The sequence below is a fragment of the Castellaniella denitrificans genome (assembly GCF_027214045.1).
Lineage (GTDB): Bacteria > Pseudomonadota > Gammaproteobacteria > Burkholderiales > Burkholderiaceae_B > Castellaniella > Castellaniella denitrificans_A.
In genome coordinates, this window is record NZ_JAPWHE010000005.1 from 110,558 (window position 1) to 165,843 (window position 55,286).

Genomic DNA, 55,286 nt, shown 5'->3' on the forward strand with positions numbered 1-55,286 from the left:
GATCGGGGCGTTTTTTTGCCTTGACCCTGATTATTCATGGGCTTATCATTTCAATAGAAATTAATTCTAGAGGACATATCACCGTCATGACTACCCAGACGGATGCGCAGCAGGCATACGACCTGCGGATCCTGCGGGCCGTGCGCCGCATCACCCGGGCCGTCGCCCTGCATTCCCGGCAATTGTCCGCCTGCAGCCACATCACCGGCCCTCAACTGGTCTGCTTGCGGACTGTGATCGAGAAGGGACCGATGACGGCCACGGCCATCAGCCGCGAGGTCCACGTCAGTGCCAGCACGGTCGTCGGCATCCTCGATCGTCTGGAAGACAAGGGCTTGATCGTGCGCGAGCGCGGTCGCGCGGACCGTCGGATCGTGTTCGTCAGCGCCACCGACGCCGGCCGCGATCTGGCGCGGGATACTCCGTCGCTCCTGCAGCAGAAGCTTGCCGAGGCGTTGAAGGCGCTGCCGGAACTGGAGCAGGCCACCATCACCCTGTCGCTGGAGCGCGTGGTGGATCTGATCGAGTCCGGCGCCGGGCTGGTCCCGGCGGTCGACCCCCAGTCGCCCATGCTGGACGTCCCGGTGGGCGGCGTGGCGCCCGAATCCGGGCTGGTGGTTTGACGGCTCGCTTGCCGCCGGACCGCCGGGCGCGGCTGCGCCCGCCGGATCGAGCGGACGGGCCGGCGCTGCGGGATCTCGTGGCGCGCTGTCCGCCGCTGGATCTGAATTCCGTCTACCTCTATCTGCTCCTGACCGAGCATTTCCCCGACACCTGCATCCTGGCCGAGGACGACGAGGGCCTGCTGGGCATGGTGACGGGCTACCGCCCCCCGGGCCGGGACGACACGCTGTTCGTCTGGCAAGTGGCGGTCGACCCGCGGGCGCGCGGCCGGGGGTTGGGCCTGGACATGTTGTTGGGCCTGTTGTCGCGCTGCGCGCGGCATCCGGCGCACTGGATCGAGACGACGGTAGGGCCCGGGAACCGGGCCTCCCGCGCGTTGTTTTCCCGGCTGGCCGCCCGATTGGGCGCTCCGCTGGGTGAAACGGCGCTGTTCGACGCCGCGCTGTTCGGCGCGGACGCTCACGAGGCCGAGCCGCTACTGCGCATCGGCCCGTTCACACCGCCGGCCCCGGACGCGGACCGGATTCCATGAACGATGAAAAGGAGGAACCCATGGACTTGAAAATTTTCGACCGGATGGAGTCGGAGGTCAGAGGCTACGTCCGGTCGTTTCCAGTCATTTTCAGCAAGGCGCGGGGCTCGGAGCTGTTTGACGAGGACGGTCGCGGCTATCTCGATTTCTTCAGCGGCGCGGGCACGCTGAACTATGGGCACAACAATCCGATCCTGCGCGAGCGCATGATGGCGTATCTGGAGTCCGACGGCGTGACCCATGGCCTGGATATGGCCACCAGCGCCAAAAAATATTTCATGCAGACGATGAGCCGGCTGGTGCTCGAACCGCGCGGCCTGGATTACGTGCTGCAGTTCACCGGCCCAACGGGCACCAATGCGGTCGAGGCGGCGTTGAAGCTCGCGCGTCAGGTCAAGGGCCGTCAGAATGTGATTTCCTTCACGCACGGCTTCCATGGCGTGTCCGGCGGCTCGCTGGCGGCCACGGCCAACAGGAAATTCCGCAAGGCCGCCGGCGTGGCGCTGGGCAACATCAGCTTCATGCCCTATGACGGCTATTTCGGCCCGGACGTGAACACCATGGCCTACCTGGAGCGCATGCTGGACGATCCCAGCAGCGGCCTGGACCACCCGGCGGCGGTGATCGTCGAGACGGTCCAGGGCGAAGGCGGGGTGAATGTGGCTTCGCAGCGCTGGCTGCGCGAACTGGAGCGTCTGTGCAGGCGCCACGACATGCTGCTGATCGTCGATGACATCCAGGTCGGTTGCGGACGCACGGGCGGCTTCTTCAGTTTCGAGACGGCGGGGATCACGCCGGACATCGTCACGCTGTCGAAGTCCCTGTCGGGCTTCGGACTGCCCATGTCGCTGGTGCTGTTGCGCCGAGAGCTCGACGTCTGGGAACCCGGCGCGCACAGTGGCACTTTCCGCGGCAACAACCTGGCGTTCGTCACTGCGGCCCAGGCGCTGGAGACCTACTGGGCCGACGCGGCGCTGAGCGAGGAGGTCGCCGCCAAGGAGCGCCTGGTGCGCGATTGGCTGGAAAACCTGGCGCACAGTTGCCGGAACGCGGGACTGGGCGTGCGTGGACGTGGATTGATCCAGGGGCTGGTCGCGCCGGTGGGCGATGGCCTGGCAGGCCGGATCGCGCGCCGCGCCTTCGAGCAAGGCGTGGTGATCGAAACCTCCGGGGCGCACGACGAAGTGCTCAAGGTGCTGCCCGCCCTGACCATTTCTCGCGAGCAGTTGCAGCGTGGGCTGGAAATCATCGAGCGCAGCGTGGGCGAGGTGCTGGCCGGCGAGGGACTCCGTCCCCGGGCGCTGAAGGTTGCGGGAGGTGAACGATGATCGTGCGCAACGTCGAAGACGTGATCGGGACCGACCAGGAAATCATCACGGAGAACTGGACCAGCCGCCGGGTGCTGCTGTCCCGGGACGGCATGGGGTTTTCTTTTCATGAGACCGTGATCTTTCCGGGCACCGAGACGCACATCCATTACCGCAATCACCTGGAAGCCGTGTGGTGCATCGAGGGGGACGGCGAGATCGAGACCATCGCCGACGGCCGGAAATACGCCTTGGGCCCCGGCGTGGTCTACGCGCTGGACCAGCATGACGAGCATTGGCTGCGCGGCGGTGAGCGGCCGTTGCGGGTGATCTGCGTGTTCAACCCTCCGTTGACGGGCCGCGAGGTCCATGATGCCTCAGGCGTCTATCCGGAGGCGGACGCCGCCGCCTGATTGATTGGGAGTCGATGAAAAGATGAAGGATTTTTACGTATCACGGACGGGGCGGGACGCGGCGCTGATCGCGCGTGGCGATCCCGTGGTGTACGACGAGGGCCGTTATGCCGATGCGCTGGATGAGGCGCAATTGCGGGCCTACGAACAGGATGGCTTCCTGGTGCTGCCTGGCGTGCTCGATGCCGACGAGGTCGAGGCATTGCGCCGCGAGGCGCTGGCGCTGGAGCACGATCCGGCGGTGCGCGAAGGCGAGGAAGTCATCCGCGAGCCGGGCGGCAAGGCCCTGCGATCGATCTTCCGGGTTCACGAACTGGGGCGGCTGATGGCCGAGCTGCCGCGTGATCCCAGGCTGCTGGATGTGGCGCGCCAGATCCTGGGGTCCGAGGTCTACATTCATCAGTCACGGGTGAACATGAAACCCGCGCTCGATGGCAAGGAGTTCTATTGGCATTCCGACTTCGAGACCTGGCATGTGGAGGATGGCATGCCGGCCATGCGTGCGCTGAGCTGCTCGGTGCTGTTGACGGACAACACCGCCTTCAATGGGCCGCTCACGCTGATCCCGGGTTCGCACCGGCAGTTCGTGGCTTGCGTGGGCGAGACGCCCGAGGATCATTACCGGACTTCGCTGCGCCGCCAGGAAGTGGGTGTGCCCGACCCGGTCAGCCTGCGCCTGTTGGCCGAAAAGGGCGGGTTGCGCGCGATCACGGCGCCGGCAGGCTCGGTGGTCTTCTTTGACTGCAACACGCTGCACAGTTCGGGCGGCAACCTGTCGCCCTGGCCGCGCAGCAATGTCTTCATGGTCTACAACAGCGTGGAAAATCGCCTGGAGGCGCCGTTCCATGGCATGAAGCCCAGGCCTGAGCATATCGCGGCGCGGCGTTCGGCCGAGCCGCTGACGCCATTGCGGGTAGCCGCCTAACGTTTTCCGGGCGGCGGCAGTTCGTCCACCTCGCGGCTTGTACGCCGCTCGGATTCGTCAGGCACCGGACAGTCCGCAGGGGACTGTCCAGTGTCCAGCCTCGCCCACCTCGCGGCTTGTACGCCGCTCGGATTCGTCAGGCACCGGACAGTCCGCAGGGGACTGTCCAGTGTCCAGCCTCGCCCACCTCGCGGCTTGTACGCCGCTCGGATTCGTCAGGCACCGGACAGTCCGCAGGGGACTGTCCAGTGTCCAGCCTCATCCACCCTGGCGGGTGTCGATGAAAGTCTTCAGGAATTCCCGGGTGCGGTCTTCGCGCGGCTCGGTGAACATGATCTCGGGCGGCGCCTGTTCCACCACCACACCCTTGTCGAAGAAGCACACCCGGTCCGAGATCTGGCGGGCGAATTCCATTTCGTGGGTCACCAGCAACATGGTCAGGTCGTGTTCCTCGGACAGGCGGCGGATGACGGTCAGCACTTCGCCGACCAGCTCCGGGTCCAGGGCCGAGGTCGGTTCGTCGAACAGCATGATGTTCGGACGCATGGCCAGCGCGCGCGCGATGGCCACGCGTTGTTGCTGTCCGCCGGACAATTGGCTCGGGAACTTGTCGGCATGATCGATCATGCCGACGAGGTCCAGGTATTCATGGGCGCGGCGGTCGGCCTCGGCTTTGGACAGACCCAGCACATGGACGGGCGATTCGGTGACGTTGCGCCGCACCGTCATATGGGGAAACAGATTGAACTGCTGGAACACCATGCCCATTTCCTTGCGCATGGCGCGCAGGTGGGACTCGCTGGCGGGCACGGGCCGGCCGTCGCGGTATTCGTGCCATAGAGGTTTGCCGGCCACGTGGATCAGGCCTTCGTCGATGGTCTCCAGCGTCATCAGGATGCGCAGGACCGTGGATTTGCCCGAACCCGAGGGGCCGATGATCGTGACTTTCTCGCCCTTGGCCACCTGGAAATCCAGGTGATCGAGCACGGTCGCGTCGCCGAATCGCTTGACGACCTGATCCATGACGATGATGGGGGAGGCCGGATCGGGAGGGTTCGAAATATCGTTCATTGTTCGTTCAATGCAGCGGAATGCCGCGTTTGGGCAAGCGTTCGTCCAGGATGCGCACGCCGGCGGAGGCGATCAGGGTCAGGATCAGGTACAGCGCGCCCACCAGGGTCAGCGGCACCATGTAGTTGAAGCTGCGGTCGCCGATGATGCGCGCGACGTTGAGCATTTCCAGGATGGACACCACCGACAGCACGGGCACGTCCTTCATGATGGACACCAGGTAGTTGCCCAGGGCCGGGACGATGCGGGGGATCGCCTGGGGCAGGATGATCACCGTGAATGTGCGCAGTGGCGAGATGTCCAGGGCGCGCGCGGCCTCGGTCTGGCCCCGGGTGATCGATTCCAGCCCGGCGCGGTAGACCTCGGACATATAGGCACTGTATTGCACGCCCAGCGCCAGCGCCCCCGTCAGGAAAGCGGGCAGCACCAGGCCGTATTCCGGCAGCACGTAGTACAGGAAGAACAGTTGCACCAGCAGGGGCGTGTCGCGCAGGAATTCCGTGAATACCCGGGCGGGCCAGGAGATCAGCCGGATGCGCACGCTCTTCAGGGCCGCCAGCACCAGGCCCAGCGCGGCGCCGACCACGAAGCCCAGCAAGGTGGCCTCGATCGTGACGACCAGGCCGCGCAGCAGGATAGGCAGGATCGACCAGGCGAATACCCAGTCGTTGGCGGTGTTCCATTCGATGCCGAACAGCATTCAGACCCCCCTGGCGCGCCAGCGCCCGACATGGGTTTCCAGGAGTCGCATCAGGCCGGCCAAGACCAGTGCCATGCCGAAATACATCAGCAGCAGCAGGGTGTAGACCCCGACGCTGTCCTGGGTGAAGTTGCGCACGCGTTCCGCCTGGAAAGCCAGGTCGCCCAGGCCGATCAGCGACACCAGGGCCGTGTCCTTCAGATTCTGCACGGCCAGGTTGCAGAAGCTGGGCATCATCTCCGGGATGGCTTGAGGGATGGCGATGCGCCACATCGTCTGGCGCGGTGTGAAGTCCAGCGCCTTGGCTGCTTCGTGCTGGCTGCGGGGCACGGCCTGGATCGCGCCGCGCACGACTTCGGCGCCATAGGCGCCGATGTTCAGGCTCAGGGCCAGCGTGCCCGCCACGACCGGCGGCAGGCGCAGGTCCATGCCCAGGGCCTGTCCCAGCACCGGCAGGGCGAAAAACAGCCAGAAGAGCTGGACCAGCAATGACGTACCCCGGAAGACTTCGATCAAGGCGATGGAAGTCCAGCGGCAGGGCAGGGACCGCGACAGGCGGCCGATACCGAACAAAAAGGAAAACACCGCCCCCAGGAGGGTGGAATACAGGGCCAGCCGGATCGTGACCCAGGCGCCCTCCATCAGGGGGTTCAGGTAGGACAGCCAGTCCATGCGGCGCTCAGCCGGCGCAGAGCTGCGCCGTAGAGCGCTCGAAGGATTGCGAGGCGTCCTCGGCGGAGAAGCCGTAGCCGCTCATGATCTTCTTCCAGTCGTCGGTCTTCTTGAACTTCGCCAGTTCCTTGTTCACGGCGTCACGCAGCGCGCCGGAATCCTTCGAGAAAGCGAAACCGCCCCAGCTGCGGACCGCCTGGCCGTCCACCACGGGGTCCTTGAAATCGCTGGCGACCTCGGTCTTGCCCTTGCTCTTGGCGGCCAGTTCGCCGACCGTCAGGCTGGTGGCGGCGTAGCCGTCCGCGCGTCCGGTGGTCACAGTGGAGATCGCGTCCGCATTGTTGGCGATGGTGACGATCCGGTCGGCGGGGACTTTCAGGGCCTGGAGGATTTCCAACTGGTCGGCGCCGGCCATGATGGCGATCTTGCCACCCGAATTGGCGAAGCTTTCGTAGCCGTGCAGGTTCTTCGGATTGCCCTTGGCGACCAGCAGTCCCTCGCCGTAGGAACTGTTCGGCTCGGAATAGAGCACCTGCTTGCAGCGCTGCGGCAGGATGGCCATTTCCGCGGCGACCATGTCGTAGCGATCGGCCTGGAGGCCCGGGATCAGGGAGCCGAACGCCGTCGTGGTCCACTCGATTTTGCCAATCCCCAGGGCTTTCGCGATGTGCTTGGCCACGTCCGGGCCGACACCCTTGGCCTCGCCCTTCAGATCCATGTAGCCGTAGGGGATTTCATTGGCGACGGCCACCCGCAGCGTGCCGCGGTCGCGGATGGCGTCGAGATCGGCGGCCTGCGCGGCGGCGCCCAGACCCAGGACACAGGCGGCTGCGGCCAGCAGCCGGGGAGTCAGTGCGGATTGCTTGAGTGCGGTTTTCATGAGAGCCCTCCTGGATATATATGTATGAAATGATCTCTAGGCGAAATATGCATTATAGAATGATTTGTGTACTAATCAATTCATGTGGAATCTTATCGCCGGGTGGGAAAGGATGTGCGGGTACGGAAAATCCTTCGGGAGTCGATAGCGCAATTTTCTTGCCGCATTGGAGGGGTGGCGTGCTAGGATTCACCCGTCAATTCTCTGCGGAACGCGCGCACCGCATGGGAAAGGCTTGAGAAGCGTGGAAAATCTTCCAGGTGCGGAAAGTCGTCCGGGTTCGGGTGGAGCAACTTTCTTGCCTCGAAGGGGCGGGCTGTGCTAGGATTTGTCGATGCACTCGATTCCTTATTTTTTCTACTTTTTTACGTTTCCAAAACCGCTGGTGGAGGAAGGGAATCGCTGTACGAAAAGGTAGACCACACATTCCCGAAAAAGCCGCCGGCGCTGCCAGGCGGCTTTTTTGTTGCCGCCCCCGCATCCGGCCCATGAATGGAGCAAGACCGTGTCACACAATACCGACGATACCCGCATCCGAGAAATCCGCGAGCTGGCGCCGCCCGCCCACGTGATGCGTGAATTCCCCTGCACGGCGGACATTTCCCGCACGGTCCACGATGCGCGGCGGGCCATCCACGACGTGCTTTATGGCGACGACGATCGCCTGGTCGTCATCGTCGGCCCGTGCTCCATACACGACACCCAGGCGGCCCTGGAATACGCCCGCCGCCTGGCGCCGCAGCGCGAACGCCTGGACGCGGACCTGGTCATCGTCATGCGGGTGTACTTCGAGAAGCCCCGCACGACGGTGGGCTGGAAAGGCCTGATCAACGACCCGGGCCTGGACGGCAGCTTCGACATCAACCAGGGCCTGCGCACCGCGCGCGAGCTGTTGATCGACATCAACGCCTTGGGCCTGCCGGCCGGCACCGAATTCCTGGACATGATCACGCCGCAGTACATCGCCGATCTGGTGTCCTGGGGCGCCATCGGGGCGCGCACCACCGAAAGCCAGGTGCATCGGGAACTGGCTTCGGGGCTGTCCTGCCCGGTGGGCTTCAAGAATGGCACCGACGGCAACACGCGCATCGCCATCGATGCGATCAAGGCCTCGTCGCAGCCGCATTACTTTCTGTCGGTCACCAAGGGCGGGCATTCCGCCATCGTATCCACGCGCGGCAACGAGGATTGCCACGTGATCCTTCGCGGCGGCAAGGCGCCCAACTATCAGGCCGAGCATGTCCAGGCGGCGGCCGAGGCCCTGGAAAAGGCCGGGATGCGTCCGCGCGTCATGGTGGATGCCAGCCATGCGAACAGCAGCAAGGATTACACCCGCCAGCCCCTGGTGATCGAGGACGTCTGCACCCAGATCGAGGCCGGCGATACGCGCCTGTTCGGCGTGATGGTCGAAAGCCATCTGGTGGGCGGACGCCAGGATCTGGTGCCGGGCAAGCCCCTGGTCTATGGCCAGAGCATCACGGACGGCTGTGTGGACTGGGACACGACCGCCGCCGTGCTCGATCGCCTGGCTGCGGCTGTGCGCGCGCGCCGTCAGGCGACGCGCGCGGATGAGACGGAACGCCGGTCGGTGCCTGCGGACTGACCAGCGTCCGGCCGGCCGTTGACGCGGATTTTCGAAAATACAGGATCGGACATGGATACCTTGCATATCGTTCAGCAGGCCCGGCCGTTGCCGGATGGATTCCTGGCGGCGCTGCGCGGACGTTTCGGCGAACGATGCTCCACGGCGCAGGCGGTGTGCGCGCATCATGGACGCGACGAATCCCCATATCCGACCATGCCGCCCGATGCCGTGGTTTTCGCCCAGGACGTGGAAGAAGTCGCCTGGGTGGCGCGCCATTGCCACGATCATGGCATCGCCCTGATCCCCTATGGCGCGGGCTCGTCCCTGGAAGGCCACCTGCTGGCGGTCCAGGGCGGGGTCTGTCTGGACCTGTCGGGCATGAACCGGATCGTGGACATTCACGCCGAGGACTTCACGGCCACGGTCCAGGCCGGCGTGACGCGCAAGCAGCTCAACGAATCCTTGCGGGAAACGGGGCTGTTCTTTCCGATCGACCCGGGCGCCGACGCCAGCCTGGGCGGCATGGCGGCCACCCGCGCCTCCGGTACGAATGCCGTGCGCTACGGCACCATGCGCGAGAACGTCATGTCGCTGAAGGTCGTCACGGCCGACGGGCGGGTGATCGAGACCGCCAACCGGGCGCGCAAATCGTCGGCGGGCTATGACCTGACCCGCCTGTTCGTGGGCAGCGAGGGCACTCTGGGCATCATCGTCGAAGTCACCGTGCGCCTGTATCCCCAGCCCGAGGCCGTGTCCGCGGCGATCTGCAATTTCCCGGACCTGGACGCCGCCGTCGGCAGCGTGATCGAGGTCATCCAGACGGGCGTGCCGGTGGCCCGGATCGAGTTCATGGACGCCCATGCGGTGCGTGCCACCAACCGCTACAGCCATCTGACCCTGCGCGAATCGCCGCTGCTGCTGTTCGAATTTCACGGCAGTCCGGCCTCGGTGCGCGAGCAGGCGGAAACGGTCCAGTCCATTGCGCGCGAACATGGCGGTCAGGACTTCGCATGGGCCGAGCGGCCCGAAGACCGCAGCCGCCTTTGGACGGCCCGGCACAATGCCTATTTCGCGGGCCTGCAGTTGCGCCCCGGTTGCCGCTCCAGCACGACCGACGTGTGCGTGCCGATCTCACGTCTGGCCGAATGCGTGGGCGAAACCGCGCGCGAACTGGACCGTGCCAGCTTTCCCTACACGATCGTGGGCCATGTGGGCGATGGCAACTTTCACGTCCTGATGCTGCTGGACCCGGACGACCCCGGCGAGTGGGCCGAGTCCGAACAACTGAACCAGCGTCTGGTGGCCCGCGCCATCGCCATGCAGGGCACTTGCACCGGCGAGCACGGGGTCGGCCTGCACAAGCAGGCTTTCATGCGCGCCGAGCACGGCCAGGACGCCCTGGATGTGATGGCTGCGCTGAAGACTGCGCTGGACCCGCGCAACGTGCTCAATCCCGGCAAGATCCTGCCGCCGGCGACCGCCTGAAGGATTCCCATGGACATCGCAAGCTCCACGGAAGCACGGCACGACACCGTGCCCGATTTTCCCGGCTTCCTCGCCCGCATCGCGCGGGACGTGCCGGCGCACTGCGTCCTCACCCGGCCAGACCAGACGCGCGTTTACGAATGCGACGGGCTGGCCCTGTACCGCGAACTGCCCCCCGTGGTGGTGCTGCCCGAAAACGAGGCCCAGGTCGTCGCCATCCTCAAGGCCTGCCACGAGCACAATGTGCCGGTGGTGCCGCGAGGCACGGGCACCGGCTTGTCGGGCGGCGCCACGCCGCACCCCCAGGGGGTGGTCGTGGGACTGGCCAAACTCAACCGCATCCTGCGGCTGGATCCTGAAACCTGCGTGGCCGTGGTCGGACCGGGTGTGCGCAATCTGGCGATCTCCGAGGCCGCCGCCCCGCACGGCCTGTACTATGCGCCGGACCCGTCCAGCCAGATCGCCTGTTCCATCGGCGGCAACGTGGCGGAAAACTCGGGTGGCGTACATTGTCTGAAATACGGCCTGACGGTGCACAACGTCCTGCGCGTGCGCGTGGTCACGATTGAGGGCGAGATCGTCGAGCTCGGCGGCGAGGCGCCGGACACCCCGGGCCTGAACCTGCTGCAGGCGTTCATCGGCTCCGAGGGCATGCTCGGCCTGGTGACCGAGGTCACGGTGCGGCTCATTCCGCGTCCGCGGCTGGCCCGGGTGGTCATGGCCAGTTTCCCCGGCGTCGAGCAGGCGGGCGAGGGCGTCACGCGCATCATCGCGGACGGCATCATCCCGGCCGGGCTGGAACTGATGGACAAGCGCGCGGTGCACATGGTCGAACCGTTCGTGAAGGCCGGCTACGACCTGGAGGCCGAGGCCATCCTGTTGTGCGAGTCCGACGGCACGCCCGACGAGGTCGCCGAGGAAATCGCCCGTGTCGAGGCCTTGCTGCGCGAGGCGGGCGCCACCCGCCTGCAGACGTCCTCCTCCGAGGAGGAGCGCCTGAAGTTCTGGGCCGGACGCAAGAACGCCTTTCCCGCGGCCGGACGCATCTCGCCCGACTACTACTGCATGGACGGCACCATCCCGCGCCGCCATCTGGGCAAGGTCCTGGCCGCCATCGCCGGGATGGAAAACCAGTTCGGCCTGCGTTGCTCGAACGTATTCCACGCCGGCGACGGCAATCTGCATCCCCTCATCCTGTTCGATGCCAACCAGCCCGACGAGGTCGAACGCGCCGAGGCCTTCGGCGCCGCCATCCTGGAACTGTGCGTCCAGGTGGGTGGCACCATCACCGGCGAGCACGGTGTGGGCCTGGAAAAGATCAACCAGATGTGTTCGCAGTTCACGCGCGACGAGCTGGACGTCTTCTCGGCGGTCAAGCGCGCCTTCGATCCTTACGGGCTGCTCAATCCGCTCAAGCTCATTCCGACGCTGGTGCGCTGCGCCGAATACGGCAAGATGCACGTCCATCAGGGCGACATCCGTTTTCCCGACATCCCCCGGTTCTAGGATTGAATAGGCCCTGACCATGGAATTCGTATTGTCCGAACTTTGCGAGCAGGTCGTGACTGCTCGCGCGGCCCAGCGTCCGCTCCTGATCCGGGGCGGTGGCACGCGGCTCTTTTACGGCGGCCCATTGCCCCCGGAGGGCACCGTGTCCCGGCTGGACCTGTCAGCCTATCAGGGGGTGGTGAGCTACGAGCCGTCCGAACTGGTGCTGACCGCGCGGGCCGGCACGCCGCTGGCCGAAATCGAGGCGCTGCTGGCATCGAGGGACCAGATGCTGGCCTTCGAGCCGCCGCGTTTCGGCGCCGCCGGCACCCTGGGGGGCTGCGTGGCCTCGGGCCTGTCCGGTCCCCGCCGCATGGCCGCGGGCTCGCTGGCCGATTTCGTGCTCGGGACGCGTCTGTTGAACGCCGATGGCAACGTGCTGCGCTTCGGCGGCGAGGTCATGAAGAACGTCGCCGGCTACGATGTTTCGCGCCTGCTGGCGGGTTCTCTCGGCGTCCTGGGCGCCCTGGTGGAGGTCTCGCTCAAGGTCGCGCCCCGGCCGCGCCGCGAGGCCACCACCGTGCTGGCGCTGGATGAGTCCTGTGCCCTGGATCTGTGCCTGCGCTGGCGTTCCCGGCCGCTGCCGGTGTCGGCGACGGCCTGGGTGGCCGATGCCTCGGGTGCGAGCGGAAAGCTCTCGGTGCGCCTGTCGGGCAATGAATCCGCCGTGCGCCAGGGCCTGGAGGAAATCGGCGGCGAACAGTTGCCGGAAGAAGCCGCCGATGCCTTCTGGCTGGTTCTGCGCGATCAGACCCACGCGTTTTTCCGCCAGCGGCCCTTGTGGCGCATCGTCCTGCCCGCCGGCGCGCCGGCGCTGGGTCTGGGGCCCGTGCTGCACGAGTGGGGCGGCTGCCAGCGCTGGCTGGCCGGATCACACGATGCGGCCGCGCTGCGTGACCGGGTGCGGGCGCTGGGCGGTTCGGCCTGCCTGTACCGGCGCGAGGGCGCGTCCGCCGACGTGCCGGCTTTCCATCCCCTGGCCGACGGCGTCCTCCAGATCCATCGGCGGCTGAAGCGGGAATTCGATCCCGCCGGGATCTTCAACGCCCATCGGCTGTACCCGGAACTCTGAGGACACACCATGCAGACACAACTCGCGGAATGGGCGCGCGACACCGATTTCGGCCGGGAAGCCGATGAGATCTTGCGGCGCTGCGTGCATTGCGGCTTTTGCCTGGCGACCTGTCCGACCTATCAGATCATGGGCGACGAGCTCGACAGTCCGCGCGGCCGCATCTATCAGATCAAGCAGATCCTCGAAGGCGCCGAACCGACCTACGTCACCCAGCAACACCTGGACCGCTGCCTGACCTGCCGCAATTGCGAAACCACCTGCCCCTCGGGCGTGCAATATGGCGCCCTGGTGGACATCGGCCGCCAGATCGTCAACGAGCGTGTGCGCCGCCCTCTGCGCGAGCGCCTGATCCGCGGGACCCTGCGCCGCCTGATGGGGTCGCGCTGGTTCGGACCGCTGTACCGGATCGGCATCTGGGTGCGGCCGGTTCTGCCCGCCGTGCTGCGGGCGAAGATCGCGCAGTCCCGGCCTGCGGGACTGCTGCCCGCCGATCCGGGCCGCCATGCGCGCCAGGTCCTGATGCTGGCCAATTGCGTCCAGCCCGCCATGATGCCGTCCATCGATGCCGCCACGCTGCGCGTGCTGGATGCGGTGGGAGTCGGTACTCGCATCGCCGCCGGATCGGGCTGCTGTGGCGCCATCAATTTCCACCTCGACGCCCAGGAAGCCGGCCGCGACCAGATGCGCGCCAACGTGGACGCCTGGTTGCCGCTGCTGGAATCCGGCGAGGTCGAGGCCGTGATCGTCAACGCCTCGGGCTGCGGCGGCATGATCAAGGACTACGCCCATCATCTGAAGCACGACCCGGCCTATGCCGAACGCGCCGCGCGTCTGATGCCGTATGTCAAGGACATCGCAGAATTTCTGGCGCCCATGGCGGCCGAGGTCCGCTCGAAGATGCGCCGCGCGCCGGGTCGCAGTGCTTTCCATCCGCCCTGCACGCTGCAGCACTGGCAGGGTCTGCGCGCCGTCACCGAGCGGCTGCTGTCCGATCTGGGTTTCGATCTCCAGTCCTTCGGAGAATCGCACCTGTGCTGCGGTTCGGCGGGCACGTATTCGATCACCCAGCCCGTGCTGTCGAAATCCTTGCGCGACCGCAAGCTTCAGGCGATCGAGGCGACGCTGCCCGAGACCATCGTGTCCTCGAACATCGGCTGTATCTGCCATCTCCAGAGCGGCACCGGCACACCGGTGCGCCACTGGATCGAAACCGTGGACGAGGCCCTGCATGACTGATCGTCCGTCGCGCGGCGCGCGGGTCGTCATCGGCATGTCGGGCGGGGTGGACTCCTCGGTGTCGGCCTGGTTGCTCAAGCAGCAGGGTTACGAAGTGGTCGGCCTGTTCATGAAGAACTGGGAGGACGATGACGACAGCGAATACTGCTCGTCGCGCCAGGACTGGCTGGACGCCGCCAGCGTGGCCGACGTGGTGGGCGTGGACATCGAGGCGGTCAATTTCGCCGCCGAGTACAAAGACCGGGTGTTTGCGGAATTCCTGCGGGAATATTCCGCCGGCCGCACGCCCAATCCCGACGTGCTCTGCAATGCCGAGATCAAGTTCAAGGCTTTCCTGGACCACGCCATGGGACTGGGCGCCGACTACATCGCCACCGGCCATTATGCCCGGGTGCGGCGCATCGGCACGCCCCGGGGGACGCGCAGTCAGCTGTTGAAAGCGCTGGACGTCACCAAGGACCAGAGCTATTTCCTGCACCGGCTGAACCAGGACCAGCTGGCGCGCACGCTGTTTCCCCTGGGTGAGCTGCCCAAGACCGAGGTCCGGCGCATCGCGCGCGAGATCGGCCTGCCCAACGCCGCCAAGAAAGACTCCACAGGCATCTGCTTCATCGGCGAGCGACCGTTCCGGGAATTCCTGAACCGTTATCTGCCCACGAAGCCGGGGCCGATGCTGACGCCCGAAGGTCGGCAGATCGGCCGGCATCAGGGCCTGGCCTTCCATACCCTGGGCCAGCGCAAGGGCCTGGGCATCGGCGGAGTGCGCGGCGCCCAGCGCGAGGACGGCACGGCCGACGCCTGGTATGCGGCCCGCAAGGATCTGGAAAACAATATCTTGTACGTCGTCCAGGGGCATGACCACCCCTGGCTGCTCAGCGAGCGGCTGCAAACCCAGGACGCCACCTGGATCGCGGGCGAGCCGCCGGTCCCCGGCGCCTACGCCGCCAAGACCCGCTACCGCCAGGCCGACGCCGCCTGTGTCCTGGAGCCGGGGGCGGGCGCGGATTTCGCGCTCCGCTTCGCGGAACCTCAGTGGGCCGTGACGCCGGGGCAGTCCGCCGTGCTGTACGACGGCGACGTCTGCCTGGGCGGCGGGATCATCGTCTGAGGTCGGACGGCTTTGAGCGGTCCCAGATGAAAAACCCCGCGCAGGTCGGCCCGGCGCGGGGTTTTTTCTGTGGCGGGAATCCGCACGGAATCTAGGCGGCGGGAGGGCGGGTCGCGGCAAAAGACGGGCGCGTGCCAAGTTTTTCCGCCAGGCGGGCCAGGTGAGGGTGGCCCGCGCGCCAGTCCGTGTCCGGGAAGCGCAGGTCCAGGTAGCCCAGGGCGGCGCCCACGGCGATGTCGGCCAGGCACAGGTTGACGCCCATGCAGTAGGACTGCTCTCCGAGCAACTGATCCATGTAATCGAGTCCGGCGCGGATCTTGTGGTGCTGCCGGTCGACCCAGTCGATGTTGCGCTGGGGTTCGGGCCGGCGGTGGGTTTCCATGAAAGCGGCCGCGGCCGCATCCATGATGCCGTCGGCCACGGCCTCCCAGCGCTTGACTTCCACGCGCTCTCGTCCAGGCGGCGGAATCAGCCGGCCGACCGGCGAAAGCGTATCCAGGTATTCCACGATGACGCGCGAGTCGAACAGCGCGCCGTTCTCGTCCATGATCAGACAGGGCACCTTGCCCAGGGGATTGTGCGCCGTGACGTGGGTCGCGGGGCCCCAGGGGTCGTCGAGAATCAGCTCGTAGTCGAGTTTTTTCTCGGCCAGCACGATACGCACCTTGCGAACGTACGGGCTGGTCAGGGAACCGATCAATTTCATGAGGAAACAGGGTAGTCCAGGGCTCGAAAAGTATAGCAGGGCGGGTTCCGCGACTTGCGGTTGCGCGGGCCATTTCGGCCTTTTTTTACCAAGAGCCGAGGAAGGGTGTGGTATATACGCCCTGCCGCCGGAAGCCGGCGGGGCGGGTGTTAAAATCCCCGGCTGAAATCCGCTTTGCCGCTGCATTGGCGGGGCGCGTTTCCAGGTTGCCTTTCATTCCATTGCCCCGCGTGTTCCGGATTTGAATCTCCGGGCGGCGGCGTCTTCTTTCTTCCCGCCGATCATGCATATTGATTCTTCCCTCAGCGCGCTGAATGCGCTGTCGCCCCTGGACGGGCGCTACGCGGCCAAGGCCGACGCCCTGCGGCCTTTCCTGTCCGAAGCCGGTTTCATGGCGCACCGGGTCGAGGTCGAGATTGCCTGGCTGGTCGGCCTGTCCGACGCCGGTTTGCCCGAACTGCCCGCTTTCCCGGCGGCGGCGCGCGCGCGGCTGCGGGCGCTGGTGGAAAATTTCTCCGAAGCGGACGCGGCCCGCATCAAGGCCATCGAACGCACCACCAACCACGACGTGAAGGCGGTCGAATACTGGCTCAAGGAGCAGGTCGCCGACGACGCCGAACTGTCCCGCGCGGCGGAATTCATCCACTTCGCCTGCACGTCCGAAGACATCAACAACACCTCGCACGCGCTCATGCTGGGCCGGGCGCGCACGCTGTGCGTGGTGCCCGCGCTGGAGTCCGTCGCCGCCCGCCTGCGCGAACTGGCGCACATGCATGCCAACCAGCCGCTGCTGTCGCGCACGCACGGCCAGCCGGCCACCCCCAGCACCATGGGCAAGGAATTCGCCAACGTGGTCGCCCGCCTGGACCGGGCGCTGGACGCGATCCGCGCCGTGCAGCCGCTGGCCAAAATGAACGGCGCCACGGGCAACTACAACGCCCACCTGGCGGCCTATCCGGAAGTCGACTGGCCCGCGTTCTCCGCCGGCGTGCTGGGCGGCCTGGGGCTGACCCAGAATCCTTATTCGATCCAGATCGAGCCGCACGACTGGATGGCGGCCCTGTTCGATGCGATCGCCCGCGCCAACACCATCCTGCTGGACCTGAACCGCGACGTCTGGGGCTATATTTCCCTGGGGTACTTCAAACAGCGGCTGAAGGACGGCGAAGTCGGCTCGTCCACGATGCCGCACAAGGTCAACCCGATCGATTTCGAAAATTCCGAAGGCAACCTGGGCCTGGCCAATGCCATGTTGCGCCATCTGTCGGAAAAATTGCCGGTATCGCGCTGGCAGCGCGACCTGACGGATTCGACCGTGCTGCGCAATCTGGGCGTGGCGCTGGGCTACGGCCTGATCGCCTACGATTCGTGCCTGCGCGGCCTGGGCAAGCTGGAGCTGAACCCCGCCGTCATCGACGCCGACATCGACGCCTGTTGGGAAATCCTGGCCGAGCCCGTGCAGACGGTGATGCGCCGTCACGGCCTGCCGCAACCCTACGAGCAATTGAAGGCGCTGACGCGCGGCAAGGGCATCACCGAGCAGGCCTTGCGGGAATTCATCGCCGGCCTGGACCTGCCCGCCGAACCCAAGGCACGGCTGCTGGCGATGACGCCACGCAGCTATATCGGCCTGGCGGCCCGGCTGGCGGCGGCAGTGTAGGCGAGGCCTTGATCTTGCCAGGCGGCTTTTGCGCGGGCAATGAAAAAGGTGTATAGTTTCGTTCTTCGCAAAATCATTGCGACGGGCTGTTAGCTCAGTTGGTAGAGCAGCGGACTCTTAATCCGTCGGTCGAGTGTTCGAGTCACTCACAGCCCACCAGGATTATCAAGGACTTAGGAGTGATCCTAGGTCCTTTATTTTTGCCCGTATGTGCCGCGATATTCTTTGCCCGTATGCGCCGCTGGCACATATACAGTAGTTTTTCAGGCGCCGATCTTCCGGCTATTTGGCGTCATGGATTCTCGCCAGCGGCTCTTGCGTAGATCTCGGTTGTGGCCTTGTCTTTGTGTCCGCATAGCGCCTGGATGCGCTCGATCGGGATGCCGGACAGCCACATGTCGGTGGCTCCTTTCCCCTTCAGATCGTGAAACCCGGATGGTTGCAGGGACTCCGCGTCGGCGACGTAGCGATCGCGCGCGGTCTCGGCACCAAAGCCGGTGACTACAATGGAGGCTCATATAAGGAGTGTTATGTTGGAATTTCAGCCCGGAGCACGGGCATATCTTTTGGATATTCATGCCCTGTCTACAGACGGGGACGGCAATGAAGTGTTTGTAGGCATGACCCTGAAGGAGTCGGTCTGGTACCAGCAATACCTTGAAGACTCATTCAGCGGAAATGCCGATCGCACTGACGATTCGCAAGAAAGATATCTTGCGCTACACGACAAGCACGAGGGCGCGCGACAGACCGTGATAGCCAACGTTCACAAGTCGATCATTCAGTAGCGACTGCGCCCACCACACCCCGCAGAAAATCCCCGCCCCCGGCGCTCTCGAGGCCTGGAAAGACCATGAGGACTTCGAGGGGGGGCTTCTGGATGATGGTGGATATCGACCTATCCAAGGTCAGCACCAAAGCTGTTCGCCTGAACATCAGTCTCCCGGAGGACCTGGTGCATCGTATTGACGCCGTGGCCAAGACCCAGCATCTGTCACGCTCGGCCTTCCTGGCAAAGGCCGCAGAACGAGAAATGGCCGAAGCTTAAAACGAAAACCCGCCCCGTCGGGCGGGTTCGTTTCCTCGGGGCGCGATGCTCCTGCCCGTATTGTCACACTTTCCGTCCCGCTTTTTGAAAGCCTCATGTCTCACTTTCCAAGCGTAGGTCGCGAACCCACCGCGACGAACTGCGGGCTCCACACAGACCTGTCTGCTTTCAACCAGGGATTCCAGAACGTGCAGCACGCCTTTGCGCACACGCTGCCGATCGGGTCCGGCGGCCTGCGGGAACCTGTTATAAAAACGGCAGGCGCGTTCCAGCAGAAAGGAGAGAAACATGTCCGGTCGAATCGTGATTCGAAGCAGCGTTGCGCTGTGTTTCGCCGCTCTGGTTTCAGGCTGTTTCGGCGGCGGCGGACCGGCGCCGGCCAGGCAGACGGATCGCGGCGGCGATTGCCAGTGGGACCGCAGCCGGTGCTTGTATGAAGGCTCCTACGAGCCTGGCGAACGGGCGTATGCCGAACAAGAGGCGAAGGACCTGAACCGGGCCGCGCTGGAAAAACTGCGGCGCGGTTCGGGCAGATAATCGGCTAGATAATGGGCGGTATTCCGCTTTTCGGGCGTCGTGGCCGTTGGGTAACATGGCTGAGCGATGCCTGATCGGATCGCACCAAGACCCCTACCGGAGATTCTGAAATGTGTGATTCGAAATTCTGCATGCATGCGGCGGCTTCCTCCCGTCGTTCTTTTCTTAGGTCCTCTCTGTCCACGGCGCTGGCGGTTGCCGCCGGAGGCGCGCTGCCGGGCGGCCTGGCCATGGCGCGTACGGCGTCCCCGCCCAAGCCGCAGAATGTCGTGGATCCCGATACTGCGCTTGCGCGGCTGGCGGACGGCAACGGGCGGTATGTATCCGGAAAGGCCCTGCGGCATGATTTTTTCCATGAGCGCCCGGTGCTGACGGGGGGGCAGAACCCCTATGCGGCCGTGCTTGGCTGCGCGGACTCGCGCATCGTGCCCGAATATACGTTCGATTGCGCCCGGGGCGACCTGTTCGTCGCGCGGGTGGCGGGCAATTTCGCCAATGACGACATGCTGGGCAGTCTGGAATACGCGGTGGCGGTCCTGGGTGTGCCGCTGATCCTCGTGCTCGGGCATGACAAATGCGGAGCGATCGATGCGGCCGTCAAGGCCGTCACGCAGTCGGCCCAATTTCCGGGCCGGATTCCTTCGCTGGTGTCGGCCATCGCGCCGTCCGTGGAAAAGGTCCGTGGCGCGGCGGGCAACCTGCTGGAGGCCGCGATCACGCAGAATGTCCGCGACAATGTGGCTGCTCTGGCCGAGCGCTCGGACATCATCCGGGATGCCGCGCAGGCCGGCAAGTTGCGGATCGTCGGGGGTGTCTACCACCTGGCTACCGGCCGGGTAGAGTTTCTGGCCTAGGATGGGCGGTTGATGGCCACGACGGGTTCGGCCGCCGGCCCGCGCATCCTGATCGTCGAGGACGATCCGACGCTGGCGGAAAACCTGTATGGTTATCTGGAGCGCCAGGGCATGGCGCCGGATGTGGCCTACGATGGCCATGGCGCCCTGACTTTGCTGCGCGAGTCGCCCTTCGACGCCATGGTGCTGGATCTGGGCCTGCCCGGATTGGACGGTCTGGGTGTCCTGCGCGCCATGGGGCGGGACCCCGCCCTGTGGCGCCCCGTGCTGGTGCTGACCGCGCGCGAACGGCTCGAAGACAAGCTTCTGGCCTTCGAGCTGGGGGCGGAAGACTATCTGGTCAAGCCTTTTTCTCTGGCCGAGGTCGTCGCGCGGCTGCGTGTCCTGGCGCGGCGGGGGCGGGGCGGCGAAGCCGGTCCGCTCGTTCACGGGGATCTCCGCTACGACCCGCATGCGCAGACGGTGACCCTGGCCGGCCGGCCGCTGGTCCTGCCACGCAAATCGGTGCTGCTGCTGGCGGCCCTGATGCAGTCGGCGGGTGGTCTGGCGACCCATGCCCGCTTGACGGCGGCCTTGTGGCCCGACGGACCGCCATCGGACCGCGCCCTGCATGATCAGGTGCATCTGCTGCGCCGCCGTCTGCGCGCGGAACGGGGACCCGACATCGTGGCAGACCCTGGCCGAGGCTGGAGAATCAGTCAGGACGCAGGGGACGGCGCGTCGCACCGATAGGGGGCCATGATGCGTCAGGATCGGCCTTCCTCACTGGCCCGGCGGGTGACCTGGGCCGTCACCGGCACCGCCGCCGTATTCCTGCTGGTCATCAGTCTGCTGGCCTATGAAACCTTCGCGCGCATGGAGGACAGTCTGGTCGACGAAGTCCTGTCGAGCCAGATTGCCGCCCTGAGAGACGATCTCGGCGCGGGGCTGGCCGTGCCGGCGACCCTGCCGCCGCGCTGGAGCGAAGGGGGGCGTGTCCAGGCCTGGGTGCAGCCGGCGGATCGGCCGCCTCCCCTGGAAGGCATGTTCTCGGCGGGGCCGGGTGGCCGCGAAATCGTGGAATCGGGCCGGACATGGCACACCTGGGTCGAGACTCTTCCCCAGGGACTGCTCTATGTCCGTTACGACGCCACTTCGCACGAAGACCGGGTCCGGTCGTTCGGCTGGATTCTGGCGGGCGGGGCTGTGTTGGCGCTGATCTGCGCCTGGCTGCTGGCCCGGCGTCTGGCGCGTCGGGTGGTGGCGCCGATCCGCGCCGTATCGGACCGGCTTTCGGCCTGGGGAGGCGTAAACCTCGCCGATGAGGCGCCTCTGGGCGATGAGGCGCTGCAATTGATCGGGGCCTTCAACCGCATCCAGGACCGGGTCGACCGGGCCGTGGCGTTCGAGCGTCAGTTCGCCGCCAATCTCGGCCATGAATTGCGCACGCCGCTGGCCGCCCTGCGTTCAGACTGCGAAATGGCGTTGCTGGACGCCGTGCCCGGGACGCCCCTGGCGGCGCGCCTGACGCGCATGCTGGTCCAGGTCGATGCTGCGGCCAGCAGTCTCGCGGGCGCCGCGGCCCTGAACAGCGCCGATCCGGCCCGGGTGCGTCGCGTCGATCTGTCGCAGGCGCTGGAGCAGGCCTGGTTCGCCCTGGAACCCATGGCGCGCGCGCGGGGCCTGGTGCTGGATCCGCGTATTCCGCCGGGTGTGTGCCGGTCCCTGGATCCGGACGCGCTGCTGATCGTGTTGCGCAATCTGCTGCGCAATGCGATCGAGCACGCCGCGCCGGCCACGCTTCGGGTTGACCTGGACGCGGATGGTGTCCTGGTTCTGCGCGACGACGGGCCGGGCATCGATCCAGGACGTCTGGCGCGCGTGCGCGAGTGGCGCGCCGGCCGGGCGGATCTGGCCGCGCCGGACGCGCCCGAGGCGGGTCATGGTCTGGGCCTGGGCATCGCCCAGCGTGTCTGCGAGTTGCGGGGCTGGCGGCTGAGCGTGGACTCGGTCCATGACGGTCCCGACAGTGGCACAACCTTCAGATTGGACTTGAATTCAGTTTCCAGTCAGGAAAATTCGTAGCGGATTCGTGGTCTTCAAGGCTATAGTGAGCGTCGTTTGATCAGGAGCCGTCATGCCTTCGACCGCCTCTTCTCCTCCGGGCGCGTCCGCGGCCCATTCCAAAACCAATCTCGATTCCATCTGGGAACGCCTCGCGCATGCCCAGGTGCTGCGTCGCCGCGCCTTGGGCGTGTTGGGCACGCTGGCGGTGCTGACGTTGCCCTGGGTCGGCTCCGCCTGGCCGGAGGCCGGATGGGTCAATCAGGGCCTGGAATGGTTGGGCCTGGTCCTGATGGTGCTGGCTTTGCTGGGGCGTTGCGCCTGCATGCTGTACCTGGGCGGGCGCAAGGGTGCCGATCTGGTGGCCGAAGGCCCCTATGCGGTCTGTCGCAATCCCTTGTATTTCTTTTCCATTGTGGCCGTCCTGGGCATCGGCCTGCAGACCGGCAGCCTGACGGTCGGGCTGGTGCTGGCCCTGGCGGCCTGGGCGGTGTTCCGCTGGATCGTGAGCGAAGAAGAGCGGATGCTGCGCGCATGCTTCGGCGCGCCGTTCGATGACTATTGCGTGCGCGTGCCCCGGTTCCTGCCTCGTCCATCCGCCTGGAATTCGCCGCGGCACGTCACGGTCGACCTGCAGGGCGTCTGGAACACGGTGCGTGACGCGCTGCCGTATTTCCTGTCGATCCCCGTGTTCGAGGCCATCGAGGCCGCACAGAACGCGGGCTGGTTCCACGTCCGGCTGTGGCTGTATTGAGCATCCTGCGGCCGGATCCTTTCTGATTCCGCGCATCGGCGCCGCATGCCCCTGTGATACAGTGCCAGGCAGTTTTTCATGCCTGGAGCCTGGTCGATGCAGTTCCCGTTCTACCCTATCGGCACCCACGGCGTTCCCTGCGTCAGCCCCCGGGGCTGCGTGCGCATCCATCGCTGGAATCCCCGTGCGCCGACCCCGAACCGCTCTTTCGGTCCCTGCAGCCCCGCGCCTGAATCGGCGGCGCCGGACTACGCCCTGGAGCATTGACGCCATGGACATCGTTTTCGCCTCGGAACTGGAACCCGATCCCCAGGCCTGGGTGGCGGCGCTGCGCGACGCCTTGCCCGAAGCCCGGGTGCGTCTGTGGGGCGATGAGCATTCCGATGGCCAGGCCGATTTCGCCGTGGTGTGGGCGCCGCCGATCGACCTGTTCGCCCGCGAACCCCGGCTGCGCGCCCTGTTCAATCTGGGCGCCGGAGTCGACGCCCTGCTGCGCCTTCCGGGTCTGCCGCCCGGCCTTCCCCTGGTGCGTCTCGAAGACGGCGGCATGGCGGTGCAGATGGCGGAATACACGCTCTACCATCTGCTGCGCGAATCGCGCGATTTCGGACGCTACGAACGCCAGCAGGCCGGAGGGCTCTGGCAGCCCCTAGACGATATCGATCGCGACGCCTGGACCGTCGGTGTCCTGGGCGCCGGGGCGATGGGCGCTCGGGTCGCCCAGGCCTGCGCCGCGCTGGAATACCCGACGGCGGTCTGGTCGCGCAGCGGCCGCGCCGTGCCGGGGGTCGAGTCCTTCGGCGGCGAGGCGGGCCTGGCCGCGTTCCTGGCGCGCACGCGCGTGCTGGTGAACGCATTGCCGCTGACCGACGCCACACGGGGCATCCTGTGCGGCCGCACTTTCGACCAGTTGCGACCCGATGCCCTGGTGATCAACATCGCCCGGGGCGGGCATCTGGTCGAAGCCGACCTGCTGGCGGCCCTGGACGACGGCCGATTGCGGGCAGCGGCCCTGGATGTCTTCGAACGCGAACCTTTGCCGCCCGGCCATCCTTTCTGGGCCGATCCGCGCATCCGCATCACGCCCCACATCGCGGGCGCCAGCCTGATGGATCGGACGGTACGCCAGATCGCCGGCAAGATCCGTGCCCTGGACCGGGGCGAGGCGATCTCCGGCATCGTGGACCGGGACCGGCAGTACTGATGCCCGGCACGCGCCTCCGGAAATCCGTCCGCTGGCGCGCATGGTGGCTGGCCGGCCTGCTGGCGCTGGCCGGTTGCGCGGCGCCGTCCGACCCGGGGCTGCACGGCGAGTCCATGTCAGCCGACCAGTTCGCCCAGAGCGACATCAACCGGCTGCAGTCCCTGGCGATGCGTGACAATCTGGACAGCCTGGACCGGTTGCTGGAAAAGCTGTACCGGCGCAATCCCGGAGAATGGCGCAAGGCCGGATTCACGGACCTGAAGACCGCCCTGGAGCAGGGCCGCGCGCGTATCCGCCGGGGCGAAGTGCCGAAGGAACTGGACGGCTTGCGGGACATCGAGGTGCTGTCTGTCGCCATGGATCCGCGCTACCCCGGGGACCGGGTCGCGGCCTTTGTCCTGGGCCTGTCCAGCATGATCATCGCCGCGCATGGCGGACTGACCCGTTTCCATGTCGGCGATTCCGTCCAGGCGCGGCACGTCTTCAACGCCGCCCGCAACGTCGAGACGGCGGCCTGGATGCTGTCCAGCCGGCGTGACGCCCAGGGGCGTCCGCTGCTGCTGTCCAATGAACTGGGCGACGGCGTGGCCAACCTGAGTTTCGAACGCGAGTTCGGCCGGATCATCGCTCGTCTGGACCTGGAGGCCTCGTTGCAGGACGAGAGCTTGCGGCGTATCGGCATCAACTACGTGCAGGGCCTGCTGTTCTTCAATTTCCTGCCGGTGCGTTGACGCCGCCGGATCGCCAGGCCTGTCTCAGGCTGCCGTGGCGGCCTGGCGAGCCAGTCTGCCGGTGCTTTCCAGGCGCAGCGCGCCGTATTCCAGCGGTTCGATGAAACGGGCCGGAATTGCCTGAATGCCGCCGATGGCGCCGCACAGGGCCCCGGTCAGCATCGCACGGGCCTGGTTCTGGCCTCCGCCGTTGACGGCGTGCAGGACGGCCGACTCGAAATCATCCTGGAAGCGGCCGGCCAGATAGTAGGCGGCGGGAAATTGGTGGTAGACCGCACAGGGCATGCCATACACCAGCGAGGCCTTCCAGGCCGGTTCGACCCGGATGTCCGGATCCTGGGCGGCGCGCACGACGCCGGACACCGTCAGCAGCGCGTCCGGCGAAGGAAACTGGCCGGCGGTGCGCGGCGACTCGGGGCCTGGCGGCGGCGTGTTTTCCCCGGTCGATGTGACACTGTGGAAGGGCAGGGAACCGTCACGCACCAGAGTCATCAGCCTGTCGGATGTGGCCGCGTCCAGCGGCTCGCCGCGGACCAGGCTGCCCAGCACGCAGCCGTAGGCCACGGTCATCGCCAGGACCGTGGTGTCGTATTGGGTCAGCGCCGCATTCGTCGCGCAGTGGCGCGCCAGGTCGGCCGGGCGGCGGGCGTAGCGCACGGCCAGGGCCAGGATGCGCTCGGCGGCTTCTGTGGTGTCGGCCAGGCCGGCCACCTGTCCCCAGGGCAGGCCCTGGCCCACGCGCAGGCGCCAGGCCTCGCGGATCGACTGGCTGGTGTAGCCGCCCGGCCCGTTCAGGGGCGTGCCGTCCAGCAGGGGGAACAAGTCCTCGTCCAGCCGGCGGCAGAAGTCCGGCTCGTCGTATCCGCCGCAGGCGTCCAGCGATCCGGTCAGCAGGTCCAGGATGAAGCCGGCCTGGCCTGACTGGCCGGCCCGCAGACCCGCGTGATAACGGTCGGGGCGGGGATCCGTGTAGCCGTCGATCCAGTCGCCGTAGTCGCGCCGCAGGGCGTCCAGGTCGTAGTACCAGTGTGGTCCCAGGGCCAGGGCGTCGCCGACATAGGCGCCGATCAGGGCGCCTTGGGCGCGTTGTTCAAGGGTGGGTGCCATGCCGGATCCTCTGTCGTGTCCGATGTCCAGGCGGAGGGACCGCCATGGGCGTGCACCCGGTTGCGACCGCTGCGCTCGGCCAGGTGCATCGCCTGGTCAGCATACGCCAAAAAAGCAGCAGGGCGTCGCCCTGGTGTGGCTGCGCAGGCCGGTCAGTCCGCCGGAGCGTGCCTGGCCTGTTGCCAGGCCAGCACGGCCCGGGTGGCCTGCGCCATGATGCGGTCGTGGCGTTCTTTCGGCCATGCCTGGCGCAGCGAGGCGAACAGACATTGTGTGCCGGATTGGGCCTGCTCATTGACGCCGGGGTCTTCCAGCAGGCGGATCTGGATGTGGGCCAGCGTATCGGCGACCAGGCGCCAGCCCAGTTCCGGCATGCCTTTATCCAGGGCCAGCAACTGGCTGCCCAACGTCTGGATGACGGGTTCGACCGATTCCAGGCTTTCGCCCGCCCCCATGGCGTGCCACAGGGCCAGGTGGATCTGGCGGCGCAGCGCGATCTTGAAGTCGATGGCGGCGGTTTCGACGGCGTTCAGTCTTTCGAATTGCTGTTGAAAGCGGGCTTCGCCCGCAGGGTCCAGGCCGGTGCGCAGGGCCCCGATCAGCGCGGTCAGCGGGGGGATCGCCTGAATGCCGAAAGCCTGACTGAAGGCCAGGCCCCATTGGTCCAGTCCAGCCAGCAGCAGCGCCATCCGCAGGGCGCGCGCTTCGGTGTCCGGGTCGGACCGGGTCCAGTCCAGGCACTGCGCGCGCAGCGTGTCCAGCGGGAACGGGGACGATTCCGCCGCCGCGTGACGAAAGGCGCGGGTGAAAGCGTCCCGGGCCAGGTCGGCGGCCTGAGCCTGGACCCCGGGCGGGGCCAGCGCGGCCAACGGGTCGTCGAGGTCCGTGTCCTGTCTGGTTGGTCTGGTCATTTAAATTCGGATGGATGGGCTTGTCAGGCAAGGCGCAAACCGCAGCGATCGCGGTGCTGTCGCGAGGACTCGCCACGCGGCATGGCGAGGCCAAACGCCGAAGGTAAAGATCGGTATCAGCCAGACAGGACACCATGCGGGCATCGGTCATGGCGCCCGCATTGTCTCATGGTTTGACGATGAGACCGTTGTGCACCTGGGTGACGCCCTTGACCGATCGGGCCAGCGCGCCCGCGCGGTCCTTCTCGTGCTGGGACTTGGCGAAACCCGACAGTTGCACGATGCCGCCGTCGATCGTCTTGACGCTGATGTTGGCAGCCGAGGTGTCGGGATCGTTGGCCAGCTTGGCCTTGACCTCCGCCGTGACGGCCGAGCCGTCGATGTACTGGCCGACGGTTTCCTGTTTCCGGGCCACGGAGCAGCCCGAGATCATGACGGTGGCCGCGCCGGCCATCACGGCGATGGCGATGATGCGAGTGACATTCGATTGCATGATGTGCGTCCTTGTGGAAAGGTCGGATGGGTGAGCGTGGGATGCGAAATCACATTAACACGGGGCGGGCGCGGACAGGTGTTCGGGTGTTTTCGATATTTCAAGTGGATACAAGGTGGCGGCATGCCCGTCATGAGATGTTCTATGCTGGAGCGGTCCATGCACATGAAAGGATCCCGGGATGAAACGACGGACGATTTTGTTCACTGCGATGGTTGCGGGCAGTGTCTGGGCGCTTGGCGTCCGGGCGGCGCCCCCGGAAGGCCGGGGACAAGGGCACGGCGGGCCTCATGGCAATGGCGGCGGATCCGGCAAGGGGGCCAATCCCGGCAAAGGCAATGCCGGCCAGGGCAATGCCGGCGGATCGCGCCGGCCGATGGACGACGACTCGCATGGCCGGCATCGTGAATACTTCGATGACCGCAGGGATGATCAGGGCCGGCTGCGCGATGGCGATGCGTATGCCGGGCTCGTCTATGCGGGAATCACCGCGGCGCTGGCCCGGCGTTATGCGCTCGATGCAGGCCTCGGGGGATATGAGGCGCTGCCGCCGGGGATCCGCAAGAACCTGGCGAGAGGCAAGCCGCTGCCGCCGGGCATCGCCAAGAAAATGGTGCCAGGCCCGCTGCTGGGCCGGCTCCCCCGGTACGATGGCTACGAATGGCGCGTGGCGGGCGCCGACCTGATCCTGATCTCGGTCGCGACCGCCGTGGTGGCGGACGTGTTGTACGACGTGTTCGATTGAGCAACGCGCGCGGGGCGCGCCATGACGCGCCTTTATTTCCGGCGTCCGTTGGACAAGGCCACGTAGATGCCGCTGGCGGCGATCATCAGCGCGCCGGCGTAGAACCAGCCATCGGGGATTTCATTCCAGAAAAACCAGCCGAGCAGCCCCGCCGAGATCAGGCCGAAATAATCGAACGGGGCCACGGCCGACGCGGGCGCGATACGGAACGCCTGGGTGATCAGTCCCAGTCCCGCCGTGCTGCAGAGGGCGATTCCGATGAAGCCGGGCAGGTGTGCCCAATCGATCGGTTTCCAGACGAAGGCCAGCGGCAGGCTGGCGAACACCAACTGCCCGAAGACGATGTAGAACATCGTCGTGATCATGCTTTCGCGTGCCCCGATGCGTTTTGCGCTGACCATCATGATGGCGTAGCCGAGCGCGGTCGCCAGCGGCAGTAGGGCGGCCCACTGGATGTTGCCGGGGCTGGGCCGGACGATGACCATGACGCCGGCCAATCCGGCGCATATGGCCATCCATCCGCCTTTCGAGACCTTTTCTCCGAGGAATACGACGGAAATGGCGGTCACGAACAGCGGCGCGCAGAACGCCACGGCGGTGTTCTCGGCCAGCGGAAGCATCGTCAGGCCCAGATAAAAGCAGAAAGCGGCGGCCACGTTCAGGGCGCCGCGCAGCAGATGCACGCCCAGGTGCCGGGTGCGCAGCGCCCTGTGTCCGCCCAGAAACAGCACCAGCGCGGTGACCAGGGGGAGGGCGATGAGCGCGCGCAGGAAAAGAATCTGGATGGGGGGATAGGAAGCGCCCAGCCACTTGGCCAGGCCATCGCTGAGGGTCAGGCTGAATATGCCGGCCAGAATGCAGCCGATGCCGGCCCGGATGCCGCTTTGAGGTGATGCCGCGGTGCTCATGGAACGCTGGTGGGGCCGAATGCAATGGAAAAGGCCTAGCGAGTGATCGCTAGGCCCTTGGTATTTTTGGTGGCGCATCCCTGATTCGAACAGGGGACCTGCGGATTATGATTCCGTCGCTCTAACCGGCTGAGCTAATGCGCCAAAGCACGCCATTATAGGGGCGGAATTTTTGGTGCGCAAGTCGCCCGGAATCTTTGTGTTGGTGCAACGTGAGCATGTCCGGTCTGTGCAAAGTAGAAATGTCCGCTTCAATGGGAAGGGCCAGACCATCGAAGCGGGCAGGGACGATGATCACGATGAGCCAGAAATGCGAAGGCCCCGCCTTTTGGCGGGGCCTTGCTGCCGCTGTGGGCAGCAGCACCGCATGGGAGCGGTGCAAAGTCAACGCCCTGAGGCGTGATGGACTACCGTCAGGTAGTGATTCCAGTATAGATCGCGCGGGAATCCAGACCATAGGTGAATTCCCTAGGAAATAGGCCAGGCCGGTTCGCGGCCCGTTTCATGCCGTGGCCTCCCCGGGTTGCTCGGTCGGATCCTGGTCCGGTGCGACGGCGGTGTCGGCGTGCCCGGACAGGGCCGCGCTCAGGCTGTACAGGGGCTCGAAGGATTCCGCCTGCGCCATGGGCCAGGCGGTGCGGAAGATCGTGTTGCGGAACCGGCCTTCCAGCAGTTCGCCCTTTTCCAGGTCGGGGAACAGCGCGGACAGGACGCGGACTTCGCCGTTGGCGATGCGTCGGGCGATGTGATGCGGCCGGAGCTGGTTGGGGTGGGTCAGGCCGGCCGCGCCCAGCAGTTCGCCCAAGGCCTTGAGAGTGTTGGCGTGGTAGTTGGCGACGCGTACGGACTTGTCGGCCACCACCAGGGCTTGCTGGCGCTTGGGATCCTGCGTGGTGACCCCCGTGGGGCAACGGCCGGTGTGGCAGGTCTGGGCCTGGATGCAGCCGATGGCGAACATGTAGGCCCGGGCACTGTTGCACCAGTCCGCGCCCAGTGCCATCAGGCGCGCCATGTCGAAGGCGCTGATGACCTTGCCCGAGGCGCCCAGCCGGATCTGTTCGCGCAGGCCGATGCCCACCAGCGTGTTGTGAACCAGACGCAGGCCTTCGCGCAGGGGCGTCCCGACGTGATCGACGAATTCGATGGGCGCGGCGCCGGTGCCGCCCTCGGCGCCATCGACCACGATGAAATCGGGCGTGATGCCGGTGGCGATCATGGCCTTGGCGATGGCGAACCATTCCCAGGGGTGGCCGATGCACAGCTTGAAGCCGACCGGCTTGCCGCCGGACAGTTCGCGCAGGCGGGCGATGAACCGCATCATCTCGACGGGCGTGCCGAAGGCGCTGTGGCTGGACGGGGACACGCAGTCCTGGCCGACCGGCACGCCGCGCGCGGCGGCGATTTCCGGCGTGACCTTGGGCGCCGGCAGGATGCCGCCATGGCCCGGCTTGGCCCCTTGGGACAGCTTGAGTTCGATCATGCGGATGTTGTCCCGCCGCGCCATGTCCGTGAAGCGCTCTTCCGAAAAACTGCCGTCCGGATTGCGGCAGCCGAAGTAGCCCGAGCCGATGTTCCAGATCAGGTCTCCGCCGTGTTCCAGGTGGTAGCGGCTGACACCGCCTTCGCCGGTGTCATGGGCGAAATGACCGATCGCCGCCCCCTTGTTCAGGGCCATGACGGCGTTGGCCGACAGCGCGCCGAAGCTCATGGCGGAGATGTTGAAGACCGACAGGTCCACGGGCCGGGTACAGTCCGGGCCGCCGACCGTGGTGCGGAAATCGCTGTCGGCCACATGGGTCGGCACCATGGCGTGGTTGATCCATTCGTAGTCGTTGCCGTAGACGTCGCCCTGGGTGCCGAAGGGTCGCTGGTCCATCTGCCGCTTGGCGCGCTGGTACACCAGGGACCGGTCCACGCGGGAAAACGGCAGTTTGAGCGTGTCGTCCTCGAAAAAATACTGTCGGACTTCCGGACGGATGAATTCGAACAGGAAGCGCAGGTTGCCGATCACCGGGTAGTTGCGGCGGATGGCGTGCCGGGTCTGGCGCAGATCGTAGACGCCCAGCAGGCTCAGGCCCAGGAACAGCAGGCAGGGCAGCCACCAGGCGGCGCTGAAGGACAAGGCCAACAGGGCGCACAGCGCGGTCAGCGCGATGACGGTGTGAAAGGCGGTGTGGCGGGTGAACAGTTGATGCATGAACGGGTTTCCGTGGAATCGGCGACCCGCTTACCTTAGCAGATGCGCGCGGTCGGCGGGCCGGCCGGTCCAGGAGATCCAGGCCAGTTGCGCCACCGCGTCCGGCCCGCACCGGACCAGGGCGTTCTGCCCGAAGCGGCGCGCCAGGCGCAGCCCTTCATCCAGCGGCAGCCCCGGGATCCACAGGCCGGGCTCGTCGGGCCACAGACCCCGGGGATCCAGGCCTCGCCCCGGCAGCCAGGCGAGGCCCTGCCGTGCGACCGACCGCCGCAGCGCGCGCAGACGGCGGTCATTGGCGGCGGGGCGCAGGCGGCGGCTGCGCGGGTTGCAAGCGGTCAGGAAGATGCCGCCCTGGGGAAACAAGACGCGCAGCGCCGGGTGCGCCTCGCCGATGCGCAGGACCAGCGGCGGTTCGGTGTCGATGCGGTAGTGCGCGGCCCGGTAGGCCGCTTCCAGGGGATGGCCGCCGGTCGTCATGGCGGTTCAGCCCGCCAGTGCCCGATGGCGGTGGCAGTCCGTGGTGTGATCCATCAGGCAACCGATGGCCTGCAGATAGGACTGGCAGATGGTCGGGCCGACAAAGGTGAAGCCGTGGCGCTTCAGCAGGCGGCTCAGCGCCTCGGCCTCGGGGCCGGCCACGGGCGCGTCTTCCTGAACGGCATAGTGGTGCACGACGGGCTGGCCGCCGACCACGGACCAGACCAGGCCGACTGGATCGGGCAGCGCCAGCCAGGCCCGGGCGTTGGCGCCGGCGGCGCGCAGTTTCAGCCGGTTGCGGATGATGGTGGCGTCTTGCATGCGGTCCTGGACCCAGGCCTCGTCGGTGCGCGCCAGGGCCAGTGGATCGAAGTCCAGCAGGGCGGCGCGCAGGGCCTCGCGCCGGCGCAGGATGGTGAGCCAGGACAGGCCCGCCTGGAAGCCTTCCAGGATGAGCATTTCAAACAGATGCCGGGGATCGCGCGAGGGCACACCCCATTCGGTGTCATGGTAGCGCACGTACAGCGGGTCATCGGTGCACCAGCGGCAGCGGACGAGGCCTGTCTCGATGGGAACCGCGGGAGCGGGCATCCGGGTCGTCATGGGTGTCCCGTCTGCGCGGGTTCAGCGGCGCCGGCCGCCGACCAGGGAGCCCAGCAGGCCGCGCACCAACTGGTTGGCGGCGTTGCGCACCATGCTCTTGGCGACCGATTGCACGACCCCGTCGCGACGGCCGCCGCGCGGCCCGGTGGACCCGAACAGAAAATCGCCCAGGACGCCGGCGATGCCTTTGTCCTGGGGGGCGGACGCCTCGGCGCCTGTCCCGTCCGAGGGTGCGGCGCTCCCCGGCTGGGCGCGCCGCAGCAGGATCTCGTAGGCGGATTCGCGGTCCAGGGCCTGGTCGTATTTTCCGGCCAGCATGGAAGCCGCCTGGATGGCCTGGCGTTCCGCCGCCGTGGCCGGCCCGATGCGGCTGCCGGGCGCGGCCATCCAGACGCGCTGCGTGGGCGTGGGCTGGCCCTTGGGGTCCAGCAGGGACACCAGGGCCTCGCCCACGGCCAGCTCGGTGATGGCGGCCTCGATGTCCAGTCCGGGATTGGGCCGCATGGTCTGCGCGGCGGTCTTGACGGCCTTCCGGTCGCGCGGGGTGTAGGCGCGCAGGGCATGTTGCACGCGGTGGCCGAGCTGGCCCAGCACGGTGTCGGGAATGTCGGCGGGGTTCTGGGTGACGAAATATACGCCCACGCCCTTGGAGCGGATCAGGCGCACGACCTGCTCGATCTTTTCCAGCAGGGCGGCGGGTGCGTCCTTGAACAGCAGGTGGGCCTCGTCGAAGAAGAACACCAGCTTGGGTTTTTCAAGGTCGCCGACTTCGGGGAGGCGCTCGTACAGGTCGGCCAGCATCCACAACAGGAAGACGGCGTAGAGGCGCGGGGACTGCATCAGCCGGTCGGCGGCGAGGATGTTGACCATGCCGCGTCCCTGGGCGTCGGCGCGCATCCAGTCGAAGACGTCCAGCATGGGTTCGCCGAAAAAGGTTTCGGCGCCCTCGGATTCCAGGCGCAGCAGGCTGCGCTGGATCGCGCCGATGGAGGCTGCGGAGACCTGGCCGTAGCGGGTGCGCAGTTCGGCGGCACGATCGGCCACGTGCTGCAGCATGGCGCGCAGATCCTTCAGGTCCAGGATCAGCAGGCCCTCGTCGTCGGCGACGCGGAAGGCCAGGGTCAGCACGCCTTCCTGGGTGTCGTTCAGGTCCAGCATGCGCGACAGCAGCAGCGGCCCCAGGTCGGACACCGTGGCGCGGACCGGATGGCCCTGCTCGCCGAAGATGTCCCAGAACGTGACCGGGCTGCCGCCCCAGACGGGTTCGGGCAGTCCCAGGTCGGCCAGCCGCCGGGCGAGCTTGGGCGACGCGGTCCCCGCCTGGGAAATCCCCGTCAGGTCGCCCTTGACGTCGGCCATGAAGACCGGTGTGCCGATGCGGGAGAACGATTCGGCCAGGACCTGCAGCGTGACGGTCTTGCCGGTGCCGGTGGCGCCGGTGATGCAGCCATGGCGGTTGGCCAGTTGCGGCAGCAGGGCGGCCTGGGCGTCGGCGTTGCGGGCGATGATCAGGGGATCGGCCATGGGGGCTCCGTGGAGGGGGACGGAATCAGGATACCCGAATGTGGGCGGGACCGGCTTCCAGGCGTCCGATGCGGGCGGCCTGCGCGAAACCGTCGGCGCGCAGCAGGGCGAGGACCTGGTCGGCGGCTTCAGGCGCGCAGGCGACCAGCAGGCCGCCGGAGGTTTGCGGGTCGGTCAGCAGGTCGCGGGCCTCGGCGGGCAGGGCGGCGTCCAACGTGGTTTCGGCGCCGCATGCGTCCCAGTTGCGCCCGGACGCGCCGGTGCGGATGCCTGCCCGGACCAGGTCGGGGGCGGGCGCCAGCCAGGGCAGGCCGGCATAGGACACCTCGGCGCGCAGACCCGAGCCCCGGCACATTTCCAGGGCGTGGCCCAGCAGGCCGAAGCCGGTCACGTCGGTCAGGGCGTGGACGGCGTCGAGTTCGGCCAGGCGCGCGCCCGGGGTGTTCAGCCGGGTGGCGCTATCGATCATGACGCGGTACCCCTCGGGGTCGAGCCGGTCCTTTTTCAGGGCGGCCGACAGGATGCCCACGCCCAGCGGTTTGCTCAGGATCAGGACGTCGCCCGCGCGGGCGCGGTCGTTGCGCTTGATGCGGTCCGGGTGCGCCAGGCCGATGACGGCCAGGCCGTAGATCGGCTCCACGGAATCGATCGAGTGGCCGCCCGCGATGGGGATGCCGGCCTGCTGGCAGACCGAGGCGCCGCCGGCCAGGATGGCGGCGATGGTGTCGTGCGGCAGAACGTTGATCGGCATGCCGACCAGTGCCAGCGCCAGGATCGGACGCCCGCCCATGGCGTACACGTCGGACAGGGCGTTGGTCGCGGCGATACGGCCGAAATCACGCGGGTCGTCGACGATGGGCATGAAAAAGTCGGTCGTGGCGATCAGCGCCTGCTCGTCGTTGAGGCGATAGACGGCGGCGTCGTCGGACGATTGCGTGCCCACCAGCAGGTCGGGGAAGGGGCCGGCGGGCAGGGCGTCGCGCATCAGGCGCGCCAGCACGTCCGGGGCGATCTTGCAGCCGCAGCCGCCGCCGTGGGACAGGGAGGTCAGGCGGGGGACAGGGGCGTCGGGAGCGTTCATGGGGTGAAAAATCCAAGGTGGGGTTCGGTCGGCGCAGGCGGTTTCAGGCCGGGACGCGCAATTGCGCAATCAGGGCGCGAGCCTGGGCGTGGCCATCGTCGGCGGTGGGGTCGTAGTCGAACGTCATGGCCTGGTCCAGGCCGGCGTAATGGGAGTCGCTGCTGCGGCGGTAGGCGGGGTCGTAATGGGTCTCCACCAGGGCCTGGAACAGTTCGGCGCGCCGGCCGGCGGCGATCAGGGCCTGCCAGTCGCGGATCGTCTGGCGGCTGTGCAGGCCGATCAGCCGTTCCAGGGTGCGGCCGAAATCGTCCGGCGCCTCGAACAGGTGGGCGTAGTCCTGCAGCAGGAACGCGATCCGTTGCGGCAGCGCGGCCCGCACGCGCACGCAGCGGCCCGCGTGCATGGCGCGCAGCAGGGTCTCGGGCAGGCTCAGCTGGCCGATGCGCCGGCTTTCGGCCTCGACGAAGACGGGCCGGGCCGGGTCCAGGGCCTCGATGGCCTGGAGCAGGGCGGACTCGAAGCCGCGCTGGCTGGGCTGCGGCCGGTCCGGCAGTGCGCCCAGCAGCGATCCGCGATGGCGCGCCAGGCCTTCCAGGTCCAGGATCTGGGCGCCGGCCGCGCCCAGCGACTGCAGCAGGCGGGTCTTGCCCGAGCCCGTGGGTCCAGTCAGCACGACGCAGTCCAGGCCGGCTGGGCGTTCGGCCAGGGTGTCGATCACGTGGCGGCGCCAGGTCTTGTAGCCGCCGTCCAGCTGGCGCGCTTTCCAGCCGATCAGGTTGAACCAGGCGGTCATGGAACCCGAGCGCTTGCCGCCGCGCCAGCAGTAGATCAACGGCCGCCAGCCGCGCGGGCGGTCGGCGAAGATCGTCTCCAGGTATTCGGCGATGTGGCGCGCGACCAGGGCGGCGCCCAGGCGCGTGGCCTTGAAGGGCGATTCCTGGGCGTACATCGTGCCGATCAGGACGCGCTCCTCGTTGCTGAGCACGGGGGCGTTCAGGGCGCCGGGGATGTGGTCGTCGGCGTATTCGGCCGGCGTGCGCACATCGACGATCTCGTCGAACTGGCCGAGGGCGTCCAGGCCGCAACGCTGCGAGCCCTGATGATGCGATGTGGGGTTCATGGCGGGGATTGTAAATCCGCCGGGGCGCGGATGCCCGATGCGCCGGATCCGTGGTGGGTGCTGAGGGGCTCGAACCCCCGACCTACGCCGTGTAAAGGCGCCGCTCTACCAACTGAGCTAAGCACCCGGATGCCGTCGCGCGCGGCCCCGGCGGTTCGCCAGGGCGCAGGGGCGCATTATATCGGGGCGCGCCGGGGGCGGCAAACCTCGACCGGCGCACGTCCGGCCCGGCCTGCCGGTCAGATCCCGCCGTTCTCCGGCGGAACAGGGACGTCCGGCTTGCGGTCGTGGCGCGGCGGGTCGATGCGTTCGATGTTGCCCAGCAGCAGCGCGCGTCCGGCGAAGGTGCCGCCGGCCGTCTCCAGGGCGAAGCGTTCGGTGTCCCGGCCGCGCACTTCGGCGTCAAGATCGTCGGCTTCCTGGTCCGTGGCGCCCAGGGCCAGGACCGCCTGGCGACCCATCAGCATCGCCGCCTCGAAGGTCTCGCGGATCACGTGGTCCGCGTCGAGCCGCACGAGTGCCAGCGCGTGTTCGCGGTCGAAGGCGCGCACGACCAGCCGGGTGCGGGGGCATTCGCGCCGCGCATTCTCGACGATGCGCGTGGCGGCGGCCTGGTCGTCCACGCAGACCAGAATGACGCGGGCATGCCGGGCGCCGGCGGCGCGCAGCACGTCGGCGCGGGCGCCGTCGCCGAAGTAGACCTTGAAGCCGTAGCGCGCGGCGTTGCGGACCACGTCGGGGTCATTGTCGATGATGGACAGCTCGGCACCCCGGGCCAGCGGTCCCTGGCTGGCGATCTGTCCCACGCGGCCGAAGCCGATGATGAGCACGTTGCCCCGCAGGTCCTGCGGGGCCTCGACGCCGTCCAGCGACGCGGCCTCGGCGCGCGCGTAGCGCTTGCGGGCCGCCACCACCAGCGGGGTGATGGCCATCGAGAGCACGATGATCGCCGTCATGTCGGCGTTGATCGAGGGGCTGATGACCTTGAGCCTGAGCGCCTCGGCGAACAGCACGAACGCGAATTCCCCGCCCTGCGCCATCAGGGTGGCGCGGTCGATTGCGTCGGCGCGGCTGCTGCCGGCGAGCCGCGCCACCCCGTAGATGCACAGCGCTTTCGCCAGCATCAGTGCGATCACGCCCAGTCCGATGAGCCGCCAGTCGCGCGCCACCACGTCCAGATCGAGCGCCATGCCCACGCCCAGGAAGAACAGCCCCAGCAGCAGGCCGCGAAAAGGCTCGATGTCGGCCTCCAGCTGATGGCGGAAAGACGATTCCGAGAGCAGCACGCCGGCGACGAACGCCCCCATGGCCATCGACAGGCCGCCCAGCTCCATCAGCAGTGCCGCGCCCAGCACCACCAGCAGCGCGGCGGCCGTCATCACCTCGCGCGCCTTGGCCTTGGCCAGCACGCGGAACAGGGGGTTGAGCAGCCACAGTCCCGCCGCCGCCAGCGCGCCCAGCGACAGCAGGCCGGTGCCGGCGCGCTGCCAGAGCGGCGCCGCAGCCGCGGGCGCGGCGTCGGCCGGCGCGAGGAAGGCCACCACCGCCAGCAGCGGCACGATCAGCAGATCCTCGAACAGGAGGATGGAGACGATGCGCTGGCCGCGCGGCGCCAGGATGTCGCCGCGTTCGGCGAGCACTTGCATGACGATGGCGGTGGAGGTCAGCACGAAGCCCGCGCCGCAGACGAACGCCACCTGCCAGGGAAAGCCGGATCCGACGCCCACCGCGGTGAGCAGCAGGGCGCACAGGGCGACCTGCAGGCTGCCGAGCCCGAAGATCTGCCCGCGCAGGTTCCACAGGTGGGACGGCTTCATCTCCAGTCCGATGATGAAGAGAAACATCACCACCCCGAGCTCGGCCACGTGGAGGATCGTCCGGGCGTCGGCCACCAGGCCCAGGCCGTAGGGGCCGATGGCCAGTCCCGCCGCCAGGTAGCCCAGCACCGAACCCAGGCCGATGCGCTTGAACAGCGGCACCGCCACGACGGCGGCTCCCAGCAGCGTGACCATGCCGATCAACTGGCTCGCATCCCCTTCGGTGGACATTCCGTGTCATTCCTTCATGGCGAGGGCCGGCCCCGACGGGCCAAACGAAAAAGGCCACCGGCGGTGCGGTGGCCTTTTGCGGGAAACGCCGGATTACTTGGCGTTCACGGCGTCTTTCAGGGCCTTGCCCGGGCGGAACTTCGGCACTCGGGCCTTCTTGATCTTGATTTCTTCGCCGGTGCGCGGGTTGCGGCCGGTGCGGGCGGCGCGCTCGGACACGGCGAAGGTGCCGAAGCCGACCAGGGTGACCGAGCCCTTCTTTTTCAGGGTGGTCTTCACGGCGCCCACAAAGGCTTCCAGGGCGCGGCCCACGTCAGCCTTGGAAAGATCGGTCTTGGAGGAAATATGCTCGATCAGCTCGGTCTTGTTCATTGATGAAATACCCCTGAGGTTTATTGTGGTCTGGCGGCCGATCCGCCAGACTGTTTGATGGATGATGGTCTGTCGCAGCCAGCCTGATCCGGTTTTACACACCCGCGAGAGGGCGGGATCCAGGCCGGTTCGAAGGCTAAGCCGTATTAAGCCTTCGAAAGGCCGGGAGTGTCAAGAACAAGTCACTGGAAACCCGCGTGTTTCCTGACGTCTGTTAAAAAACCCAACACTTGATCAGGGAATACCCCGAACCTGGAATCAGGCCCGGGCGGCGTCCAGTGCCTGGGCGAAATCGCCGATCAGGTCGGCTTCGTCCTCGATACCGACCGAGATGCGCAGGAACCCGTCCGGGATGCCCATCAGGGCGCGTCGTTGCGGCCCCATCTCGTAGTAGATGGTGTGGGCGGCGGGCAGCACCAGCGTGCGGTTGTCGCCCAGGTGGGTGGCCAGGGCGGCGACGCGCAGGCGGTTCAGGCAGTCGAAGACGTCCACCTGGTCGTGCAGTTCCACGCCGAGCAGGCCGCCGAAACGGCCGCCGAACCACTGCGCGGCGCGCGCATGCTGGGGATGACTGTCCAGGCCGGGGTAGCGGACCTTGCCGACCAGCGGATGTGTTTCCAGGAAACGCGCCAGCGCCAGCGCGTTGGCGCAGATGCGGTCCATGCGCAGCGCCATGGTCTCGGCGCCGGCCGCGATGCGGTGGGCCATGTCCGAGGACAGTGTGCCGCCCATGTCGCGCAGGCCTTTTTTCTTGATCTGCAGCAGGCCCCAGTTGCGCGGGTCGCCCTTGCGGTATTGTTCGTGGATGTGCGGGAAATCGGTCCAGTCGTACAGTCCGGTCTGCGTGACGGCGCCGCCCAGGGCGTTGCCGTGTCCGCCGATGTGCTTGGACAGGGAGTTGATCACCAGGGACGCGCCGAAATCCCGGCTCGGGGCCAGATAGGGCGAGGACAGGGTGCTGTCCACCACATAGACCAGTTTGCGCGCCCGGCACAGATCCCCGATCGCCTTGAGGTCGGCGATCTGGGTGCCGGGGTTGGCGATGGTCTCGACGAAGACCATGCGGGTGTTCGGCCGGATCGCCGCCTCGACCTGGGCGGCGTCGGTCGCGTCCACCAGGCTCAGTTCCACGCCGAAGTTCTCCAGCGTCATCAACAGGCTGTTGGTGTTGCCGAAGATGTACTGGCTGACGATGAGGTGGTCGCCCTGGCGCAGCAGGGCGAAGAAGGTGGCGTTCAGCGCCGCCATGCCTGTGGCGAAAGTCACCGTGGCCTGCGCGCGTTCCATGTCCGTGATCTTGGCTTCCAGCGAGGCCGTGGTCGGCGTGCCCTGGCGGGCGTAGGTGTAGCCGGCCTTGCCCTGGAATACCGCGGCGAGTTCGCGCGCGTCGGCGTAGGCGTACTCGGTGGACGGATGGATGGGCTGGTGGATGGCGCCATGCTCCAGATGGGCATGGTGGTCGGCGTGGACGAGCCGGGTGGTGAAGCCTTGGTCGGACATGGAAAGGCGGCGTGGTTGGGTTGAAAGAGATGGGGCGCGGCCCGCGAACGGCCGCGCCGGAACATTATGCGCTTTTTTGCCGCAGGGCCGCCCCCAAGGCGAAAAACGCCCCCCTTGGGGGGGCAGCAAGCAAGCGCCAGCTTGCGCGGCGTGGGGGGGCTTTTTTGCCGCAGGGCCGCCCCCAAGGCAATATCCGAGGCGATTCAGGCCGTCAGCCGCTGGCGCACGGTTTCGTACAGGCAGACCGCGCTCGCGACGCTGACGTTCAGGCTCTCGACCGAACCCCGCATGGGGATGGACACGAGCTCGTCGCAGGTCTCACGGGTCAGGCGGCGCATGCCTTCGCCTTCGGCGCCCATCACCCAGGCCATGGGCCGGCGCGCGTCGACCTGGTGCAGGCCGTGCGTCGCGGCATCGTCCGTGCCCACCAGCCAGACATCGCGCTCGCGCAGGGCGCGCAGGGCGCGCGCCAGGTTCGTGACGGTCAGGTAGGGCACGGTGTCGGCCGCGCCGCAGGCCACGCGCTGGACCGTCGTGTTCAGGCCGACGGCCCGGTCCTTCGGCGCGATGACGGCGTGCACGCCGGCGGCGTCGGCCGTGCGCAGACAGGCGCCCAGATTGTGCGGGTCGGTGACGCCGTCGAGCACCAGCAGCAGGGCCGGTTCGCCGCGATCCTCCAGTGCGTCCAGCACTTCGTCGACCGAAACGGCCAGCGGACGGGGGCGGGCCAGGGCCACGATGCCCTGGTGGCGCACACCGTGCGCCAGGCCCTCCAGTCGCTGGGTGTCGGCGGCGTGCCAGCGGACGTTCGCGGCCTCCAGTTGTTCGATGCAGCGCTGCATGCGGGCGTCCTGGCGCGTGGTGTCCAGGTAGACGTCGCGGATGGAGTCCGGGGCGTGGCGCAGGCGCGCCTGCACGGCGTGGAAGCCGGCCAGGATCTGTTGGGATGACATCGTGTGCCTATCAAGGATGAAGCGGGGCGGCCCGCCGCGCGAGGCGGCGGCCGCCTGGGATTGTAGTGCGGCGGGCGCCGCGCCGCGTACCGGCCGCGGCCGGGCGGGCGCCCGCCCGGCCGGATCAGGACCGCCGCTTGCGCGGAGTTTCCTGGCGTGCGGCGCGCTTGGCCTCGGCGCGGCGCTGGCGGGCCGTGGTGCCGCGCAAGGCGACCGGCTTGGCGCCCGCCGCCTTTTTGCGGGGGCGCGCGACGGGTCGGGGCTCGCCTTCGATTTCGGCCTGCAGGGATTTGAAGTCTTCTCCCTTGACCGGACGGAAATCGATGCGCCGGGCCTCCAGGTCCACGCGGGACACCTGCACCTGCAGGGCGTCGCCCAACTGGTAGCGCAGGCCGGTGCGCTCGCCGCGCAGTTCGTTCTGGGCCTCGATGTACTGGAAGTAGTCGCCGCCCAGCTCGGAGATGTGCACCAGCCCCTCGACATAGAGCGTGTCCAGCGTGACGAACACGCCGAAGCTGGTGACGCTGCTGATGCGGCCGCTGAAGACCTCGCCCACGTGCTCGCGCACGAACCAGCATTTCAGCCAGGCCTCGACGTCGCGCGAGGCCTCGTCGGCGCGCCGTTCGCGGGCGGACAGCAGCGTGCCCAGCGCTTCCCAGGCGTCGCGTTCGCGGATTTTCGCGGGCAGCGCGGGGTCGGCGGCCTGACCCGGCGGCGCCGTCGGCTGGTAGCGGCGCTTGTGCAGAATCCCCCGGATCACACGGTGCACCAGCAGGTCCGGATAACGCCGGATGGGCGAAGTGAAGTGCGCGTAATGTTCGTAGGCCAGGCCGAAGTGGCCGGTCTGCTCGGGGCTGTAGATGGCCTGCTGCATCGAGCGCAGGCACATCGTCTGGATCGATGCGAAGTCCGGCCGAGACCGGCTGGCCTGGATCAGGCGGGCGTAGTCGGCGGTCGAGGGGTCCTCGCCGCCGTCCAGCGTCAGGCCCAGGTGGCGCAGGAATTCGCGCAGCGTCTGCAGTTTTTCCGGCGTCGGCCCGTCATGCACGCGGAACAGCGCCTGGGCCTTGTTGCGCACGATGAAATCCGCCGCACAGGTGTTGGCCGCCAACATGCATTCTTCGATCAGGCGGTGGGCGTCGTTGCGCGCGTAGGGCTCGATGCGCTCGATGCGGCCCAGCGGGTTGCAGACGATGCGGGTCTCGATCGTGTCGAAGTCGATGGCGCCGCGCTTGCGCCGGGCCTGCTCGAAGGCCTGGAACAGGTCATAGGCCGTCTGCACGTGAGGCAGCAGATCGCCCAGATTCTGCGCCGCCGGACCGGTGGGCTGCTGCAGGGCCGCCCAGATGTCGGTGTAGGTGGTGCGGGCGTGGGAGTGGATGACGGCCTCGTAGAACTGGTAGGCCGCGACGGTGCCCGCTTTGGCGCCGCCCTCCGGGATCATCATGTCGCACATCATCACCAGGCGGTCCACGTGCGGGTTCAGCGAGCAGATGCCGTTGGACAGGGCCTCCGGCAGCATGGGGATGACTCGGCGCGGGAAATACACGCTGGTGCCCCGGTTCAGGGCGTCCTCGTCCAGCGACGAGTCGGCCCGCACGTAGTGGCTGACATCGGCGATGGCCACCAGCAGCCGCCAGCCGGGCCGCGCGCGCTTGGCCGTGCCCAGGTCGGCGGGCATACAGAACACCGCGTCGTCGAAGTCGCGCGCGTCCTCGCCGTCGATGGTGATGAAAGGCACGTCGCGCAGGTCGACCCGCCCGGCCCGTTCGTCGGCGCGCACATGGTCGGGGATCGATTCCAGCTGCCGGCGCGCGGCGTCGGAGAATTCCACCGGCACGTCGAACTTGCGCACGGCGATCTCGATCTCCATGCCGGGGTCGTCGATTTCGCCCAGGACTTCGGTGACGCGACCCAGGGGCTGGATGTGGCTGGCGGGCTGGCGCAGGATCTGCACCGTGACCACCTGGCCGGGTTCGGCGCCGCCCGTGTCCTGGGGCGCGATCAGGATGTCGTGCTTGATGCGCTGGTCCTCGGGCGCGACGATGAAGGCGCCGTGTTCCTTCAGAAAGCGACCGACCAGCTTCAGCGTGCGCCGTTCGACGACCTCGACGATGGTGCCTTCGGGACGGCCGCGGAATTCGCCGGATTCCCGCACCCGCACCCGGTCGCCATGCAGGACCTTGGCCATTTCGTGGGGCGAAAGGAACAGGTCCTGGCCGCCCTCGTCCGGGACCAGGAAGCCGAAGCCATCCCGATGGCCCTGGACGACGCCGGTGATGAAGTGCGTGTTGTTGCAGATTTGCAACCTTCCCTGGGGGTTGTAGCGGATCTGGCCGTCGCGCTCCATCGCTTTGAGACGGCGGATGAAGCCTGTGGACAGGGGGATCGTGGCGTGGGTGGCGTCGGCCAGCGCTTCCGGGGACAGGGGTTTGCCTGCCTGGCGCAGGGTGTCCAGCACTTGTTCGCGGGTGGGGACGTCGGGGTCGAAATCAGAGGGGAGACTGTTCGCTGGCGGGTTGGAAGCGTCGCGGTTATTGTCGTTGTTGGTTCGCTTTTTCAAAGGCTATTTGCATCCAAAAAAATTGTGTTGTATATTTCTGTCTTCGCTGAACGACGCGCCAAACAACGCAGCGGATCAGCGAAGACAATAGCATACACGTTATGCTGTGCCCAGGTGGCGGAATTGGTAGACGCGCATGGTTCAGGTCCATGTGCCGCAAGGTGTGGAGGTTCGAGTCCTCTCCTGGGCACCACTTCTCTTGATCGGGAAGTCCAATTCAGTACGATGTCCTCTGGCATCAAAAAGCGAAACCCGCATAGACCCAGTCTTGCGGGTTTTTGCTTTGCGCATGGCACATCGCGCGCCGCCCTGGCGCCCAGGCCCGCCAGCATCGTGCGTCTATTGACCTTGCCCCCATGTTAAGGATTACGCTGTAAAAGTCCATTCGGGTTTTGGCGTTCCTGCTGTGACGAATGCCCGGCCTGCAAGACACTGTCGCGGCTTGAACCCGGGGATTGCCGCGCCGATCAAATACCTTCTCAAGTAGCGAAGTCGGCCCCGGGTCTTGTTTGACAGTCGGGAGATATTCGATGAATACCAGGATGATAGTGATGGCGTCCTTTGCCGCGCTGGCGATGGGCGTGGGCGTGCCGGGTGTGGCGGCGGCGCATGGCCAGGACCAGGCGGGCGGCGCGGGCATGATGCGGGCGGGGCAGGGACCCGGCCCGATGGGGCAGAGGGGGGATATGGACGACATGATGGGTGTCCTGCCGGACGGTGTGGCCGCAGGCCCTCGTGGCGGCGGCATGCCGGGTGGCTACGGCATGCCGGGTGGCGGCAGGATGGGCTACGGCGTGCTTGGCGGCGGCATGATGGGCGCGTGCCCCGTGATGGCCGGCGCGGGACTGGATCCCGGGACAGCGATGCGGATGCGCGGCGAAATGATGCGGGCGATGGGGGATATCCTGGTCAAGTATGCCGACAAGATCCCGGCTTCGCCGCCCAAACCGTGACGGCGATCATGCACTGATCCCTGATCCCGCCCGGGGTGGCGGTTGCGAGTGTCGGTCAGACCGTTTCCGAAGTAGTACCATCGCAAGCTTGGACGCCGGTCGTCTGATCGGCGCGAAGGCCAAGCTTCCAGAGGACTTATGAACGATTCCACACCCCACCCCATTGCCCTCGTCACCGGGGCTTCCGCTGGTTTCGGTCGTGCGATCAGCGAGCGTTTCCTGCGGGACGGCTATCGGGTGATCGCCGCCGCGCGCCGGATGGAGCCGATGCGGGAACTGCAGCGCAAGTACGGCGACGCCGTGTTGCCGGTGTCCCTGGACGTCCGCGACGAACAGGCGGTCGTCTCCCTGAGGGAATCCCTGCCGCCGGCCTGGCGCGACATCGACGTGCTGGTCAACAACGCCGGCCTGGCCATGGGCAAGGAAAAGGCCCATGAGGCCGATTTCCAGGACTGGCGGACCATGATCGACACCAATGTCACCGGCTTGGCGCTGGTGACGCACGCCTTCCTGCCGGGCATGGTCGCCAGGAAGCGCGGGCTGGTGATCAACATCGGCTCGGTGGCCGGCAAATATCCTTATCCGGGCGGCAACGTCTATGGCGCCACCAAGGCCTTCGTGGCGCAATTCAGCCGCAACCTGCGCGCGGATCTGATCGGCACGGGCGTGCGGGTGACGGACGTGCAGCCGGGGCTGGTCGGCGAGACCGAGTTTTCGCTGGTCCGCTACAAGGGCGACAAAGAACGGACGGCGGCGATGTACGCCGGCGCTCACCCGCTGCGTCCGGAAGACATCGCGGAAACGGTCGCCTGGGTGGCGTCCCTGCCGCCGCATGTCAATGTGAACGCGATCGAGGTGATGCCGACTTCGCAATCGTTCGCCGCCTTGACCGTGACCCGGGACGAATGAACACCTGGATTCCGGGCGTGTCCATGCGCCGGAATCCAAGTGATACTTTGATACATTCATGTGCTATTCTGAAACTCTCCATCATTTGTGGGGAAGATCAGGGTGCGATGCTTGGTCACGAACGGGGATGCCCGCATATGGCGATGGGCGGTTCTCATGCGCGGATCGCTGTTGGCCGCGCTCTTCGTGTGCGCGTCCGTGTTTCCGGCGCATGCGGCGCAGCGGACCCTCGCCTATTTTCCCGTCGGCCCCATCTACGAATATCGCTGGAAAGTCCTCGAACTGGCGCTGGATCATGTCCGGCGATCCGAAGGCGTCGCGATCGATCTGCGTCCCTTCGACGAGGACGTCACCCAGAACCGGGCCGTCAGTCTGCTGGAAGCCGGGAAAATAGACGTCATCGCGCTGGGCACCAATGACGAACGCGAATCCCGCATGCTGCCGATCAAGATCGACATTTCCCGCGGGACCGTCGGCTACCGGGTCTTCCTGGTCTCGTCGTCCGACCAGGAGCGGATCGCGGGCATGGACGACGAGGCGTTCAGGACGGAACTGACCTTCGGCCTGAACAGCCAGTGGGCCGATGTGCCCGTCATGCGGGTCAACGGCTATACCGTGCTGACCTCCACCGATTACGAAAGCCTGTTCGGGATGCTGGCCGCGCACCGTTTCGACGCGCTGCCCCGGGGAATCGGCGAGGCGGCGGTCGAACTGGCCGCGCGCCGGAAAGCCTATCCCGGGTTGACCATCGAAAAGACCCGCGCCCTGTTCTTCCCCTATCCCATCTATTTCTGGGTCAACCGCCAGGATGCGGAGCTGGCCGGGCGGATCGAGCGCGGCTTGCGCGCGGCCCTGGCCGATGGCTCCTTCCGGAAGCTGTTCATGACCTATCATGCGTCGATGATCGAGGACCTGGCCCGCAGCCATCGCCGGGTGATCCGTCTGGACAATCCCCTGCTGCCACCGGGATCGGCGGAAATCGATACGAAATGGTGGTGGCGTTGACGCGCGGGCGGCCTGGATGAAAACGGGATCGACCCTGGCCAGGCGACTGCTGAGGTCCATGCTGCCCTGGTATCTGCTGGCGACCATCGGCCTGGTGGCGGTGCAGCTGGGCATCCAGTACGTCGGCATCAGCCGGGCGATCGCGAACGATCTGGCTTCTCTGGGACGCACGGTCGAACCCGCCGTGACCAATGCCGTCTGGGAACTCGACCGGGATCAGATGACCCGGGCACTGGACGGTGTGCGGCAGAACGCGATCGTCTCCGGCGCGCGGATCGAATCAGCCAAAGGCGACATCCTGGCCGACAGCGGCTGGTCGCGTGAATCCGACGAAACACCCGATCTGGCGTTTTTCGTGCGAGGGCGTTCGGCCGCGACGCCGCTGCGCCATGCCACGGCGGATGGCGCGATGCAGTTGCTCGGGGTGCTGTGGCTGCATACCGCGCCGTCCGTCATCTGGGACCGGCTCAAATACGGTTTCGCGGTCGCCTTGCTCAATTCGGTCGTTCTCAGCGCGCTCTTGTGGCTGCTCTTCGTCTGGACGATCCGGCGGCGCCTGTCGGATACGCTGACGCCCGTCGTGTCCGCCGTGAAGAACTGGCGCTTCGGCGACGACGATGCCCGGCCGGAGCCTTTGGTTTACCCGTATGACGACGAGTTGGGCGAACTGGTGGATGCCTTCCGCGAAAACCGCCAGAAGCTGTCGGTTTCGATGCGGGAACTGGACACCCTGAATCACGACCTCGAATCCATCGTCTCGGATCGTACCCGGGAATTGCGGGAGGCCAAGGAAACCGCCGAATCCGCCACGCGGGTGAAATCCGATTTCCTGGCCACCATGAGCCACGAGATCCGTACGCCGATGAACGCCATCCTGGGGATGCTGTATCTGGCGCTCAAGGAAGACATGCCGGCCGGCACGCGGGGCCGGTTGATCAAGGCCCAGGGCGCCGCGCAGTCGCTGCTGGGCATCATCAACGACATCCTGGATTTTTCCAAACTCGAGGCCGGCAAGCTCGCCGTCGAGCAGGTCGAGTTCGACCTGGAGCTGGTGCTGGAGCGGCTGGTGGACGCGGTCGGCCTGCAGGCCGAGGCCAGGGGCATCGAGCTTTTGATCCGGCATGATCCGGCCATTCCAACCCTGCTGGTGGGTGATCCGCTGCGCTTCGGGCAAGTGCTGCTCAACCTGTGCGGCAACGCGGTCAAGTTCACCGAGCAAGGCGAGGTCGAGCTGGCCTTGCATTGCCTGGGGCGGGACGAGGACGGCGTCAGGATTCAGGCTTGCGTGCGCGACACCGGCATCGGCATGACGACCGACCAGGCCCGGACCCTGTTCCAGAAATTCACTCAGGCAGACCAGTCCACGACGCGCCGCTATGGCGGCACGGGTCTGGGCCTGGCGATTTGTCGCAGTCTGGTGGAACTGATGGGCGGGCGCCTGTGGGTGGAATCCTCCGCGCCGGGCAAGGGCACGACGATGTGCTTCACGCTTCGGTTGGCCGTGGCGCGGCAGGCCCGGACCCAGCAGCGCCAGCTGCTGGAACGGATCGGCTCCAGACTGCGGGGCTGGCGTGTGCTCGTCGTGGATGACAATCCGGTGTCGCTGGAGATCCTCTCCGAGATGTTGCTGTTTTTCCAGCTCGACGTCGGCACCGCCAGCCACGGCGCACAGGCCCTGACCATGCTCCGGCAGGCCAGCGGCCAGCCGTACGACCTGGTGCTGATGGATTGGCGCATGCCGGGCATGCATGGCGACGAAGTCGCCCGGCGCATCCGGGCCGACGCTGCCATCGCGCACCCGCCAAAGATCGTGATGGTCACCGCCTACGGTACCGAGGACGTCATGCGCCGGGCGGCCCAGGCCGGCATGGATGGCTTTCTGATCAAGCCGGTCTCGCCTTCCTCGCTGCTGGACACGGTGCTGTCCGTGCTCGGCCAGGGCCGGCTGCCGGGGCAGGACATCGAGGCCACAGCAGCGGTCGCGCAGGCGGGGGGCGGCGGCCTGGCCGGCGCCCGGATCCTGCTGGTCGAGGATAACGACATCAATCGCGAGTTCGCGGTGGAACTGCTGCGCGGCGAGGGGGTTTCGGTCGACGAGGCCGCCAACGGACAGGAAGCCGTGGAACGGGTCCAGCGCAAGCACTACGACGCCGTGCTGATGGATATCCAGATGCCTGTCATGGACGGCCTGCAGGCGGCCCGCCGCATCCGCCGCCTGGGCGGCGGGTCGGGCGGGGCGCGTTTCGTCGCGTTGCCCATCATCGCCATGACGGCGTTGGCCATGGCTTCCGATGCGCAGGCCAGCCAGGAAGCCGGCATGAACGACCACATCACCAAGCCGATCGATCCGGACCATTTGCTGACGACGCTTGCCCGCTGGGTGAGGGTGCCCGGCGACCGGGTGGCCACGCAACCGACGGCCTCCGGCGGCGAATCCGGTCGCCTGCCCGACGACTTGTCCGCCCTGACGCATCTGGACGCCGCCGACGGCTTGCGCCGTATCGGCGGCCGGGCGGCGCCCTATCGCAAGCAGTTGCGGCGCTTCGGTGCGCAATACGGCGGCGCCATCGTCGAATTGCGGCGCCTGCTGGCGCAAGAGGACCTGGCGGCGGCCGAGGCGCATTGTCATAGCCTCAAGGGCGTGGCCGGCAACATTGGCGCGCGCGCACTGTTCGACCGGGTGACCGAGATCGACCGCCTGCTGAAACAGGGCCTGCGGCCCGATGCCGCGTTGCTGGACACGGCGCAGTCGATGCTGGGGAATGTCCTGGCGGACATCGAGTCCCTGGCGGACGACACGCCGCCGCCATTGCCTGAGGCGCCGCCCTCGCGCGCGGCGCTGCGCGATCTGGTCGAGCGGCTGAAGACGGCGCTGGGATCCGACCTGGGGGCCGTCGAGGCCCTGATCGACGAACTGGTTCGCGGCGTGGCTGGCACCCCCCTGCAGCCCGCCGTCCAGGAAATCGCCGACCGGATCGACCGGTTCGAACTCGACGCCGCGCTGGCGTTGCTGGCATCCCTGCCCATTGCGCCGGAGACCGCGTCATGAGCCTGACCCCGCACGAAACCGCGTCGCCAGCCGGTGACGGCGGCCGCCCGAGGCTGCTGATCGTCGATGACGCTGCCGTCAATCTGCATACCTTGATTGGCATGTTCCGGGATGATTACGCCATTTCCGCCGCCACCAGCGGCCTCAAGGCCATCGAGCTGGCGCGGCGCGATCCGCGGCCCGACCTGATCCTGCTCGACATCCAGATGCCCGACATGGACGGTTACGAGGTGCTGGCGGCCCTGAAACAGGACGCGGCGACGGCGGACATTCCGGTCATCTTCGTGACCGCCCTGGCCGAGGCGGCGGATGCGGCGCGAGGTCTGCTCATGGGGGCGGCGGACTACGTCACCAAGCCCATCAACCCGGAGCTGTTCCGGGTCCGGGTCAGGAACCAGCTGGAACTGACGCGCTACCGGCGGATGCCGGCGGCGTTCGAACTCGTGCCGCAGTCCGGGGACATGCCGCCGCCGACCTTGCTGGTGGTGGACGACGTGCCCGAAAACATCCACGAGTTGCTGGTGGCCTTGCGCGACGAGTTCCGGATCCTGGTCGCCAGCGATGGCATCCGTGCGCTGGAAATCGTCCAGGGGTCGGCGCCGCCCGACCTGGTGCTGCTGGACGTGGTGATGCCCGGAATGGACGGCTACGAGGTCTGCCGGCGCATCAAGGCCACGCCGGACGGTCAACGCATCCCGGTGGTGTTCGTCACGGTGGTCGACGACACGCGCGACAAAGTGCGGGGTTTCGCCCTGGGCGCGGCCGATTACGTGACCAAGCCCTTCGATATCGAGGAGGTCCGCGCCCGGGTGCGCGCCCATCTGGAACTCGCCCGCTTGCGCCGTTTCCTGGAGGACCTGGTGGCGCAGCGCACCGCCTTGCTGCGGGTGAGCGAGGAAAAATACCGCATCCTGACGCATCGCGACCCCCTGACCGGCCTGCCCAACCGGGTGCTGTTCGCCGAACTGCTGGCCCATTCCATCCAGATGGCTCAGCACGCCGCCATGCATTTCGCGCTGCTGTGCCTGGACCTGGACAAGTTCGCCGCTATCAACGAGACCCTGGGGCACGGGCTGGGCGACCGGGTGCTGGTCCAGGCGGCGCAGCGGCTGCGTGGCCTGCTGCCGGAACGGGACGCGCTCGCGCGGGTCGGTGGCGACGAGTTCTATGTCATTCTGGACCGTGACCAGGGCGAACGGGGCGTCGCCCTGGCCGCGCAGCGCATGCTTGATGCGCTGGCGGCGCCGTTCGCCCTGGACGGCCAGACGGTCTACGTGAGCGCCAGTATCGGCGTGGCGCTCTATCCCGAGGACGGCGCCACGGCGGACGAACTGCTCAGCAGAGCGGATGCGACGCTGCACCAGGCCAAAGCCGCTGGGCGGGGCAGCCTGCGGTTCTTTTCGCCGGAGATCATGCTGCGCGCCAGGGAACGCCTGTCGCTCGAAGCCGAGATGCGTCGTGCGCTGGAGCGGGGGGAATTCCGGGTTCATTACCAGCCGCAACTGCACCTGAACGAGCGTGCGGTGACGGGGCTCGAGGCGCTGGTGCGCTGGGCGCACCCCGAGCGCGGCCTGCTCGGGCCGGGCGCGTTCATTTCCATGGCCGAGGAAAGCGGCCTGATCGTGCCGCTGGGGAACTGGGTCCTGCGGGAAGTGGGACGCCAGATGCGCGCCTGGACCGACGAGGGTGCCGCGCCCGGCTACGTCGCGGTGAATCTGTGCGCGCTGCAGCTCGGCTACGGGGATCTGGCCGATTCCGTGCGCGATGTGCTCGAGACGAACCGGCTGGCACCCGGTTGCCTGGAACTGGAAATCACCGAGAGCTGCCTGATGGCCGATCGCGGCCGCGCCATCGACACGCTGGAGACCCTGCGCGGCATGGGTGTGCGCCTGTCCATCGATGATTTCGGCACGGGCTATTCCTCCATGTCCTATCTGCAGCATCTCCGTGTGCACCGGCTAAAGATCGACATGACGTTCGTCCGGGATCTGGAGACCAATCCCGGCAACGCGTCCATCGTCACGGCGATCATCGCCCTGGGCCACAGCCTGGATCTGGAGATCGTGGCCGAGGGGGTCGAGACGCCGGAGCAACTGGCCCATCTCCGGCGCCTGGGCTGCGACCTGGTACAGGGTTATCTGGTCGGGCGTCCCGTGCCCGCGTCGAGGGTGCTGGACTTGCGCTTCGGTCCAGGCCATCCTCTGGTGGGGATGCTGCCCGCCTGAACGAGCTTCGGGCCGCCCCCGGCGGCGCCTTCAGGCGCGCACTTCCTGGCGCTGGAACACGATGTAGGCCAGGGTGAACAGGAGCACGACCGCCGCGATCAGACCTGTGAACTGCGGCCAGACGATGGCCAGGCTTTCGGACAGCGGCAGCGGGCTGCCCAGCAGGGCGCCCTGCAACTGCGACAGGAACACCGGGCCCAGGCTGCGGGTGGCGGGGCTGAGCAGGGTGATGGCGGTGTCGTTGAACAGCGTAGCCGGCGAGACGTGCAGCAGGCCGCTTTGCCAGGCCACGGCATGCATGTCCAGCCCGCCGCCCAGCAGGGTCGCCGGATCGGGCGGGGTGATGGCCCGGGCCAGGGCCGGGGCCAGCATGGGCCACAACAGGGCGCAGAACAGCCACAGGCCCAGGGCGACCAGCGCGGAGGTCGAGGCCGAACGGAACGCCACCGAGCACAGCAGGGCGACGGCCAGCCAGACGCCGGCGTAGGCCAGGGCCGCGACGAGGAACGCCAGGGACCGGACCACTTCTTCGCCGCTGGGGGGCACGCCCAGCAGGATCAGGCCGGCGCCCATGACCAGCAGCCACAGGCAGACCAGGCTGATGGCCAGCGCGGCCAGACCGGCCAGGAACTTGCCCAGCAGCAACGCATCGCGATAAAGAGGCTGTGACAGGATGCGGCTGAGCGTCCGGTGGCTGTATTCGCCGTTGATGGCGTCGAACCCCAGGCCGATGGCGATCAGCGGGATCAGGAACCCCAGCAGGGCCGCGAAGGAGGGCAGCGGCGCGCGCGCGTCGGTGAACAGGCGCAGAAAAACGAAGGGGTCCGAGGCCGTGGTCTGGCGGATGCCTTCGATGGCCCCGTACAGGGCGGCGGCCGCGGTCAGGACGACCAGCCATTGCAGCAGCCGCATGCGGGCGCTGCCCAGGTGGTCGGCCAGTTCCTTGGACAGGACGGCGCCCAGGCCGTGCCAGGGCGAGCCGATACGGGTCGTGCTCATGTCGGGGTATCCTCGGCGAAGGTCTGACGGTAGATGCGGTCCAGGCTGGGGGTGTCCACGGCCAGGTCGCGCAGTTGCGCGCCCGCCAGGACCGCCGCCTGGGCGGCCTGGGCGCGGACGTCGCTTTCGGCCTGCAGCACGTAGTGTCCCGGGGACTCGGCGCGCACGCCGCCCACGCCCGGGACGGTGGCCAGGACGGACCTCAGATCGGGGCCGTCGGCATGGAGGTGGACCTCGTGGCTGTGGCCGCCCAGCACCTGGCGGGCCAAGTCCCGGACCGGTCCCATCAGGGCGATGCGGCCGGCGTTGAACAGGGCGACGCGGTCGCAGATGCGCTGCATCTGATCGAGCAGGTGCGACGACAGCAGCACGGTGACGCCGTCGTCGCGCAGGGATTCGATCATGCGCAGAAAGGCTTCGGTGGACTGCGGGTCCAGGCCGGAGGTGGGTTCGTCCAGGATGGCGATGGCGGCCCGCTTGAGCAGGATCTCGGCCAGGCCCAGGCGGCGGCGCATGCCGTGGGAAAAGGCCCCCGCGCGCTGATCGATGCGGTCCAGCAGCCTGACGCGGTCCAGGGCCTCGGCGATCCGCTCGTCCCTCTCCTTTGCGGGGATGTCCAGCAGGCGGGCGGTGTAGCGCAGATTTTCACGCGCGCTCAGGTGGTCGTAGAAACCGACCGAATCGGGCATGTAGCCGACCTGGCGCTTGACGGCCAGCGGATTGCGCCAAGGGTCCTCGCCCAGCACGCGCACCTGGCCGCGCGTGGCTTCGGTCAGGCCCAGCAGCATGAGGATCGTGGTGGTCTTGCCCGCGCCGTTGGGACCCAGCAGGCCGAAGACCTCGCCGGATCGGACCTGGAAGTTCAGGGATTGGACCACGGCGCGGCCACCGTAGTCCTTGCCCAGTTCCCGGGCATCGATGGCGGGGGTGTCCCGGGACGGGAGTGCGGCGGACGTGCGCATGGCGGACGGCCCGTTCATCGGCGGCCGTGCCGGGCGACCGCGCCCAGCAGCGCCAGCAGGGCCACGGCGATCAGGATGGCGCCGCTGACCCCCCACAGGCCGGATGTCGTCACCGAGACGCGCAGATCGCCGTCGGCCGACTGGCCGGCCGAGCGCGCGTGCAGCTTGACCATGTAGTCGCCGGCCAGGGACTGGGGCGCGGGCGTGATGCGGGCCTGGACCTCGGCCGTCTTGCCCGGCTCCAGAAGGGCGACGCGCGCCGGCTCGAATTCGATCTTCCAGCCCGAGGGCGCCGTGCCGTCCAGCGCGATGTCCCGGGCGGCGGCGGTGCCGCTGTTGCGCAGGACCAGCGGCATTTCACGGGTGGCGCCGATCTGGGCGTCGGTGCTCATCAGACCGTCGCGGCCCGACAGGTCCAGGGCGGGTTGGCCCGTGATGTCGAGCTTCAGGGTCGTGGACGCCTTGACGCCATCGGCCGCGACTTCGACCTGGATCGCGTGCTCGCCGGATTGCGCCGATGCGGGCGGGCGCACGTGCAGCTTGACGGTCTTGGACTCGCCGGCTTTCACGGGCACGGCGCTGATCTGCTGGGTGCCGTAGCCTTCGGTGAAGGATGTGTCGAAATACTGCGGGGCACGGGCCGACAGACTGGCCAGGACGTCGTGGCCGCTGGCGTTCTTCACTGTCAGCTGGTAGTCGAAGGCGGTGCGCGCCGACCCGGTCAACTGCGGTAATTCGGGCTGGACCGACAACTGCGCGGGCAACTGGTCGGCCAGGGTGATGTCGATCGGCAGGCTCAGGTGGCGCCGGTCGCCGTCGGCATGGACGGTCAGCGTGTGGCGCGATTGCGCGGCGCCTTGAGGGATGTCAAGCCGCAGTTGCAGAGGCAGCGTATCATCACTTCCAGGCATGGCCGATTCCACGGGGCGGCCATTGCCCAGCAGGGCGGCCTTCCAGGCCTTGGGCACCCCATCCACCGACAGTGCCAGGCGCTCGGCGGGTGTGGCCCGGTTGCGCAGACGCAGGGCGATGGTCGATGTCTCCCCGGCCTTCAGGGTCAGGGAAGGGTAGTCGGTCGACAGGTCGATTCCGGGAGGCGCGCCCTCCGTGGCCAGGGCGGTGGCCTGGAAACTCAAGGCGCACAAGGCGGCGGCCCACAGTGCAAGGTATCTGGACATGGTGTCGTTCGGCTTTTCGTTCAGGTTGATCTGCCCGGTCCGGAACCGGTCTCCAGAAAAAAGGGACCGGACATCGCGGTTTCGAGTTTCAATAAAAACGTAATTTTTTGTTTCTCATGGAGCTTGGCGCTGACCGCTGAATGTCCTTGTATTGAGAACCGTTATCATTACTGCTAACATCGCACTTTCGCTCCTCGACATCCGCTGGTCCATGTCCTCCGGTTTTTCCCCGCGCCTTGTCCCGCTGAAGATCGTCGCCGCCTGCGCGACTTTGGGCTTGCATGCGGCCGTGCTGGCGATGGTGCTGTCCGCGCCGGTCGCCGAGGTCTCCCAGGGGCGGCCCGAGGCGCTGGACGTGCAGTTCGTGGAGCTGGGGCCGGCGACCGAGCCCCAGACGATGGCCGGGGCGGAGCCCCGGCCGCCAGTGGAAACGCCGCCCGAACCCGAGCCGGTCGTCGAGCCCCAGCCCGAACCCGAGCCTGCGGTCGCGCCGGAGCCCGAACCCGAGCCGGTCGTCGAGAAGCCCGAGCCCGAATCCATCACCGAGCCGCCTCCGCCCGAACCCAAGCCGCGGCCCAAGCCCAAGCCCAAGCCCAAGCCGGAACCGAAGCCCCGGCCCGAACCCGAGCCGAAGCCCCGGCCCCGGCCGACGACGTCCGCGCCGCAGGCAAGCGCCGCGCGGACCGTCACGGCGGGCGGCGCGCGC

The 55,286-nt window shown here is 67.3% G+C and carries 52 protein-coding genes, 4 tRNA genes and 1 pseudogene (1 of these 57 cut by a window edge); 31 read left to right on the plus strand and 26 right to left on the minus strand.

Going from position 1 to position 55,286, the window contains the following annotated elements:
• Window positions 1-86 precede the first annotated feature (86 nt).
• From O4H32_RS08940 to thpD, 5 genes are read left to right on the plus strand one after another with little or no spacing between them, the layout of a single operon-like run.
• On the plus strand, window positions 87-623 hold the full coding sequence (locus O4H32_RS08940; RefSeq protein WP_269358392.1) for a MarR family winged helix-turn-helix transcriptional regulator: 537 nt from the start codon (window positions 87-89) through the stop codon (window positions 621-623).
• On the plus strand, window positions 620-1,156 hold the full coding sequence (gene ectA / locus O4H32_RS08945; RefSeq protein WP_269358394.1) for a diaminobutyrate acetyltransferase: 537 nt from the start codon (window positions 620-622) through the stop codon (window positions 1,154-1,156). The genes O4H32_RS08940 and ectA overlap by 4 nt, the downstream gene beginning before the upstream one ends.
• Window positions 1,157-1,176: 20 nt before the next feature.
• Entirely contained in the window at window positions 1,177-2,484 is a 1,308-nt protein-coding gene (gene ectB / locus O4H32_RS08950; protein ID WP_269358580.1) for a diaminobutyrate--2-oxoglutarate transaminase, read from the plus strand.
• A complete protein-coding gene (locus tag O4H32_RS08955) occupies window positions 2,481-2,876 on the plus strand; it encodes an ectoine synthase (protein WP_269358396.1) in 396 nt (131 codons plus the stop codon). Before ectB ends, O4H32_RS08955 begins: the two co-directional genes overlap by 4 nt.
• Before the next feature lie 22 nt (window positions 2,877-2,898).
• A complete protein-coding gene (thpD, locus tag O4H32_RS08960) occupies window positions 2,899-3,801 on the plus strand; it encodes an ectoine hydroxylase (protein WP_269358398.1) in 903 nt (300 codons plus the stop codon).
• Between the two features lie 258 nt (window positions 3,802-4,059).
• Here the strand turns inward: thpD and ehuA are convergent, their stop codons facing one another.
• The 4 genes from ehuA to ehuB are packed head-to-tail and all read right to left on the minus strand — an operon-like array spanning window position 4,060 to window position 7,124.
• Window positions 4,060-4,872 carry an ectoine/hydroxyectoine ABC transporter ATP-binding protein EhuA gene (gene ehuA / locus O4H32_RS08965; RefSeq protein ID WP_269358400.1) on the minus strand — a complete coding sequence of 271 codons (813 nt, stop codon included), beginning with the start codon at window positions 4,870-4,872 and terminating at the stop codon, window positions 4,060-4,062.
• A gap of 7 nt (window positions 4,873-4,879) precedes the next feature.
• Window positions 4,880-5,572 carry an ectoine/hydroxyectoine ABC transporter permease subunit EhuD gene (gene ehuD / locus O4H32_RS08970; RefSeq protein ID WP_269358402.1) on the minus strand — a complete coding sequence of 231 codons (693 nt, stop codon included), beginning with the start codon at window positions 5,570-5,572 and terminating at the stop codon, window positions 4,880-4,882.
• Window positions 5,573-6,244 (minus strand): ectoine/hydroxyectoine ABC transporter permease subunit EhuC, encoded by a 672-nt coding sequence (ehuC, locus tag O4H32_RS08975; RefSeq protein WP_269358404.1) that lies wholly within the window; start codon window positions 6,242-6,244, stop codon window positions 5,573-5,575.
• A gap of 7 nt (window positions 6,245-6,251) precedes the next feature.
• The gene (gene ehuB, locus O4H32_RS08980; RefSeq protein ID WP_269358406.1) at window positions 6,252-7,124 is read right to left on the minus strand and encodes an ectoine/hydroxyectoine ABC transporter substrate-binding protein EhuB; all 873 of its coding nucleotides are present in this window, start codon (window positions 7,122-7,124) and stop codon (window positions 6,252-6,254) included.
• 505 nt (window positions 7,125-7,629) lie between these two features.
• On the opposite strand from ehuB, the gene aroG reads away from it, so the two are divergent.
• From aroG to mnmA, 6 genes are read left to right on the plus strand one after another with little or no spacing between them, the layout of a single operon-like run.
• The gene (gene aroG, locus O4H32_RS08985; RefSeq protein WP_269358407.1) at window positions 7,630-8,727 is read left to right on the plus strand and encodes a 3-deoxy-7-phosphoheptulonate synthase AroG; all 1,098 of its coding nucleotides are present in this window, start codon (window positions 7,630-7,632) and stop codon (window positions 8,725-8,727) included.
• A gap of 51 nt (window positions 8,728-8,778) precedes the next feature.
• Window positions 8,779-10,194, plus strand: coding sequence for an FAD-binding oxidoreductase (locus O4H32_RS08990; RefSeq protein ID WP_269358409.1), 1,416 nt, complete (start codon window positions 8,779-8,781; stop codon window positions 10,192-10,194).
• A gap of 9 nt (window positions 10,195-10,203) precedes the next feature.
• Window positions 10,204-11,700: an FAD-linked oxidase C-terminal domain-containing protein gene (locus tag O4H32_RS08995; RefSeq protein ID WP_269358411.1), complete on the plus strand. Its 1,497-nt coding sequence runs from the start codon at window positions 10,204-10,206 to the stop codon at window positions 11,698-11,700.
• Window positions 11,701-11,719: 19 nt separating this feature from the next.
• Window positions 11,720-12,814, plus strand: a complete 1,095-nt coding sequence (glcE, locus tag O4H32_RS09000; RefSeq protein WP_269358413.1) for a glycolate oxidase subunit GlcE — start codon at window positions 11,720-11,722, stop codon at window positions 12,812-12,814.
• Window positions 12,815-12,823: 9 nt separating this feature from the next.
• Window positions 12,824-14,053, plus strand: a complete 1,230-nt coding sequence (gene glcF / locus O4H32_RS09005; protein ID WP_269358414.1) for a glycolate oxidase subunit GlcF — start codon at window positions 12,824-12,826, stop codon at window positions 14,051-14,053.
• Complete coding sequence (gene mnmA, locus O4H32_RS09010) at window positions 14,046-15,161, plus strand: tRNA 2-thiouridine(34) synthase MnmA (RefSeq protein WP_269358416.1); 1,116 nt, start codon at window positions 14,046-14,048, stop codon at window positions 15,159-15,161. The genes glcF and mnmA overlap by 8 nt, the downstream gene beginning before the upstream one ends.
• A 91-nt stretch (window positions 15,162-15,252) precedes the next feature.
• Here mnmA and O4H32_RS09015 read toward each other — a convergent pair whose 3' ends face one another.
• Window positions 15,253-15,867 (minus strand): glutathione S-transferase, encoded by a 615-nt coding sequence (locus O4H32_RS09015; RefSeq protein WP_269358418.1) that lies wholly within the window; start codon window positions 15,865-15,867, stop codon window positions 15,253-15,255.
• A 283-nt stretch (window positions 15,868-16,150) separates the two neighbouring features.
• Between O4H32_RS09015 and purB the strand changes: the two genes are divergently transcribed.
• Together purB and O4H32_RS09025 are read left to right on the plus strand one after the other, a co-directional pair.
• Window positions 16,151-17,527, plus strand: coding sequence for an adenylosuccinate lyase (gene purB, locus O4H32_RS09020; protein ID WP_269358420.1), 1,377 nt, complete (start codon window positions 16,151-16,153; stop codon window positions 17,525-17,527).
• An 83-nt stretch (window positions 17,528-17,610) separates the two neighbouring features.
• A tRNA-Lys gene (locus O4H32_RS09025) sits at window positions 17,611-17,686 on the plus strand.
• 133 nt (window positions 17,687-17,819) lie between these two features.
• Here the strand turns inward: O4H32_RS09025 and O4H32_RS14990 are convergent.
• A complete protein-coding gene (locus O4H32_RS14990; RefSeq protein WP_331284285.1) occupies window positions 17,820-18,035 on the minus strand; it encodes a tyrosine-type recombinase/integrase in 216 nt (71 codons plus the stop codon).
• 22 nt (window positions 18,036-18,057) lie between these two features.
• On the opposite strand from O4H32_RS14990, the gene O4H32_RS09035 reads away from it, so the two are divergent.
• The 10 genes and pseudogenes from O4H32_RS09035 (at window position 18,058) to O4H32_RS09080 (ending at window position 24,698) form a co-directional block, all read left to right on the plus strand.
• Window positions 18,058-18,315, plus strand: a complete 258-nt coding sequence (locus O4H32_RS09035) for a hypothetical protein (protein WP_269358422.1) — start codon at window positions 18,058-18,060, stop codon at window positions 18,313-18,315.
• 22 nt (window positions 18,316-18,337) lie between these two features.
• Window positions 18,338-18,575: pseudogene (locus O4H32_RS09040) on the plus strand (type II toxin-antitoxin system HicB family antitoxin); the annotation flags it as partial.
• A gap of 288 nt (window positions 18,576-18,863) precedes the next feature.
• On the plus strand, window positions 18,864-19,112 hold the full coding sequence (locus tag O4H32_RS09045; protein WP_269358424.1) for a hypothetical protein: 249 nt from the start codon (window positions 18,864-18,866) through the stop codon (window positions 19,110-19,112).
• Window positions 19,113-19,222: 110 nt separating this feature from the next.
• Window positions 19,223-19,966, plus strand: a complete 744-nt coding sequence (locus O4H32_RS09050; RefSeq protein ID WP_269358426.1) for a carbonic anhydrase — start codon at window positions 19,223-19,225, stop codon at window positions 19,964-19,966.
• 12 nt (window positions 19,967-19,978) lie between these two features.
• A complete protein-coding gene (locus tag O4H32_RS09055; RefSeq protein ID WP_269358428.1) occupies window positions 19,979-20,698 on the plus strand; it encodes a response regulator transcription factor in 720 nt (239 codons plus the stop codon).
• Between the two features lie 6 nt (window positions 20,699-20,704).
• A complete protein-coding gene (locus O4H32_RS09060; RefSeq protein ID WP_269358430.1) occupies window positions 20,705-22,030 on the plus strand; it encodes a sensor histidine kinase in 1,326 nt (441 codons plus the stop codon).
• Window positions 22,031-22,082: 52 nt separating this feature from the next.
• Window positions 22,083-22,763, plus strand: a complete 681-nt coding sequence (locus O4H32_RS09065; protein ID WP_269358432.1) for a methyltransferase family protein — start codon at window positions 22,083-22,085, stop codon at window positions 22,761-22,763.
• A gap of 78 nt (window positions 22,764-22,841) precedes the next feature.
• Window positions 22,842-23,030 carry a hypothetical protein gene (locus O4H32_RS09070; RefSeq protein ID WP_269358434.1) on the plus strand — a complete coding sequence of 63 codons (189 nt, stop codon included), beginning with the start codon at window positions 22,842-22,844 and terminating at the stop codon, window positions 23,028-23,030.
• A 4-nt stretch (window positions 23,031-23,034) separates the two neighbouring features.
• Window positions 23,035-23,967 (plus strand): 2-hydroxyacid dehydrogenase, encoded by a 933-nt coding sequence (locus O4H32_RS09075; protein WP_269358435.1) that lies wholly within the window; start codon window positions 23,035-23,037, stop codon window positions 23,965-23,967.
• On the plus strand, window positions 23,967-24,698 hold the full coding sequence (locus O4H32_RS09080) for a hypothetical protein (RefSeq protein WP_269358437.1): 732 nt from the start codon (window positions 23,967-23,969) through the stop codon (window positions 24,696-24,698). Before O4H32_RS09075 ends, O4H32_RS09080 begins: the two co-directional genes overlap by 1 nt.
• Window positions 24,699-24,722: 24 nt before the next feature.
• Here O4H32_RS09080 and O4H32_RS09085 read toward each other — a convergent pair whose 3' ends face one another.
• The 3 genes from O4H32_RS09085 to O4H32_RS09095 form a co-directional block, all read right to left on the minus strand.
• On the minus strand, window positions 24,723-25,805 hold the full coding sequence (locus tag O4H32_RS09085; protein WP_269358439.1) for an ADP-ribosylglycohydrolase family protein: 1,083 nt from the start codon (window positions 25,803-25,805) through the stop codon (window positions 24,723-24,725).
• A 152-nt stretch (window positions 25,806-25,957) separates the two neighbouring features.
• Window positions 25,958-26,716, minus strand: a complete 759-nt coding sequence (locus O4H32_RS09090) for a hypothetical protein (protein WP_269358441.1) — start codon at window positions 26,714-26,716, stop codon at window positions 25,958-25,960.
• 166 nt (window positions 26,717-26,882) lie between these two features.
• On the minus strand, window positions 26,883-27,209 hold the full coding sequence (locus O4H32_RS09095; RefSeq protein WP_269358443.1) for a BON domain-containing protein: 327 nt from the start codon (window positions 27,207-27,209) through the stop codon (window positions 26,883-26,885).
• A 181-nt stretch (window positions 27,210-27,390) separates the two neighbouring features.
• On the opposite strand from O4H32_RS09095, the gene O4H32_RS09100 reads away from it, so the two are divergent.
• A complete protein-coding gene (locus O4H32_RS09100) occupies window positions 27,391-27,954 on the plus strand; it encodes an anti-virulence regulator CigR family protein (RefSeq protein ID WP_269358445.1) in 564 nt (187 codons plus the stop codon).
• A 32-nt stretch (window positions 27,955-27,986) separates the two neighbouring features.
• On the opposite strand, the gene O4H32_RS09105 is transcribed toward O4H32_RS09100, so the two are convergent.
• From O4H32_RS09105 to rnr, 14 genes are all read right to left on the minus strand, one after another.
• Complete coding sequence (locus tag O4H32_RS09105) at window positions 27,987-28,862, minus strand: DMT family transporter (protein ID WP_269358447.1); 876 nt, start codon at window positions 28,860-28,862, stop codon at window positions 27,987-27,989.
• Window positions 28,863-28,929: 67 nt separating this feature from the next.
• Window positions 28,930-29,006: transfer RNA gene (locus tag O4H32_RS09110), tRNA-Met, on the minus strand.
• 358 nt (window positions 29,007-29,364) lie between these two features.
• Window positions 29,365-31,059, minus strand: coding sequence for an FMN-binding glutamate synthase family protein (locus tag O4H32_RS09115; RefSeq protein ID WP_269358449.1), 1,695 nt, complete (start codon window positions 31,057-31,059; stop codon window positions 29,365-29,367).
• A 30-nt stretch (window positions 31,060-31,089) separates the two neighbouring features.
• The gene (locus tag O4H32_RS09120) at window positions 31,090-31,536 is read right to left on the minus strand and encodes a DUF3293 domain-containing protein (RefSeq protein WP_269358451.1); all 447 of its coding nucleotides are present in this window, start codon (window positions 31,534-31,536) and stop codon (window positions 31,090-31,092) included.
• A gap of 6 nt (window positions 31,537-31,542) precedes the next feature.
• The gene (locus O4H32_RS09125) at window positions 31,543-32,139 is read right to left on the minus strand and encodes a DNA-3-methyladenine glycosylase I (protein ID WP_269358453.1); all 597 of its coding nucleotides are present in this window, start codon (window positions 32,137-32,139) and stop codon (window positions 31,543-31,545) included.
• 21 nt (window positions 32,140-32,160) lie between these two features.
• Window positions 32,161-33,663 carry a helicase HerA-like C-terminal domain-containing protein gene (locus O4H32_RS09130; protein ID WP_269358454.1) on the minus strand — a complete coding sequence of 501 codons (1,503 nt, stop codon included), beginning with the start codon at window positions 33,661-33,663 and terminating at the stop codon, window positions 32,161-32,163.
• A gap of 25 nt (window positions 33,664-33,688) precedes the next feature.
• Window positions 33,689-34,744 (minus strand): selenide, water dikinase SelD, encoded by a 1,056-nt coding sequence (selD, locus tag O4H32_RS09135; RefSeq protein ID WP_269358456.1) that lies wholly within the window; start codon window positions 34,742-34,744, stop codon window positions 33,689-33,691.
• Window positions 34,745-34,787: 43 nt separating this feature from the next.
• Entirely contained in the window at window positions 34,788-35,864 is a 1,077-nt protein-coding gene (gene mnmH / locus O4H32_RS09140; RefSeq protein WP_269358457.1) for a tRNA 2-selenouridine(34) synthase MnmH, read from the minus strand.
• A 51-nt stretch (window positions 35,865-35,915) separates the two neighbouring features.
• Window positions 35,916-35,991 (minus strand) — tRNA-Val (locus tag O4H32_RS09145).
• Between the two features lie 112 nt (window positions 35,992-36,103).
• Entirely contained in the window at window positions 36,104-37,912 is a 1,809-nt protein-coding gene (locus O4H32_RS09150; protein ID WP_269358459.1) for a monovalent cation:proton antiporter-2 (CPA2) family protein, read from the minus strand.
• 93 nt (window positions 37,913-38,005) lie between these two features.
• Window positions 38,006-38,284 carry an HU family DNA-binding protein gene (locus O4H32_RS09155; protein ID WP_043681629.1) on the minus strand — a complete coding sequence of 93 codons (279 nt, stop codon included), beginning with the start codon at window positions 38,282-38,284 and terminating at the stop codon, window positions 38,006-38,008.
• A gap of 258 nt (window positions 38,285-38,542) precedes the next feature.
• Window positions 38,543-39,784, minus strand: coding sequence for a cystathionine gamma-synthase family protein (locus tag O4H32_RS09160; RefSeq protein ID WP_269358462.1), 1,242 nt, complete (start codon window positions 39,782-39,784; stop codon window positions 38,543-38,545).
• Window positions 39,785-39,987: 203 nt separating this feature from the next.
• Window positions 39,988-40,737 carry a 23S rRNA (guanosine(2251)-2'-O)-methyltransferase RlmB gene (gene rlmB, locus O4H32_RS09165; protein ID WP_269358464.1) on the minus strand — a complete coding sequence of 250 codons (750 nt, stop codon included), beginning with the start codon at window positions 40,735-40,737 and terminating at the stop codon, window positions 39,988-39,990.
• A gap of 124 nt (window positions 40,738-40,861) precedes the next feature.
• Window positions 40,862-43,300: a ribonuclease R gene (gene rnr / locus O4H32_RS09170; protein WP_269358466.1), complete on the minus strand. Its 2,439-nt coding sequence runs from the start codon at window positions 43,298-43,300 to the stop codon at window positions 40,862-40,864.
• A gap of 108 nt (window positions 43,301-43,408) precedes the next feature.
• On the opposite strand from rnr, the gene O4H32_RS09175 reads away from it, so the two are divergent.
• From O4H32_RS09175 to O4H32_RS09200, 6 genes are all read left to right on the plus strand, one after another.
• A tRNA-Leu gene (locus O4H32_RS09175) sits at window positions 43,409-43,493 on the plus strand.
• Window positions 43,494-43,851: 358 nt separating this feature from the next.
• Window positions 43,852-44,253 (plus strand): hypothetical protein, encoded by a 402-nt coding sequence (locus O4H32_RS09180; RefSeq protein ID WP_269358468.1) that lies wholly within the window; start codon window positions 43,852-43,854, stop codon window positions 44,251-44,253.
• Between the two features lie 138 nt (window positions 44,254-44,391).
• Window positions 44,392-45,162: an SDR family NAD(P)-dependent oxidoreductase gene (locus O4H32_RS09185; RefSeq protein WP_269358470.1), complete on the plus strand. Its 771-nt coding sequence runs from the start codon at window positions 44,392-44,394 to the stop codon at window positions 45,160-45,162.
• A 156-nt stretch (window positions 45,163-45,318) separates the two neighbouring features.
• On the plus strand, window positions 45,319-46,167 hold the full coding sequence (locus tag O4H32_RS09190) for a substrate-binding periplasmic protein (protein WP_269358472.1): 849 nt from the start codon (window positions 45,319-45,321) through the stop codon (window positions 46,165-46,167).
• Window positions 46,168-46,183: 16 nt separating this feature from the next.
• A complete protein-coding gene (locus tag O4H32_RS09195) occupies window positions 46,184-49,216 on the plus strand; it encodes a hybrid sensor histidine kinase/response regulator (RefSeq protein ID WP_269358474.1) in 3,033 nt (1,010 codons plus the stop codon).
• A complete protein-coding gene (locus O4H32_RS09200; RefSeq protein WP_269358476.1) occupies window positions 49,213-51,441 on the plus strand; it encodes an EAL domain-containing response regulator in 2,229 nt (742 codons plus the stop codon). The genes O4H32_RS09195 and O4H32_RS09200 overlap by 4 nt, the downstream gene beginning before the upstream one ends.
• Window positions 51,442-51,471: 30 nt before the next feature.
• Here O4H32_RS09200 and O4H32_RS09205 read toward each other — a convergent pair whose 3' ends face one another.
• The 3 genes from O4H32_RS09205 to O4H32_RS09215 are packed head-to-tail and all read right to left on the minus strand — an operon-like array spanning window position 51,472 to window position 54,580.
• Window positions 51,472-52,440 (minus strand): ABC transporter permease, encoded by a 969-nt coding sequence (locus O4H32_RS09205; RefSeq protein ID WP_269358477.1) that lies wholly within the window; start codon window positions 52,438-52,440, stop codon window positions 51,472-51,474.
• Window positions 52,437-53,402: an ABC transporter ATP-binding protein gene (locus O4H32_RS09210; RefSeq protein WP_269358478.1), complete on the minus strand. Its 966-nt coding sequence runs from the start codon at window positions 53,400-53,402 to the stop codon at window positions 52,437-52,439. Before O4H32_RS09210 ends, O4H32_RS09205 begins: the two co-directional genes overlap by 4 nt.
• A gap of 14 nt (window positions 53,403-53,416) precedes the next feature.
• Window positions 53,417-54,580, minus strand: a complete 1,164-nt coding sequence (locus O4H32_RS09215; RefSeq protein ID WP_269358480.1) for a COG1470 family protein — start codon at window positions 54,578-54,580, stop codon at window positions 53,417-53,419.
• Window positions 54,581-54,791: 211 nt separating this feature from the next.
• Between O4H32_RS09215 and O4H32_RS09220 the strand changes: the two genes are divergently transcribed.
• Window positions 54,792-55,286, plus strand: the 5' portion of a protein-coding gene (locus O4H32_RS09220; protein WP_269358482.1) for an energy transducer TonB. The gene runs 327 nt beyond the window's last position; the window shows 495 of its 822 coding nt (coding positions 1-495); it begins with the start codon at window positions 54,792-54,794; its stop codon lies beyond the right edge, outside the window.

Excerpts from the sequence above, each read along its gene's own strand:
- ehuB (WP_269358406.1), bottom strand. The coding sequence starts at position 7,124 with ATGAAAACCGCACTCAAGCAATCCGCACTGACTCCCCGGCTGCTGGCC.
- O4H32_RS09150 (WP_269358459.1), bottom strand. The coding sequence starts at position 37,912 with ATGTCCACCGAAGGGGATGCGAGCCAGTTGATCGGCATGGTCACGCTG.
- O4H32_RS08995 (WP_269358411.1), top strand. The coding sequence starts at position 10,204 with ATGGACATCGCAAGCTCCACGGAAGCACGGCACGACACCGTGCCCGAT.
- glcE (WP_269358413.1), top strand. The coding sequence starts at position 11,720 with ATGGAATTCGTATTGTCCGAACTTTGCGAGCAGGTCGTGACTGCTCGC.
- O4H32_RS09070 (WP_269358434.1), top strand. The coding sequence starts at position 22,842 with ATGCCTGGAGCCTGGTCGATGCAGTTCCCGTTCTACCCTATCGGCACC.
- O4H32_RS09130 (WP_269358454.1), bottom strand. The coding sequence starts at position 33,663 with ATGGCCGATCCCCTGATCATCGCCCGCAACGCCGACGCCCAGGCCGCC.
- O4H32_RS09195 (WP_269358474.1), top strand. The coding sequence starts at position 46,184 with ATGAAAACGGGATCGACCCTGGCCAGGCGACTGCTGAGGTCCATGCTG.
- O4H32_RS08940 (WP_269358392.1), top strand. The coding sequence starts at position 87 with ATGACTACCCAGACGGATGCGCAGCAGGCATACGACCTGCGGATCCTG.
- O4H32_RS09155 (WP_043681629.1), bottom strand. The coding sequence starts at position 38,284 with ATGAACAAGACCGAGCTGATCGAGCATATTTCCTCCAAGACCGATCTT.
- mnmA (WP_269358416.1), top strand. The coding sequence starts at position 14,046 with ATGACTGATCGTCCGTCGCGCGGCGCGCGGGTCGTCATCGGCATGTCG.
- O4H32_RS09085 (WP_269358439.1), bottom strand. The coding sequence starts at position 25,805 with ATGGCACCCACCCTTGAACAACGCGCCCAAGGCGCCCTGATCGGCGCC.
- O4H32_RS09090 (WP_269358441.1), bottom strand. The coding sequence starts at position 26,716 with ATGACCAGACCAACCAGACAGGACACGGACCTCGACGACCCGTTGGCC.
- O4H32_RS09105 (WP_269358447.1), bottom strand. The coding sequence starts at position 28,862 with ATGAGCACCGCGGCATCACCTCAAAGCGGCATCCGGGCCGGCATCGGC.
- ectB (WP_269358580.1), top strand. The coding sequence starts at position 1,177 with ATGGACTTGAAAATTTTCGACCGGATGGAGTCGGAGGTCAGAGGCTAC.
- selD (WP_269358456.1), bottom strand. The coding sequence starts at position 34,744 with ATGAACGCTCCCGACGCCCCTGTCCCCCGCCTGACCTCCCTGTCCCAC.
- ehuA (WP_269358400.1), bottom strand. The coding sequence starts at position 4,872 with ATGAACGATATTTCGAACCCTCCCGATCCGGCCTCCCCCATCATCGTC.
- O4H32_RS09080 (WP_269358437.1), top strand. The coding sequence starts at position 23,967 with ATGCCCGGCACGCGCCTCCGGAAATCCGTCCGCTGGCGCGCATGGTGG.
- glcF (WP_269358414.1), top strand. The coding sequence starts at position 12,824 with ATGCAGACACAACTCGCGGAATGGGCGCGCGACACCGATTTCGGCCGG.
- O4H32_RS08990 (WP_269358409.1), top strand. The coding sequence starts at position 8,779 with ATGGATACCTTGCATATCGTTCAGCAGGCCCGGCCGTTGCCGGATGGA.
- O4H32_RS09100 (WP_269358445.1), top strand. The coding sequence starts at position 27,391 with ATGAAACGACGGACGATTTTGTTCACTGCGATGGTTGCGGGCAGTGTC.
- O4H32_RS08955 (WP_269358396.1), top strand. The coding sequence starts at position 2,481 with ATGATCGTGCGCAACGTCGAAGACGTGATCGGGACCGACCAGGAAATC.
- O4H32_RS09120 (WP_269358451.1), bottom strand. The coding sequence starts at position 31,536 with ATGACGACCGGCGGCCATCCCCTGGAAGCGGCCTACCGGGCCGCGCAC.
- O4H32_RS09200 (WP_269358476.1), top strand. The coding sequence starts at position 49,213 with ATGAGCCTGACCCCGCACGAAACCGCGTCGCCAGCCGGTGACGGCGGC.
- O4H32_RS09125 (WP_269358453.1), bottom strand. The coding sequence starts at position 32,139 with ATGACGACCCGGATGCCCGCTCCCGCGGTTCCCATCGAGACAGGCCTC.
- ehuC (WP_269358404.1), bottom strand. The coding sequence starts at position 6,244 with ATGGACTGGCTGTCCTACCTGAACCCCCTGATGGAGGGCGCCTGGGTC.
- O4H32_RS09180 (WP_269358468.1), top strand. The coding sequence starts at position 43,852 with ATGGCGTCCTTTGCCGCGCTGGCGATGGGCGTGGGCGTGCCGGGTGTG.
- O4H32_RS09060 (WP_269358430.1), top strand. The coding sequence starts at position 20,705 with ATGATGCGTCAGGATCGGCCTTCCTCACTGGCCCGGCGGGTGACCTGG.
- mnmH (WP_269358457.1), bottom strand. The coding sequence starts at position 35,864 with ATGAACCCCACATCGCATCATCAGGGCTCGCAGCGTTGCGGCCTGGAC.
- O4H32_RS09045 (WP_269358424.1), top strand. The coding sequence starts at position 18,864 with ATGTCCGGTCGAATCGTGATTCGAAGCAGCGTTGCGCTGTGTTTCGCC.
- O4H32_RS09205 (WP_269358477.1), bottom strand. The coding sequence starts at position 52,440 with ATGAGCACGACCCGTATCGGCTCGCCCTGGCACGGCCTGGGCGCCGTC.
- O4H32_RS09065 (WP_269358432.1), top strand. The coding sequence starts at position 22,083 with ATGCCTTCGACCGCCTCTTCTCCTCCGGGCGCGTCCGCGGCCCATTCC.
- O4H32_RS09210 (WP_269358478.1), bottom strand. The coding sequence starts at position 53,402 with ATGCGCACGTCCGCCGCACTCCCGTCCCGGGACACCCCCGCCATCGAT.
- O4H32_RS09075 (WP_269358435.1), top strand. The coding sequence starts at position 23,035 with ATGGACATCGTTTTCGCCTCGGAACTGGAACCCGATCCCCAGGCCTGG.
- O4H32_RS09055 (WP_269358428.1), top strand. The coding sequence starts at position 19,979 with ATGGCCACGACGGGTTCGGCCGCCGGCCCGCGCATCCTGATCGTCGAG.
- O4H32_RS09095 (WP_269358443.1), bottom strand. The coding sequence starts at position 27,209 with ATGCAATCGAATGTCACTCGCATCATCGCCATCGCCGTGATGGCCGGC.
- O4H32_RS09050 (WP_269358426.1), top strand. The coding sequence starts at position 19,223 with ATGTGTGATTCGAAATTCTGCATGCATGCGGCGGCTTCCTCCCGTCGT.
- O4H32_RS09115 (WP_269358449.1), bottom strand. The coding sequence starts at position 31,059 with ATGCATCAACTGTTCACCCGCCACACCGCCTTTCACACCGTCATCGCG.
- O4H32_RS09185 (WP_269358470.1), top strand. The coding sequence starts at position 44,392 with ATGAACGATTCCACACCCCACCCCATTGCCCTCGTCACCGGGGCTTCC.
- O4H32_RS09015 (WP_269358418.1), bottom strand. The coding sequence starts at position 15,867 with ATGAAATTGATCGGTTCCCTGACCAGCCCGTACGTTCGCAAGGTGCGT.
- ehuD (WP_269358402.1), bottom strand. The coding sequence starts at position 5,572 with ATGCTGTTCGGCATCGAATGGAACACCGCCAACGACTGGGTATTCGCC.
- purB (WP_269358420.1), top strand. The coding sequence starts at position 16,151 with ATGCATATTGATTCTTCCCTCAGCGCGCTGAATGCGCTGTCGCCCCTG.
- thpD (WP_269358398.1), top strand. The coding sequence starts at position 2,899 with ATGAAGGATTTTTACGTATCACGGACGGGGCGGGACGCGGCGCTGATC.
- rlmB (WP_269358464.1), bottom strand. The coding sequence starts at position 40,737 with ATGTCATCCCAACAGATCCTGGCCGGCTTCCACGCCGTGCAGGCGCGC.
- O4H32_RS09190 (WP_269358472.1), top strand. The coding sequence starts at position 45,319 with ATGCGCGGATCGCTGTTGGCCGCGCTCTTCGTGTGCGCGTCCGTGTTT.
- O4H32_RS09035 (WP_269358422.1), top strand. The coding sequence starts at position 18,058 with ATGTTGGAATTTCAGCCCGGAGCACGGGCATATCTTTTGGATATTCAT.
- O4H32_RS09215 (WP_269358480.1), bottom strand. The coding sequence starts at position 54,580 with ATGTCCAGATACCTTGCACTGTGGGCCGCCGCCTTGTGCGCCTTGAGT.
- O4H32_RS09160 (WP_269358462.1), bottom strand. The coding sequence starts at position 39,784 with ATGTCCGACCAAGGCTTCACCACCCGGCTCGTCCACGCCGACCACCAT.